Below are 57,671 nucleotides of genomic sequence, written 5' to 3'. Positions count from 1 at the left end.
GCTCGCGCGACCCGCGGGGCAGCAGCCCGACGACCCACGCCCAGATGGTCCGGCCGTCGAGCAGGAAGAAGAACGTGCAGAACAGGGCGATCAGCGTGCCGGCGAGCACGTGACCCACCGTCGTGGTGGCGTGCAGGGCGCCCGAGACGAGCTGCGAGCTCCCGCCGCCGCCGCCCAGCTCCTGCAGCCGGTCCGTGAGGTTCGACAGGTCGGCGCTGGACAGGCCGAGCGGACCGCTCGAGAGCCAGTCGGTGACCTTCTGGATGCCCTCGGCCGCCTGGTCCCAGATCTCGCCGATGCCCTTGACGATCGAGCGCCCCGCGAGCGTCAGCAGGCCGCCGACGAACACGACGAGCCCGAGGAGCGCAATCATGCACGCCGCGACGCGCGGCAGCCGCAGCCTCGCCTGCATCCAGTGCACGAGCGGGGCGAGCAGGACCGTCACGAGCAGCGCGACGGCGACCGGCACGACGACGACCTTGAGCGCGGCCAGCAGCCACAGACCCACCGCGAGCGCCGCGCCGATCAGCAGCAGCCGCCACGACCACGACGCCGCCGTGCGCACGGACTGCGGGACCGGACGGGTCGCGTCGACCGCGTCCGCCGCAGCACCGGTCGCCGGGGCTGCGGCGACGCCGGCCGGCCGCGGGTCCGCCGTCGCCGTGCGCGCCGTGCCGGGCGCGACGTCCGGGGCGCTCACGCGGCACGCCCCGCGGCCAGCGCCCGGTCCAGGTCGGCGAGCAGGTCGTCGACGTCCTCGATGCCGACCGAGAGGCGCACGAGGTCGTCGGGCACCTCGAGCGCCGTGCCCGCGACGGACCCGTGCGTCATGCGGTGCGGGTGCTCGATCAACGACTCGACCCCGCCCAGCGACTCCGCGAGCGTGAACACCTGGGTCGCACCGCACACGGCCAGCGCGGACGCCTCGCTCCCGGTCCGGAACGACACCATGCCGCCGAACCCGCGCATCTGCCGGGCGGCGACCGCGTGGCCCGGGTGCGACTCGAGGCCCGGGTAGATGACGTGCGTGACCGCGTCGTGCTCCACGAGGAACTGCGCGACGCGGGTCGCGTTCGCGACGTGCCGGTCCATCCGGACGGCGAGCGTGCGCAGCCCGCGCAGCGTCAGCCACGCGTCGAACGGCCCGGCCACCGCGCCCGACGCGTTCTGGTGGAACCGGACCGCGTCCGCGACGTTCGTCGTCCCGGTGGGCCCCTCCAGGCCGACGGGCAGCTGCGCGCCGTCCGCGACGACGAGCGCACCACCCACCACGTCCGAGTGCCCGCCGACGTACTTCGTCGTCGAGTGCACGACGACGTCCGCGCCGAGCGCGATCGGGTTCTGCAGGTACGGCGTCGCGAACGTGTTGTCGACGACGAGCAGCGCGCCGGCGGACCGCGCGTGCGCCGCGAGCTCGGCGATGTCGGCGATGCCGAGCAGCGGGTTCGTCGGCGTCTCGACCCACACGACCTTCGTGCGGCCGGGCTGGATCGCCCCCAGCACGGCCCCGGCGTCGGACAGGTCGACGGGCGTGTGCTCGATCCCCCACGGCCCGAACACGCGCGCGACGAGCCGGTACGTGCCGCCGTAGGCGTCGTCCGGCACCACCACGTGGTCGCCGGGTCGCAGCACCGCACGCAGCAGCGTGTCCTCGGCGGCCAGCCCCGACGCGAACGCGAAGCCTGCCGCACCGCCCTCCGCCGCGGCGAGCGCCTCCTCGAGCGCCGTGCGCGTCGGGTTCGCGGAGCGCGAGTACTCGTACCCGCCGCGCAGGCCACCGACGCCGTCCTGCTTGTAGGTGGACACCTGGTAGATGGGCGGCACGACGGCACCGGTCGTCGCATCGGCGTCTTGACCTGCATGGATGGCGCGGGTCGAGAAGCCGGCGGCGGTCCAGTCGTACCCGGACGCGAGGGGGTCGGTGGTCACGACCTCAGGCTAGGTGGTCACGGGAACACCGGCAGTCGCAGCACGGTTGCACACGCCGGGAAGGATCAGGCGGCGACCCAGCCGTCTGCGGCTCCTCCCGGGAAAGGACCCCGCACCATGAGCTGGCTGTTCGGATCCGCACTCTCCTCCACCATGGTCGAGCCCGAGCGTGCGCTCGCCGGTCGAGAGGACTACGCCTACGCGGTGCCCACGACGCACACCGTCCTCGGGACCCCGCTGCACGGACCCTGGCCGGACGGCACCCGGGTGCTGTACGTCGCGATGGGCTGTTTCTGGGGCGCCGAGCGCGCCTTCTGGCAGACCCCCGGCGTCGTCACCACGGCCGTCGGCTACCAGGGCGGCTACACGCCGTACCCCACGTACGAGGAGACCTGCACCGGCCTGACCGGGCACACCGAGGCCGTCCTCGTCGCGTACGACCCGTCCGTCATCTCCGACGACGACGTGCTCCGGAAGTTCTGGGAGTCGCACGACCCCACGCAGGGCTTCCGCCAGGGCAACGACCGCGGCACGCAGTACCGGTCGGCGATCTACACCACGACGCCGGAGCAGGCCGAGGCCGCGCTCCGCACCAGGGACGAGTACCAGCCCCGGCTGACCCGCTCGGGCTTCGGCGCCATCACCACCGAGATCCGCCCGGCGTCCGACGCCGGGACGTTCTTCTACGCCGAGGGCTACCACCAGCAGTACCTCGACAAGAACCCGAACGGGTACTGCGGGCTCGGCGGCACGGGCGTGTCCTGCCCGCGGCCGACGGGCGCCTGACCGACTGAGAGCCCGCCGTCGCGGGGCGCACCGAGCGCCTCCGCGACGGCGGGCTCGTGTGCGTCATGCTCGTCGGGTGGACGACGCGACATCAGAGCGCCTGGTGGCGCAACGCCTGCGCAACCGGGTCATGGAGGCCCTCGAGATCCTGGCCGACGGCGACGAGGGGCTGCGCGCGGTCGGGGCGAAGGAGTACTTCAGCTACTTCTTCGACTTCGTCGACGACGACGCGCCGCACGACTGGCGAGCGCTCTCGACGTACACCGACGAGGAGGTCGCCCTGATCGACGCCGTCCTCGTCGGGATGCTGGCCGCGCTCGAGTCGACCGCGGCCCTGCGGACGGAGGACGCGATCGCCGCGACGGGCTGGCCCGGGCGCATCGCTCCCCTCGCGCGCGAGGCGCTCGCCGTGATGGCCGCGCGCGGCAGGTTCGACGAGGAGCTCGAGGAGCCGGTGCCGTCGCACCGCTGAGGTCGGCGGTGCCAGCCGGCTCGCGTACCGGAACCGGCCGGAGTTCGTCGGGCGGGTGGCCGACGCGCCCCTCGTCGACCACCCGCCCGCCGTGCGGCAGGCCGGGGCCCCCGTGACCCGTCGCCCGCCGCCTCCGGTAGTGGCTCGTGCACCCGTCGGAGAGGCTTGTCAGAAACGGTAATGACACCGTGCGGCACGGTCCACGACTGTCCACGCCGGGCCGGACCGAGGTCCAGGTCAGCGCCCTGACGTACGTTGGCCCGGACGGGTGACGACGGAGAGGGACCACGCATGACGCTGACGACCTGGGCAGGCAACTACGCCTACCGCGCCAAGACGGTCCACCACCCGCGCACGGTCGAGGAGCTGCAGGAGGTCGTCGCGGGCGCCCGTCGCGTCCGCGCGCTGGGCACGCGGCACTGCTTCAACGACGTCGCGGACGGCCCCGAAGCCCTGGTCGTGCTCGACGAGATCCCCCCGGACGTCGTGCTCGACACCGACGCCCGGACGGTGACCGTGACGGGCGGAGTCCGGTACGGCGCGCTCGCCGAGCACCTGCACGCCGCCGGGTGGGCGGTGCACAACCTCGCGTCCCTGCCGCACATCAGCGTCGCGGGGGCGGTCGCGACGGCGACGCACGGGTCGGGCGACGGGTCCCGGAACCTCGCGGCCGCCGTCGCGGGGCTCACGTTCGTCGGGCCGGACGGGACGCTGCGGGAGGTCCGGCGCGGGGACGACGACTTCGCGGGCTCGGTCGTCGCACTCGGGGCGCTCGGTGTCGCGGCGCGCGTGACGCTCGACGTCGAGCCGACGTACGACGTCGCGCAGGAGGTGCTCGACGGGGTGCCGTGGGACGTCCTGCTGCAGCACTACGACGAGCTCACCGCGAGCGCCGACTCGGTGAGCGTGTTCACCGACTGGCAGGAGCCGACGCTGCGTCAGGTGTGGCGCAAGACCCGCGTGACCTCGTCGTACGCGCCCGCCGGCGACCTGTTCGGCGGCACGCTCGCACAGGCCCCGCGGCACATGCTGGCCGGCATCGACCCCGTGAACGCCACGCAGCAGGGCGGTGTCCCCGGGCCGTGGCACGAGCGGTGGCCGCACTTCAAGCTCGCGTTCACGCCGAGCAACGGCGACGAGCTGCAGTCCGAGTACCTCGTGCCGCGCCGCCACGCCGCCGCGGTGTTCGAGTCGGTGCGCGGGCTCGGCGACCGGGTCGCGCCGCTGCTGCAGGTGAGCGAGATCCGGTCGGTCGCGGCCGACGACCTGTGGCTCTCGACCGCCTACGAGCACGACGCCGTCGCCGTCCACTTCACCTGGCTGCCGCGCCAGGCGGAGGTCGAGGCGCTGCTCCCGACGATCGAGGCCGCGCTGGCCCCGTTCGACGCGCGACCGCACTGGGGGAAGCTGTTCGCGGACGTCGACCGCGACCTCGGTCGGCTGTATCCGCGGTGGGACGACTTCCGGGCGCTCGTCGCGCGCGTGGACCCCGACGGGGTGTTCCGGAACGACTACCTCGACCGGCACGTGCTGGGCTGAGCGACCTAGGGCTGCCAGGTCGTCGTCCTGGCCGCCAGGTCGGTGCCGCCCACGCGGCCGGTCGGCGACAGCGTGAGGACCCCGCCTCCCGGGTTGAGCCTCGGGTTCGTCTCGTACAGCGCATCCAGCGCGGCCTCGGCGTCGGCGTCCCCCGCGTCGGCGCGCACGAGCAGGTCGGCGAGGTGGTCGACGAGCGCGTCGAGCTCGTCCTCCGGCGGCAGCGCGTCCGCGAGGTCGCGCGGCACGGTGTCGCCCCACACGTCCCACAGCAGCAGCTCCTCGCGCTGCCGGTGCGCGAGCTCCTCGACGACGTACCCGCGCACGAACTCGGCACCGCACAGCTCGGGCATCGACACGTCGACGCCGTACACGCCCGCGTCGACGGTCCCGGCACGGACCTGCTGCCACACCTCGGCGGCCGTCTGGAACGGCGCCCCCGGACCGGTGGGCATGTCATCGACGTCGAAGCCCCACGGCTGCGGGCCCTCCACGGGGCCGGTCACCGGGTCGAGCTCAGGGTCGAACCGCACCCAACGCTCGCCGTCCCACAGCTCGGCGACCACGTGGTCGTGGTGGAACCCGCGCTCGAAGTACCCGGCGAACCCGACCCGCGTCCTGGCCGGGACGCCGTGCTCGCGCAGCACCGCGACGGCGAACAGCGCGTGGTCGCGGCAGCAGCCCGCGACCCGGTCCGGGACCGCGCGGTCCGCGCGGAACGAGCCCGGGACGCGCGTCGTCGCGACGTCGAGGACGTCGGACAGCCAGCGCAGGTCGATGTCGCGGTCCTGGCCCTCGGCGAGCTCGGACGCCTGACCGCGGTAGTGGACGATCGTCGCGCACGCCGCCTGGTGCAGCGCGGGCGGCGTCGGCTCGATCTCCTTGAGCAGCGCGCCGTGCGCGCCGGGGTCGGAGTAGGGGCTGTGCTGGGCGTACGCGTCGAGGTGCGGCATGCCGTCAGCGTCCGGTCTGCCCCTGGGGCAGGGTCAAGGGGCAAGGGGCGAGGTCAGAGGCGAGGGGCAGGCAGCGGCTGCGCGACGTGGGCGACGACGCCCTCGTCCGACCACGGCACCGGGTACAGCTCGCGGACCGGTCCGGCGCCGTCGAGCCCGCGCTCGGCGAACCACCCCTCGAGCGCGAGGTAGGCGCCGATGATCTGCGGGTAGCAGCAGTCCTGCGCGGTCACCGGCACGGACGCCATCCGGTGGGCGGGTTCCTCGCGCAGCACGATCGCCCCCGCGGGGTCGGCGTGGCCCTCGTAGGGCACGCACGTCTCGACGGGCCCGTCGCCGTCCGGGCCGACGGCACCGTGGAACAGCACCCAGAACTCGTGGTCGGTCGTGGCCCCCGCCCCCGCGAGGTGCTCGCGGATCGTGAGGACGTCCGCCATGAACGTCGCGACGAGCTCGGCCTGGGTGACGTGCCGGCGGATCGTCGCGACGCGTCGCGCGGGCGCCTGCGCGACCACGACGTCCTCGCTGCTGAACCCGCTCACCGGCCCGTCCGGGCGCCGGTCCGGGGCCGCGAGGGTGCCCACCACGAGGTCGACCGCCGGTCCGCGGTCGTCGAGCTCGCGCCGCCGGTCGGCCCACCACGAGCGGACGGCGTCGGCGAGCTCGTCGCCGGGGCGCCCGACCAGGTCCGCGACGAGGGCGAGGGGCATGTCGAGCCGTCGCAGCAGCGCGATCGTGCGGGCCCGGTCGAGCTGGCGCGGCGCGTAGTACCGGTACCCGTTGTCGGGGTCGACGCGCTCGGGCGGCAGGATCCCGCGCGCGTCGTACAGGCGCAGGGCCTTCAGCGAGAGACCCGACCTGCGGGCGAACTCCCCGATCGTGAGATCCGCGTCGTCGCGCACGGGCCCGAGGATACGGGCGGCCGCCGCCTGCGGGAACGTCGACGGGCGAGGTCCGAGGGTGTGCACCCCGGACCCCGCCCGCGCGAGGACGTCAGTTGCTGGTGTTGACGATGTCCACGACGAACACGAGCGTGTCGCCGCCGCGGATGCCGGCCGACGGTGCACCGCGGTCGCCGTAGCCGAGGTGCGACGGGATCGACAGGAGCACGCGCGAGCCGACCTGCTGCCCGACCAGGCCCTCGTCCCACCCGCCGATGACGGCGCCGACGCCGATCGGGAAGCTGATGGACTCGCGGCGGTCGTAGGAGTTGTCGAACACGTGGCCGCCCCACGTCTGGCCGAGGTAGTGCACCTCGATGTCGTCGCCGGCCTCGACGAGCGCACCGTCGCCGCGGGACAGGACGACGACCTCGAGCTCGGCGGGCGCCTGCGCGTCGGGGAAGGTCAGCGTGGGCTTCTCGCCGAACGAGCCGGACGCCTCGGGAAGCGCTGCGGACATGACGTACTCCTTCGATGGATGACAGTGCCGGTCCATCTTGCCTTCTGGGGCTGACGGCAACCTCTTGACGCGCTTGGCTAATGCCATTAGCTTTCCTGTCATGACCACCACGGTGCACCACCTCCAGCGGCCCGAGGGCCGCATCGCGTACACGGTCGACGGCCCGGCGGACGGCCCGCTCGTCGTCCTCATCCCCGGCATGGGCGACCTGCGCAGCACCTGGCGCGAGCTCACCGCACCGCTCGTCGACACCGGCCACCGCGTCGCCGTCATGGACCTGCGCGGGCACGGTGACTCCGACACCACGTTCCGCACCCACGGCGACGTCGTCACGGCGCAGGACGCGCTCGCGCTCGTCGAGCACCTCGGCGGCCCGGCCGTGCTCGGCGGCAACTCGATGGGTGCGGGCTCGGCCGCCTGGGCGGCGGCCGAGCGCCCCGATCTCGTCGCGGGCCTCGTCCTGACCGGCCCCTTCCTGCGCGAGCGGAAGCTCCCCGCGCTCGCCACCGCGACCATGCACGGCCTGATGCGCGTGCTGTTCGCCCGCCCGTGGGGCGCCCGCGTCTGGGCGACGTACTACCGCTCGACGCTCAACCGCGGCCGCAAGGCACCACGGCTCGACGAGCACGTCGCCGACCTGCGCGCCGCCATGCAGGACCCCGCGCACCTGCGCTCCTTCCGCCACCTCACGGTCCAGCTCACGCACGCCCCGGTCGAGGCCCGCGTGCCCGAGGTCGCCGCCCCCGCGGTCGCGTTCGTCGGCGCGGTCGACCCCGACTTCACGGACCCCGCCGCCGAGGCCGAGTGGATCCGCGCCGCGATCGACGCCGAGGTCACGCTCGTCCCGGACGTCGGCCACTACCCGCAGCACCAGGCGCCCGAGGTCGTCGTCCCCGCGACGCTCGCGTTCCTCGCGGGGCTCCCCCGCGACGCCGCCGGACGGTTCCAGGTGCGGGCCGACGCCCGTGCCTAGGGCGGGACTCGACCGCGCCGCCGTCGTCGCCCTCGCGCTCGCGGTCGTCGACGACGGCGGGTCCACCGGCTTCGCCGACCTCACGCTGTCGGCCGTCGCCGCCCGCGCCGGCGTCGCCGTGCCGAGCCTCTACAAGCACGTCGCGGGCCTCCCGGCGCTGCGCCGGGAGGTCGCGCTCGTGTGCGTGGAGGAGCTGCGCGACGCGCTCGCGGCGGTCGACGTCGCCCCGGCTGCCGAGCCCGACGGCACCCTGCGCGCCATGGCGCACACGGTGCGCGACCTGGCCCGACGCTCACCGGGCCGCTACCAGGCCGTCCAGGGCAGCCTGTGGGTGCACGACCCCGACGCGGACGCCGTCCGCGCGGCCGGTGCCGCCGTCGTGGACCACCTGTCCGCCGCCGTCGCCGCGCTCGGCGTCCCGGCCGAGCGGCGCATCGACGCCGTCCGGGCGGTGCGGGCCGCCGTGCACGGGTTCGTGGTGCTCGAGCTCGACGGCGGGTTCGGCATGCCCGACGACGTCGACGCGAGCTTCGACTTCCTGGTCGAGGGCCTCGTGAGCGGCCTTCGGCGCGTCGTCGTGACCTAGGTCCCAGGCCGAGGCGCCCCGCGTGCGGTCGGATGGCCGTCAAGGCCTCGGGGACCGGCGGGTGCGGCCGGCCGAGGTGGCAGGGGGCCCGTTGCCGGGGCGTGGGGATGCGCTGCCGGTGACGAGGAGGGCGCGTCCGACCCCCCGGTTCGGGCGCGCCCTCTTCCGCGCGCCCGGATCCGGGGCGTTTTCACGACGCGATGACCTGCGTCTTCACATCACCCTCACGTGGGACTTGGGTCCTGCACGAACGAGATGACGCCGCGAAAGTATCTCGGCATGAGCCCGATCGGCTCATCGGGTCTGGAGAGGCCCGCACACCGGGGGTACTCGAAGGAGTCCACAAGACATGAGCACCAGCACTGTTCGCACCGCGTCACACACCCGCCTCTACGGCCTGATCGTCATGATCCTCGGCGGCGTCTTCCTCGTCGCCGGCGCCGTCACCTGGGGGGCGGTGTCGAGCAACCTCAAGGCTGAGGACATCACCGTCTCGCCCGACGCCTCGGCGTTCGGCGGCCAGCTCGTCGACACGCCGTGGGAGGCGTTCTCGCAGGCCGCGATCATCAACCACCACGCGCTCACCGCGACGGGCGACAAGACCTACGCCGAGCTGGGCAACGAGCTCCACGCGATCGAGGCCGCGAACCCCGACGCCACCAAGGAGGAGCTCGCCAAGGACGCCGACTACGCCAAGCTCACCGCGCTGCGCACCGTTGTCATGAACGGCTCGTTCCTGCGGGCCTCGCTGTTCACCTCGGTCATCGCGTTCGGTGTCGCGCTCCTCGCCATGGGCCTGGGCGTCACGTTCGGCCTCATCGGCTGGGCGATCCGCTCGGTCGGCACCCCCGCCGCTGCCGCCGCGACCACGGCGGACACGGAGCGGCCGCTCGCCGCGGCCGCGGTCTGACCCGCACGGCGGCCGACCGGCCGCCAGCGTGACCGTCGGGAGGCCGGCACCCCACCCGGGTGCCGGCCTCCCGCACGTCTGCGCTCGGACGGCGGCGCCCCCGGACGGCGGTGGACGGCGGCGGTCGGACGGCGGCGGTCAGACCGCGGCGGACACGGACTGCCCCTCCGGGGCGGCTCGACCGTCGAGCAGGGCCTTGAGCCACCGGATCTGACGGTCCACCTGGAACGCCTGGCCGCCCTCGTGGTTGTTGTACGCGTACACCTCGATCTCGGTCGCGGGCCGCTCGCCCGTCAGGCCGGCGTAGTGGTTGTACGCCGCGAACACGGTCGACGGCGGGCACGTGACGTCCCGGAGCGCCACCGAGAACAGCGCCGGCGCGCTCGCCCGCCGGGCGAAGTGCACGCCGTCGAGGTACGACATCGTCCGGAACACCATCTGCTCACGGTCACGGTGCACCGCGAGGTAGTCGACGAGCTCGCCGTGGGGCTTGGCGTCGCTGATGTCGACGGCCCGGCGGTAGTGGCACATGAACGGCACGTCAGGCATGACGGCGACGAGACCGTCGGCCAGCCCGCCGACCGCGAGCGCGAGCCCGCCGCCCTGGCTGATGCCGGTGACCGCGACGCGCGCCGGGTCGACGCCCGGCAGGGCCCGGACCGCGTCGACCGCCCGCACCGCGTCGGTGATGAGCCGGCGATAGTAGTGGTCGGCGGGGTCCTCGATGCCGCGGGTCATGACACCCGGGAACGCCGGGCCGGTGCCGACGGGGTCGGCCGTGTGGCCGCCGCTCCCCCACGCCGACCCCTGCCCGCGCGTGTCCATCACGAGGTGGACGTACCCTGCGGAGGCCCAGGCGAGCCGCTCGTGCGGGAAGCCGCGACCGCCGCCGTACCCGATGAGCTCGACGACCGCCGGCAGCAGCTCGCGCCTCTGCGCGCTGCCCGCCGGGCGCGTCACCCACGCCTTGATGGGGTGCCCGCCGAAGCCCGCGAACGTCACGTCCTCGGTGTCGACGAGCGTGAGGCCCGTGTCGACCGGGACCGCCGAGAGCGCGAGGTCGTGCGCGCGGGCCTCGACGAGGGTCGAGGTCCAGAACGCGTCGAAGTCCGCAGGCTCGTCGAGCTCCGGCAGGTAGCGCTCGAGCTCGGGCAGGGGCAGGTCGAACAGGGCCATCGTGCTCCCTCGGACGTGGGTGGTCGGACGGCGTCGCAGCCGTCAGCCGGAGGCTACCCCGTCGGTGCGGGCGGGCCTGTCAGCGCGCGAGGAAACCCAGCAGGTCGTGCCGGGTCAGCACCCCGACGGGTGCACCGTCGTCGACGACCATGAGCGCGTCCGCCTGCTGCAGCGCAGCTCGCGCGGCCTGCACGGCCTCGCCGACGCCGATGAGCGGCAGGGGCGGGGACATGTGGCGGTCGACCCGGTCGGACAGGGCCGCGTCGCCCGCGAACACCGCGTCGAGCAGCGCGCGCTCGGAGACGGCCCCGGCGACCTCGCCGATCTTCACGGGCGGCTCGGCACCGACCACGGGCATCTGCGAGACGCCGTACTCGTGCAGGATCTCGATGGCGTCGCGCACCGTCTCGTTCGGGTGGGTGTGCACGAGGTCCGGCAGCGTCCCGGTCTTCGTCTTGAGCACGTCCGCGACGGTCGCGCCCTCGTCGGCCGCGAGGAACCCGTACGACCGCATCCACGAGTCGTTGAAGATCTTCGACAGGTACCCGCGGCCGCTGTCGGGCAGGATCACGACGATCATCGCCCGGGCGGCGGCCTCCGGGTCCCGGTCCTGCAGACGACGGGCGTACCGCAGCGTCGCCTCGACGGCCATGCCGCACGACCCGCCGACGAGCAGCCCCTCCTCGCGGGCGAGGCGCCGGGTCATGGCGAACGAGTCGGCGTCGGAGACGGCGATGATCTCGTCGGGGACCGACGGGTCGTACGCGGCGGGCCAGAAGTCCTCGCCGACCCCCTCGACCAGGTACGGCCGTCCGTCACCGCCGGAGTACACGGACCCCGCCGGGTCGGCGCCGACGACGACCACGGGCCCGGTCTCACGCGACGCGGACACGTCCTTGAGGTAGCGGCCGGTGCCGGTGATCGTCCCGCCCGTGCCGACCCCCGCGACGAGGTGCGTGACGAGCCCGTCGGTGTCGGCCCAGATCTCCGGCCCGGTGCTCTCGTAGTGGCTGGCCGGCCCGTTCGGGTTGGCGTACTGGTTCGGCTTCCACGCGCCCTCGATCTCGAGCACCAGCCGGTCGGACACCGAGTAGTACGAGTCGGGGTGGTCGGGCGGGACGGCCGTGGGCGTGACGACGACCTCGGCGCCGTACGCGCGCAGCACGTCGCGCTTGTCCTGGCTGACCTTGTCGGGGCAGACGAACACGCAGCGGTACCCCTTGCGCTGCGCGACGAGCGCGAGGCCCACGCCCGTGTTGCCGCTGGTCGGCTCGACGATCGTGCCGCCGGGCCGCAGCGCGCCGCTGGCCTCCGCCGCCTCGACCATCTTGAGCGCGATGCGGTCCTTCACGGACCCGCCGGGGTTCATGTACTCGACCTTGGCGAGGATCGTCGCCGTCAGGCCTGCCGTCACGGACGTGAGCTGGACGAGCGGGGTGCCGCCGACGAGCTCCGAGATGTGGTGTGCGTACTTCACGAGCCGAGTCTGCCTCGGCGCGCCAGGGATGACGCGCCGAGGCGCGCGGTCAGTTCCCTCGGAAGATCGCCAGCAGCCGCAGCAGCTCGAGGTACAGCCAGACCAGCGTGACGACGAGGCCGAACGCGGCGTACCAGGCGTACTGCGACGGCACACCCTGCTCGACGCCGCGCTTGACCGAGTCGAAGTCGATGACCAGGCTCGCGGCGGCGAGCGCGACGGCGACGAGGCCGACGACCACGCCGAGGGCCCCGCTGCGCAGCGGGCCGAAGGTGCCGCCACCCACGCCGAAGAACATCAGGCCCAGGTTGAGCAGCGAGAACACCAGGTAGCCGACGAGCCCGAGCAGCACCATGCGCGTGAACTTCGGCGTGACGCGGACCTTGCCGGACCGGAACAGGAACAGCGACGTGGCGAACACGGCGAGCGTGGCCAGCACGGCCTGACCGACGATGCCGTTCCACCGCTCCTCGTAGAAGTGGCTGATGCCCCCGAGGAACACGCCCTGCGCGAGCGCGTACAGCGAGATGAGCAGCGGGCTCGGCTTGCGCTTGAACGCGTTGACGAGGCCGAGCACGAGCCCGACGATCGCGCCGACCACCCAGAGCCCGGGCGCGACGACCCAGGTCACGGCGGCGCTCGCGACGAGCAGGGCGAGCAGCCCGCCCGTGCGGACGATCACGTCGTCGTACGTCATCCGGCCGGTCTCGCGGGGACCCGCGGACGGCAGCGCGTACATCTCGTCGAGCTGCGCGACGTCGAGCGTGCGCGCGTTGCCCTGACCGGCGGTGGCGGTCGACCCGCCCGGCTGCGCGGTGGTGCGGGCCCGCCGGTCGGCAGGGTCCGAGAACACGGGACTGTTGTCGAAGACGGGATTGGGCACGTCGTCCTCCTGGACGGCTCGGCGGCACGCAAGATGCGCGTTCACCGTAACGAACGCGGGTGAACCCCGGATCGTTCCTTCGGCCGACTCAGGGACCACCCTGAACCGCCCCGGATATCCACCCAATGACGGATACAACGCAGGTACCCAGCCCCTAGGGTCGAACGGTCACAGTTTCCCCAGACGAGGACCGATGATGATCGAGGCCCAAGGCCTGACCAAGAAGTACGGCGCGAAGACCGCCGTGGACGGCATCTCGTTCACGGTGCAGCCCGGCAAGGTGACGGGCTTCCTCGGCCCGAACGGCGCCGGCAAGTCCACCACGATGCGCATGATCGTCGGGCTCGACCGCCCGACGGCCGGCACCGTCACCGTCAACGGCCGCCCCTACGCCCAGCACCGCTCGCCGCTGACCGAGGTCGGCGCCCTCCTGGAGGCCAAGGCCGTCCACACGGGCCGCAGCGCCAAGAACCACCTGCGTGCGCTCGCCGCGACGCACGGCATCGGCGACAAGCGCGTCAACGAGGTCATCGACATGACCGGCCTGCACGACGTGGCCAAGCGCCGCGTCGGCGGCTTCTCGCTCGGCATGGGCCAGCGACTCGGCATCGCCGTCGCGCTCCTCGGCGACCCGCGCACGCTCATCCTCGACGAGCCGGTCAACGGTCTCGACCCCGAGGGCGTGCTGTGGGTCCGCAACCTCGTGAAGTACCTCGCGTCGGAGGGCCGCACGGTCTTCCTGTCGTCGCACCTCATGAGCGAGATGGCCCTCACGGCCGACCACCTGGTAGTCATCGGCCGCGGCAAGATCATCACGGACGGCCCCGTCGAGCAGGTGGTCTCGCAGGCCACCCGCACCACGGTCAAGGTCCGCTCTCCGCAGGCGGCCCAGCTCGCGGAGCTGCTCGCGGCACCTGACGTCACGATCGCGTCCGACGAGCCCGGCCTGCTCGAGGTCCACGGCGCCACGGCCGAGGCGGTCGGCGAGGTCGCGGCGGCCGGCCGGATCGTGCTGCACGAGCTCACGCCGGTGCGCGGGTCGCTCGAGGAGGCGTACATGAGCCTCACGCAGGACGCCGTCGAGTACCACTCGGCCGCGGTGCCGGACACGCAGGGCACATCCAGCGCAGCCACGACCTCCGAGGAGAACGCCCGATGAGCACCACCACCGTCGCCCCCGCGCGGGCCGAGGTGTCGCGCCCGACGACGACGCACAAGCTGTCGTTCGGCCACCTGCTCAAGTCCGAGTGGATCAAGTTCTGGTCGGTCCGCTCGACCACGTGGACGCTGGCGATCACCGCGCTCGCGCTCGTCGGCTTCACGCTGCTGCTCACGCTGGCCATGGTCAACGCGCCGGACGACGCGGGCGCCCCGACCAACCCGCTCGACGCGTTCGGCCTCAACGTCTACCTCGGCCCGCTCGCGGTCGCCGTGCTCGGCGCCCTGTCGATCACGGGCGAGTACACGACGGGCATGATCCGCTCGAGCCTGACTGCCGAGCCCCGCCGGACCCCGGTGCTGTGGGCGAAGGCGCTCGTGCTGTTCGTCGTCGTGTTCGTCGTCGCGGCCGCGTCCACCGCCCTCGCGGCACTCCTGCAGGCCGCGATCTTCGGCGGCGACGGCATGACGGTCGACATCAACGACGCGCAGACCCTGCGGGCGCTGACCGGCTACGCGCTGTACATCGCGATGATCGGCCTGCTGTCGTTCGCGCTCGGTGCGCTCATGCGGCACTCGGCGGCGGCGATCGCAACCGTGCTCGGCGCCCTGCTGATCCTGCCGATCATGTTCAGCGCCATCCCGTGGGAGCCGCTGCACAAGATCATGCCGTTCCTGCCCAACGTGGCCGGTGCGCAGATCACGCAGACGAACGAGCAGATCGCGGCGATGGCGGCCGCTCAGCCCGACGTCATCACGCTGTCGGCGTGGGAGGGCTTCGGCGTCCTCGCCGGGTACGTGGTGATCCTGCTCGCCGCTGCGGCGGTGCTGCTCAAGCGCCGCGACGCCTGACGCCGGCGGGCTCGTCCCCCACCGACGACCGACGCCCGGTCGGACCTCCTGGTCCGGCCGGGCGTCGTCGTTGTTCGGGGCCGCCGGTCAGACGAGCTCGCCGAGCGCCTCCTCGGGCGTGCCCTCGACGGTCGCGGCGTCCTTGTTCAGCCGGGCCCAGAACACCCTCTCGCCGACGTTGCGCGCGAGCACGTGACCCGCGGCCAGGAACGTGAGCACCCCGACGGCGAGCACACCGATCGCGACCCAGTAGGGCGACGTGAGGCCGACGTGCTCCGCGAGCAGACCCGCGACGACCGGGGCGGGGGCGGCGAAGCCCCAGCGGACCAGGTTGAACGAGCCGGTCGTGACGCGCCGGTCGGGCGAGCCGGCCGCGAGCGCCAGGTCGGTGAGGTTCGCGTTGCAGATGCCCATGCAGACACCGGCGACGACGAGCACGAGCACGGACTGCGTGGTGCTGTGCGACGTGACGAGGCCGAACAGGGACGCGAGCAGCACGACGATCGCGATGCCGACGGTCTGCACGGCACCGATCCGGTGGGCCAGACGGTGGCCGACCACGAGGATGCCGAGCGCGAGGCCCACGCCCCAGGCGGTGAAGACGAACCCGAGCGGGATCACGTCGAGGCCGAGGAACACAGGCGTGAAGCCGAGCACGACGAAGAACACGAAGTTGTACGTCGCGGTGATGACGCACAGGATCACGAACGCGGGCCGCCGGAACGGCGTGAACACCTGGCCGAGCGTCAGCGGCGCGGGCTTCTCCGCGGGGTCCTTGAGCCGGGTGACCGACACCGTGAGCGCGACGATCATGAACACGCCGCACAGCAGGAACGGCACGCGCCAGCTGATCTCGCCGAGCAGGCCGCCGATGAGCGGGCCGATAGCGAAGCCGAGCCCGACGCACGTCTCGAACAGCTCGACCGCCCACGCGCGGTCGTTGGCCAGCGAGACGAGCAGCACCATCGCGGTCGCGAAGAACATCGCGTTGCCGAGCCCCCACAACCCGCGCAGTGCCGAGAGCTGACCGATGTTGCCGGTGAGCGAGGCGGCGATCGCGGCCACGGCGACGACGCTCACGCCTGTCGCGAGGATCTTCTTGTAGCCGAACTTGCCCGTGAGCATGACGGCCGGGATCATGCCGATCGCCATGACGGCGATGTAGGCGGTGAACAGGAGCTCGATCTGCCAGGTCGTCGCGCCGAGGTCGGCGCCGATGGCGGGCAGGATGGGATCGACGATCGCGATGCCCGCGATCGCGAAGAAGGCGGTGAGGGTGGTCGCGAAGATCGCGGTCTTGTTCGGTTCGTTGCGTGCGGAAGCCACAGGTGGACCCTTGGTATCTGTAGGGGACAGGTAATTTACCTGTATGCTACACCTAGATTTCGGACGCCGACACGGAGGTGACCCCTTGGACGATGCGATCCAGGACGTCGAGCTGCAGATCGCCCTCTTGCTGCGCCTCGCCGACCGCAACCGGCGCCGGACGGCACGCCTCGACGGCACGCTCGAACGGTCGGCCTACCTCGCGCTGCGGCAGCTCGCCGTGCACGGCCCCTGCGGCATCAACGAGATCGCCGACCACCTGCGGCTCGACGCCTCGACCGTCACGCGGCAGGTGCTCGCCATGGAGGCCGCCGGGCACGTGACGCGCGAGCGGGACGACCGCGACGGCCGCCGCGCGGTGGTCACGATGACGGACGCCGGCGCTGCGGCGCTCGCGCACACCCGGCAGGCCCGCGCCGAGGTGTACGACGACCTCCTCGCCGAGTGGTCACCGGACGACCGCCGCACGCTCGCCGCGATGCTCACGCGCCTCAACGACGACATGGACACCAGGGTCGGCCGGCCCGCCACCACCGCGACCCCGCCGGCCGGTACCCCGACGGCCCCGGACGCGGCGCCCGGCGACTGACCGCCTCTCCGGCTCCTCCCGGCGCCTCCGGCGGCCCGGGCGGCGGCCCCGGCACCCGGAGAACGTACTGGCGTGCCCGCGCACCTCGCCGCCCGACCGCCTCGCCGCCCGACCACCGGCCGCCCGTCCCGACCACCCAGCCGGCGCGGTTACCGTGACCCGGTGACCGACGCGCCCGCCCGCACCCGTCCCGCCCCGTTCGTCGGCGAGGTGCTGACCGTCGAACGGCTCTCGGCGTCGCTCGTCCGGGTCGTCGTCGGCGGTCCCGGGCTCGCCCGGTTCGAGCCGTCGCCGCATGCCGACTCCTACGTCAAGCTCGTCTTTCTCCCTCCGGCAGCCGGGACGGCTCGGCCTCTGCGTGACGACGGCCGGCTCGACCTCGACGCGGTCCGCGCGACGCTGCCGCCGGACCAGCAGCCACGCCAGCGGTCGTACACCGTCCGCGGGTTCGCCGACGGACGGCTCACCCTCGACCTGGTCGTGCACGGCGACGCCGGCCTCGCCGGACCGTGGGCCGACCGCGCCGCTCCCGGCGACGAGGTGCTGCTCGTCGGCCCCGGCGGCGCCTGGTCCCCCGACGAGTCCGCCGCGTCCCACCTGCTCGTCGGCGACCTCTCCGCCCTGCCCGCGATCGCCGTCGCAGTCGAGCGCCTCGCCGCCGACGCCGTGGGGCACGTCGTCGTCGAGGTCCACGGCCCCGAGGACGAGATCCCGCTCGACGTCCCGACCGACGTGCAGGTGCACTGGGTGCACACGGGCGACGGCGTCCCGGGCGCCGCGCTCGTCGACCACGTCACCGGCCTGCCGCCGTTGCCTGCACCCGTCAGCGCGTTCGTGCACGGCGAGGCCGGCGCCGTCCGCGACCTGCGCCGCCACCTGCGCGTCGACCGGGGGCTGGCCCGCGAGGACCTGTCGGTGTCGGGCTACTGGCGGCTCGGCGCCGACGACGAGGGCTGGCGGGCGACCAAGCGGACCTGGCTCGCCGGCATCGAGGAGTCCGAGCTCGCAGCGGGTCTCGTCTAGCGGCCCATCGCCCGAACGACGCAGCCGTCCGGGGCACGTCGAGCAACGCGCTCGGCCGTCCGACCGCTCGTCGCGCTACGTGCCCCCGCCCGGGTTCGAACCGGGACTGGGCCGGGTTTAAGCCGGCTGCCTCTGCCGATTGGGCTACGGGGGCTCCACCGGCGGCCTCATCCTGCCAGCCTGTGGCGCCCGGGATCCCCGCAGACGGCTCGAGCCCTCGACCCGGACAGGTCGAGGGCTCGGGACCGGTGGTCGGAACGCCGTCAGCTGGCGTTCTTCGCCTGCTGCTTCTCGGCGGGCGAACCCGGCTCCGCCTTGATGGCGGGGAGCGCGGGGTCCTTCTCGCCCGGCTCGACCGCACGCGGCTTCGGGGGGACCGACGCCTCGCGGAACTCCGCGCGCGGGTCGTGCAGCGCACCGAGCGCGACGACCTCACGACGCAGCAGGATCGAGCCCGTCCAGCCGGCCGCGATGCGGATCTTGCGGTTGAACGTCGGCATGGCCGCCACGTGGTACGTGCGGTGCAGCACCCACGCGAGGAAGCCACGGACCTTGATCCGGCCGAACATCTGCGCGACACCCTTGTACATGCCGAGCGACGCGACCGCGCCGATGTTCTTGTGCTTGTACTCGGTCGGCTCCGCCGAGCGCAGCACCCGGGCGAGGTTGTCGCCGAGGTGGTTGCCCTCGCGCAGCGCGTGCTGGGCGTTCGGGGGGCAGAACTTGCCGGGGTTGTAGAGGTCCGGCACGGCCGCGCAGTCACCGGCCGCGTACGCGTCCGCGACGACGACGCCGTCCGCGTCGACGACCTGGAGCTTGGCGTTCGTCGTGACACGACCGAGCTGGTCGAGCGGGAGGTCCGAGTTCTGCAGGACCGGGTTCGCCTTGACGCCGGCGGTCCACACGATCGTCTCGGCGTCGAACTCCGTCTTGTTCGACAGGACCACGTGGCCGTCGACGCACGAGCTGAGGAACGTCGACAGGTGGATCTCGATGTTGCGCTTGCGCAGCTGCTCGAGCGTGTAGCCGCCGAGCTCCTCGCTCACCTCGGGGAGGATCCGCGGCGAGCCCTCGACGAGCACGAACCGGAGCTCGTCCTGCTCGATGGCCTTGTAGTACTTCACGGCGACCCGGGCCATGTCCTCGACCTCGGCGAGCGCCTCGATACCGGCGAAGCCGCCGCCGACGAACACGAACGTCAGCATGCGCTTGCGCAGCTCGGGGTCCCAGGTGGACGACGCGACGTCGATCCGGTTGAGCACGTGGTTGCGCAGGGCGATGGCCTCTTCGACGTTCTTGAAGCCGATGCCGTTCTCCGCGAGGCCGGGGATGGGCAGCGTGCGGGCGACCGAGCCGAGGCCGACGACCAGGTGGTCGTAGGTGATCCAGTACGGCTCACCCTCCTCGGGCGTGATCTCGACCGTGCGCTCGGCGTGGTGGATCTGCGACACCTTGCCCTGCAGCACGTCGACGCCCTTGAGCGCGCGGCGGTGGGGGGCGACGACGTTGCGGGCGTCGATCGAGCCGGCGGCCGTCTCGGGCAGGAAGGGCGCGTAGGTCATGTACGGGCGCGGGTCGACGACGACGATGGCCGCCTCGCGCTTGCCGAGGCGCTTGCGCAGCCGGCGGGCCGTGTAGAGACCGACCGTGCCGCCGCCGAGGACGACGACGCGCGGGACCTTGCGGGGCTTGGGCTGCCGAGGTGCCGTGGTGCCGGACGGGGATGCGTCAGCGGGTGCAGGGACGGTCTGGGGCATGTATTCACGGTATCGCCGCCCGACTTTTACCGCCTCATCGTCGGACGGTGACGCTGCGCACACCGCCTGGGCGCCCGCTGTGCGCCCCCTGACACGTCGCCGTCACGGGTCACCCGGAGGGCGGGACGGCACCCGCGGCGATGACGTCGCGGTACCACAGGGCGCTCGACTTGGGGGTCCGCTCCTGGGTGTCGAAGTCGACGTGCACCATCCCCCAGCGCTGCGTCAGGCCCTCCGCCCACTCGAAGTTGTCGAGCAGCGACCACACGTAGTACGCCCGCAGGTCGACGCCGTCCTGGATCGCCCGGGCCGCCTGCTGGAAGTGCGCGCGCAGGAACTCGGTGCGGTCGTCGTCCTGCGTCGTCCCCTGCGGCGTGGGGTCGGGGATCCCGTTCTCCGTGATGATCAGCGGCGGGGCGTCCGGGTAGTCGCGGGTCAGCCGCGTGAGCACGTCGTACAGACCCTCCGGCCGGATCTGCTGCCACGGGGCGTCCGACTGCGGCGCGATCGTCACGACGTTGCCCGTGCGGTCGATGCCGGCGACGCCGTAGTACTGGACGGCGAGCACGTCGAGCGGCTCGCTGATCGCGTCGAGGTCCCCCGGCAGCACGAGTGCCTCGAACGCGGCCCGGTCGGCGTGGATCTGGCCGGCCTTGTCGCCGATGGCGTCCTCCGGGTACGCACCGACGAGCACGGGGTCGAGGTAGAGCCGGTTCTCGACCGCGTCCGCCCTCGTCGTCGGCTGCTCCGCACCCATGCCCGCCGGGTACACGGGCAGCAGGTTGAGCGCGATCCCGATGCCGCCCTGCGCACCGCTCTCCCGGAACCGTCGCACCGCCAGACCGTGGCCGAGCAGCTGGTGGTGGACGGCCGCGACCTGCTGCTCGACGTCGTTCGCGCCCGGAGCGTGGTACGGCGAGCCGTAGCCGACGGCGGCGGTCGTCTTCGGCTCGTTGATCGTCAGCCACGTCGCGTCGACGTCCCCGAGCGCGTCGAACATGACCGCCGCGTAGTCCGCGAACCGCTCGGCGGTGTCCCGGACCGCCCAGCCACCCGCGTCCTGGAGGGGCTGCGGCAGGTCCCAGTGGTACAGCGTGATCGCCGGCGTGATGCCTCGCTCCCCCAAGCCGTCGACGAGCCGGCGGTAGAAGTCGACGCCGGGCTGGTTCACCGGTCCCGAGCCCGTCGGCTGGATCCTCGGCCACGCGACCGAGAACCGGTACGACCGCAGGCCCAGGTCCGACATGAGGTCGAGGTCCTGCTCCCACCGGCGGTAGTGGTCCGCCGCCGGGTCGCCCGTCGCGCCGCCTGCGATGTTCCCCGGGACGGCGGCGAACGTGTCCCAGATGGAGGCGCCCCGGCCGTCCGCCTTCGTCGAGCCCTCGACCTGGAACGCTGAGGTCGCGGCGCCGAAGACGAACGCGGCGGGGAACGTCATCGGTTGCGCCGGTGGGGTCCACGCCGACGGCGTCGGTGCCGGCGACGCCGACGGGGCGTCGGTGCGCTCGTCCGGGGTGCACGCCGCCAGGGCGCCCAGGGCGACGAGGCCGCCGCCGAGCCGCAGGGCGGTGCGGCGGTCCACCGGGACGCCCCACGGGCGGGTCGTCGATCGCGGTCGGTCCGGCATGTCGCTGCTCCTCGTCGAGCGGGTGGGCCTCGGTGGGCAGCGCTCCCTGGGAGCGCTCTCACCGTGCGGACACATCTTCCCACCTGCACGGACGCGGCGAAAGCCCGGAGACAACGGGCCGCGTGCGCTCCCGCCCCTGGCGTCGGCGAGGCGCGTACGTTGGCGCCCGACGGGGTCGACCGCAGCCGCGATCTCGCGCTCAGCCGGCCGCTGCGACGGGCGTCACGGCGTCGGCGCCGAAGTCGAGCCAGGCTGCGCCCCCGTCGGCGTCGGTACGGAACCCGCGGACGGCTCACCCGACGCGCTCACCGTGCCGTCCGCCGGGGCGAGGGGCGCGACGCCGCGTCCGGCGAGCGCCGGGGCCTTCGCGAACGGCCACGGCGGCGTCGAGGCGGACACGCCGGCCTGCAGCACGGGCGCTCCGTCGTCGTCGTGCTCGAACTGCGTCGTCGGCGCCCCGCGCAGCGGGTACACGTTCCAGCGGGACCGGCCGTCAGCGTCCGCCGCGGGCACGAACGACCACGGCTCCGTGGACTCGGGGAACCAGAACTGGTCGTAGCCGTTGTCGAACGTGGTGCGGACCGGGCGGCCGCGGTCGTCGTACACCTGCACGTCCTGGAGCGGGTTGCCCTGCGCGTCGTAGACGAACAGGTTGCTCACCTGGATCCCGTCGACGACCACGCCGTCCACGGGCCTGTCCTCGTAGACCGTCTGCGTGCCCCCGTTGAACGCACCCGAGGCCCATGCGCGGTACACGTCCTCGGCCTGTGCGGCCCGGCTGCTCATCGTGGCGAGCACGGGCAGGATCGCGACCACCGCGACGATGTTGGTGAGCACCGGCACCCACCGCGTGCTGCGCGACTGGAACCACGCGCCGCGACCCCACTGCACGCTCGCCACGACGAGGCCGCCGAGCACCACCCACTCCGCGAGCTCCCCGACCCGCAGCCCCATGCGCTGGGGTCCGAGCACCAGCGCCGTGGCGACCTGCAGGACGAGCCACGCACGCAGCACCCACCACACGGGGCGCAGGGCGACGAGGAACGACTCGGTCGACGGCCACCACGCCTGCCTCCGCAGCCACGCGAGCATCCTCCGGCCGACCCGCTGCGACTGCTCGACGGGGTCCGGGAACAGTCGCTCCCACCGCGACGCGGGGCGGCCGGCGGTCGGCAGCCCGGCGGCGGCTCGCAGCTCGTCGGCGTACGCCTCGGGCGTGCCGAACTGCTCGACGAGCCCTCGGCCGTGCGACGCGCGCCGCTCGTCGGCGAGGGCGTCCGCGAGGTCGGCCTCGAGGTCGTCGGTCAGGTCGTCGACCTGCTCCTGCGAGAGTCCGACGAGGCTGCGCCGCACCGCGACCGCGTAGGCGGCGACGTCCAGGTCCTCCGTGAGCACGCTCATCGCACGGTCTCCGTCCCGAGCAGCCGGGCCATGGTGCCCGCGAACTCCTGCCAGTCCTTGCGCTGCGCCTCGAGCATCGCCCGGCCTTGCGCGTTGATGCCGTAGTACTTGCGGTGCGGGCCCTCGTCGCTCGGCACGACGTAGGACGTGAGCGCGCCCGACGAGTACAGCCGACGCAGCGTCCCGTACACCGACGCGTCGCCGACCTCCTCGATGCCGGCGTTGCGCAGCCGGCGGACGACGTCGTAGCCGTACCCGTCCTCGTCCGCGACCACGGCCAGCACGGCCAGGTCCAGCACGCCCTTGAGCAGCTGGGTGGTGTCCATGCGACCTCCCCTCGTCGAGCCGTGCGGCCCGACCGGGCGCCGCGAGCGTTGGTGCGGGGACCCCCTCCGGTCCCCGCCCTCCGGACGGTACTGCACACTGCGCACTACCGTCCAGCACGTCGGACCGGGTGTTGCGCGTGCGGTGCAGCCGAGGTGACGTCCCCGGCGCGAGAGGCGGGCTGCCGGTCGGCGATCCGACGCCGACGCGCGCTCCGCCAGCCGCCCACAGCCCTCGCTCGAACCACATCGGGCCCGCGCGGCCGGAACGCCGCCGCCCGTTGTCGGCGGGCAATCGTACATTTGTTCGAGGTGGAGACCTTGGCCTGAGGGGGGTGAGAGACGTGCAGATCGCTGGCACCGACGCGTCCTCACGACCGGTGGCCGTGTCGGCCGACGCGTCGTCGCGGTCGGTCGCCTTGCGGGCCGGCGCGCTCGAACGGCTCGACCTGGCTGACATGTCGGACGTCGAGCTCGTCGAGGCCGTCGCGGGGTGGCAGCAGATCATGTCTGCCGCGCTCGCGCGGCAAGGTGAGGTGATCCGTGAGCTCGCGGCCCGGTCTGCCGGGACCGCGGGCGGCCTGTACCTTCCCGAAGAGCTCGCCTGTGCGCTGGCAACGACGCGGCACGCCGCGGAGTTCGCCGTGCATCAGGCGGTCGCGCTCGGGACGCACCCGGCGCTGCACGATGCGCTCGTCGATGGTCGCATCGACGCACGCAAGGTGACCGCGGTGCTCGACGAGCTCCCGGGCAGCCTGAGCGACGATGTGCGACGGCAGGTGGTCCTGGACGCGGTCGCGCACGCGCGCGATCTCACGGCGCCGCAGCTGCGCCGCCACGTGCGCCGCACCGTCCTTCTGGCCTGTCCCAGGGAGGTGGAGGCACGTACGGCCCGCGCCCGACAGGACCGGCACGTCCGCCTCGAGTGGGGCGACGACGCCATGGCCTGGGTCAGCGCCTACCTCCCCGCGCCCGACGCCGTCGCCGTCTACACGGTCGTGGACGCCCTCGCCGGCACGTCGGCGCCGAGCGACGACGATCGCCACGTCGACCAGCGCCGGGCGGACGCGTTCGCGGACGTCTTCCGGCGGATCCTGGACTCGCAGGACGTGCCGGGAGTCGGCCCGCTCCCCCGACGGCACGGGCGGCGCGCAGCCGTCCAGGTGACCGTCGCCGCGACGACGCTCCTCGGCGTCGACGACGCACCTGCCGAACTGGGCTCGTACGGCCCGATCCCCGCGTCGATGGCTCGTGAGATCGCGCAGGACGCCACCTGGACGCGTGTGCTGACCGACCCGGCGACCGGGACCGCCGTCGAGGCCGGCGCCTCGACGTACCGGCCGGGCGCGGACCTGACACGCACGGTCATCGCGCGCGACGTCACGTGCACGTTCTTCGGGTGCCGCCAACCGGCGGCACGGTGCGACCTCGACCACGTCGTGCCGTTCCACGGATCCGGCCACGCCCAGCCACAGACCACGGCCGCCAACCTGCACGCCCTGTGCCGCCGTCACCACCAGGCGAAGACGCACGGCAACTGGTCCGTCGGCCGGGATCCGACGACGGGCAGCACCTGGTGGACCAGCCCGCTCGGCATCACGACCATCCGGCCCGCCGTGAGACTGGTCGCGTCACCGCAGCTGCTCGACCCCCACGCGCCTCGCACGCCGCCACCGACCCGCTCGCACACCCGCCCGCCGCCCGGTGAACCGCCGTTCTGACGACACGAGTCGCCACGGGCCGTGAGCCGACGCCACCCCGCGTCGTCGCCCGCTACCTCGCCTGCTGTGCGGTGCGCGCCGTCAAGCGGATGCGCGCGCCGTCGATCGGGTGCGGGCGGCGCTGTCGACCGGATGTGCGCGCCGTCAACCGGGTGCGGTCGTCGTCGACCGGGTGCGATCGTCGTCGACCGGGTGCAGGCGCCGTCGACCGGGTGCAGGCGTCGAGCGCGTGCAGGCGGCGCCGGGGCCGCGGCGGTCGGTGTCGTTCCGTGGCCCGCTCAGCGCTCGGCGGCGCTCCAGGCGATGCCGTCGAGGATGTCGTGCTCGGACGTGATGACCTCGGTCAGACGGCCTCCGGCGGCGGCGACGTCATCAACGACGCGGCTCACGACCTCGTGCCAGACGAGCGCGCCCGCGCCGATCACGTCGACCCGGCCGGGATGCATGAACTCGAGCTCCGCGCGCCGCTCGTGGGACCGGCCGAGCAGGTCGTCGCACGCGGCGAGGACGGTCTCGACCGGGAGGACGGCGCCGTCGATCCGGGCCGGCTGGTACGTCCGGAGGCCGAGCGCGTGCGCGGTCACGGTCGTCACCGAGCCCGCGAGACCCACGAGCGTCACGGCCTTGCCGAGCGGGACCACGGCCGCGGCCTCGTCGAGCGCGGCGCGCACGTCGGACCGGGCGGCCGCGATCTCGTCGGGCGTCGGCGGGTCGCCGAGCAGGTGGCGCTCGGTGATCCGGACGCAGCCGACGTCCATCGAGAACGCCGCCTCGGGCGCGGACGCGCCGAGCACGAGCTCCGTCGACCCGCCGCCGAGGTCCACCACGAGATACGGCCCGGGGTGCCGCGCCGCGAGGACGCCAGTAGCGCCGCGGAACGACAGCGCCGCCTCCTCCGTGCCCTCGACGACCTCGGGCTCGACACCCAGCGCGTCCCGCACGCCGGCGACGAACTCGTCCCGGTTCTCCGCGTCGCGCGACGCCGACGTCGCCACGAACCGCACCGCCTCGACGCCGAGGTCGTCGCAGATCCGCCCGTAGCGCTGAGCCGCGTCGAGCGTCCGAGCCATCGCCTCGGGGGCGATCCGCCCCGTGCGGTCGACGCCCTGGCCGAGCCGCACCACCTCCATGCGGCGGTCCAGGTCGACGAGCGTGCCGGCCGTCCGGTCGACGTCCGCGACGAGCAGACGGATGGAGTTGGTCCCGCAGTCGATGGCAGCCACACGCGTCACGCCGGTCATCCTCGCACCGCACGTGCACCAGCTCGGCACGTGCTCCGGTTCAGCACGTGCACCGGTCCGGACGCCACTCGTCGCTGATCAGCGCAAGCGCCTCGTCGCCGACCGGGTTCACGCCCGGCCCGGCCGCGAGCGCATGCCCGACGAGCACGTGCAGGCACTTCACCCGCGTCGGCATCCCGCCCGCGGAGATCCCCGCGATCTCCTCGACGTGCCCGAGGGCCTCCCGGTCGGCGAGGTACGCCTCGTGCGCGCGCCGGTGACCGGCGGCGAGCTCCTCGTCGTCCGCGAGGCGGGCCGTCATCTCCTTCATCACGCCGGACGCCTCGAGCGTGCTCACCGCCGCCACCGCGGGCGGGCACGTCAGGTAGTACGTCGTCGGGAACGGTGTCCCGTCGTCGAGCCGCGGTGCCGTGCGGACCACGAGCGGACGGCCGCACACGCACCGCGCCGCGATGCCGACCACGCCGCGCGGCGGGCGACCGAGCTGCTCGGCCAGGACGGCGAGGTCCTGGTCGGTGACGGTCGTGTCGGAGGTCGGGGCCATGCGGGGTCCTGTTCGCGTGGGGCTGCCGTGGCGGCGCCGGCGGGGAGGTCGGTCCATTCTGCCCCGCGCGCGCCGCCTGCTCGTCACCCCCGGGTCGCCGGGGCCGTCACGCGGCGTCGGTCCAGATCAGCCGGCGGCGCGCGTCACACGCCGGCGATCCCAGTGAGCCGGAGGCGCGTCATACGCCGGCGATCCCAGTCAGCCGGCGGCGCGTCACACGCCGGCGATCCCGGTCAGCCGGCGGCGCGTCACACGCCGACGATCCCAGTCAGCCGGCGGCGCGTCACACGCCGGCGATCCCGGTCAGCCGGCGGCGCGTCACACGCCGGCGATCCCGGTCAGCCGGCGGCGGGTGTGGGGTCGGTCGTCGTGGGATCCGAGGCCGGCGGGGTGGTGCTGGCGTCCGGCGCGGTGGTCGCGGGCGTCGTCCCCGCGATCTGCACCGAGTCCCACACCGACGTGTACCAGGGCCGCGTGACGTCCTCGCCCTGCACGGTCGCCGCAGGGCCCGACGATGTCACCGGGGTGTCCGGGACGGTCTCCGGGTCCTTCACGCGGAACGCCATCTCGCCGGGCATCACGAACGACAGCCGCTCGCGGGCCTGCGCGATGACGTACGCGCTGTCGTCCCAGCGCTTGAGGTCGGCGCGCAGGTCGTCGTTGCGGGCCTGGGCGGTCGCCACCTCGCGGCGCAGGTCCTCGAGGTCCTGCCGCTGCTGCAGGTACGAGTGCAGCGTCGGCGACACGAGGATGAACGCGAGCAGCACGACGAGCGAGAACACGAGCACCCGCACGCTGAACAGCCGGGGCAGGCGGACCTGCACGCGCTCGGCGCGCTGCGTGCCGCGGGCAGGTGTGGCCGTCCGGGACGCAGGGCGGGACGCGCCCGAGCGGGCCGCCGGTCCGCGGGCCGACGACGGTCCGGCGCCGACGCGCGGCGTCGCACCGGAGCGCGGCGACGACGGGCGGACGGCCGTCGGACGACCTGCCGCCGCGCGCGGCGTGCCCGACGAGGGGGTCGGCGGGCTCGACGGCGGGGTGGTCCTGGGCGGTGCCGGTCGCCGCCCGGGCGCACCCGGCTGCACCGGACGACGGGGGGCGGACATGCGTCGATTCTGCCTCGGAGGTCGCCCACCTGCGCGGACGTCGGATGGGCGCGCCGGGGTGGAACCGGGCGGCACGCCGCACGACACGCGGGCACCGGGCGCCGGGCGGGCACCGGGCGGGCACCGCGCACCGGACGGGCAGCGGGCGCCGGACGGGCACCGCGCACCGGACGGGCACCGCGCACCGGACGGGCATCGCGCACCCGGCGGGCACCGGGCGCCGCGCCTACTGACGCACGAGAGCGTGCGACCCGCTCGGGTCGCACGCTCTCGTGGTGGTGCAAGGGTCCGGGTCCGCGACGTCAGCCGCGTCCCCAGAGCCGGGTCACGCCTGGCGGAACCGCGGGAAGGCGGAACGGCCGGCGTAGCGGGCGGCGTCGTCCAGCTCCTCCTCGATGCGGAGCAGCTGGTTGTACTTGTTGATGCGCTCGCCACGGGCGGGGGCACCGGTCTTGATCTGGCCGGCGTTCGTCGCGACGGACAGGTCGGCGATGGTGGTGTCCTCGGTCTCGCCGGAGCGGTGCGAGGTCATCGTCGTGAAGCCGTTGCGCTGCGCCAGCGTCACCGCGTCGAGCGTCTCGGTGAGCGTGCCGATCTGGTTGAGCTTGACCAGCAGCGAGTTCGCGGCCTTGGTCTCGATGCCGCGGGCCAGACGCGTCGGGTTGGTGACGAACAGGTCGTCGCCGACGATCTGCACGCGGTCGCCGACCTCGGACACCAGCTGCGACCACGAGTCCCACTCGTCCTCGGACAGCGGGTCCTCGATGGAGACCAGCGGGTAGTCCCGGATGAGCTGCTCGTAGTACGAGATCATGAACTCGGGCGTCTGCGCCTTGCCCTCGAACTGGTAGGCGCCGTCCTTGAAGAACTCGGTGGACGCGACGTCGAGCGCGAGGCCGAGGTCGGTGCCGGGCGTGAAGCCGGCCTTCTCGATGGCCTCGAGGATGAGGTCGAGCGCGGCACGGTTCGACTCGAGGTTGGGGGCGAAGCCGCCCTCGTCGCCGAGGCCCGTCGCGAGGCCCTTGGCCTTCAGCACGGACTTGAGCGAGTGGTACACCTCGGCGCCGGTGCGCAGGGCCTCACGGAACGTCGTGGCGCCGATCGGGGCGACCATGAACTCCTGGATGTCGACGTTGGAGTCGGCGTGCGACCCACCGTTGAGGATGTTCATCATCGGGACGGGCAGCACGTGCGCGTTGGGGCCGCCGATGTAGCGGAACAGCGGCAGGTCGGCCGAGTCGGCCGCGGCCTTCGCGACGGCCAGCGAGACGCCCAGGATCGCGTTGGCGCCGAGCTTGCCCTTGTTCGGCGTGCCGTCGAGGTCGATGAGGGCCGCGTCCACGAGACGCTGCTCGGTGGCCTCGAAGCCGATGAGCTCGGGGGCGATCTCGTCGATGACCGCGTTGACGGCCTCCTCGACGCCCTTGCCCAGGTAGCGGGACTTGTCGCCGTCGCGACGCTCCACCGCCTCGAACGCGCCCGTGGAGGCGCCCGAGGGAACCGCTGCACGCGCGATGGTGCCGTCGTCGAGTGCCACCTCGACCTCGACAGTGGGATTGCCGCGAGAGTCAAGGATCTCGCGGGCGCCGACGGCCTCGATGCTGGCCATGCGTGCTCCTTCGACAGCAGGGTGGGTTTACGACCTCACCCTAGTGGGGCCCTGGGCGGGCCGTCGTGGGACGTCGGACCTTGGACAGCCCCGAACCGGACGGCTATGGGGTCGCAGTCGTGCGGTCCCGTCACACGGCCTGGGCGATCTTCTCCGTCTGCTCCTTGGCGTCCCCGAACAGCATCGACGTGTTCTCCCGGAAGAACAGCGGGTTCTGCACGCCCGCGTACCCGGTGGCCATCGACCGCTTGAACACGACGACCTGCTTGGCGTGCCACACCTCGAGCACGGGCATGCCCGCGATGGGCGAGCCGGGGTCGTCGAGCGCCGCCGGGTTGACGGTGTCGTTCGCGCCGATCACCAGCACGACGTCGGTGTCCCCGAAGTCGTCGTTGATCTCGTCCATCTCGAGCACGATGTCGTACGGCACCTTGGCCTCGGCGAGCAGCACGTTCATGTGCCCGGGCAGCCGTCCGGCGACGGGGTGCACACCGAACCGCACCTCGACCCCGCGGGCGCGCAGCTTCGCGACGAGGTCCGCCACCGGGTACTGCGCCTTCGCGACGGCCATGCCGTACCCGGGCGTGACGACGACCCGGCGCGCGTCGCGGAGCATGTCCGCGACGTCGACAGCGCTGACCTCGCGGTGCTCGCCGTAGTCGTGGTCGCCCGCGACGACGGTCCCCTCGGACGTGCCGAACCCGCCGAGGATGACGCTGATGAACGACCGGTTCATGGCCCGGCACATGATGTAGCTGAGGATCGCACCGGACGAGCCGACGAGCGCGCCCGTGACGATGAGCAGGTCGTTGCTCAGCATGAAGCCGGCTGCGGCGGCCGCCCAGCCGGAGTACGAGTTGAGCATCGACACGACGACGGGCATGTCCCCGCCGCCGATCGACGCGACCAGGTGCCAGCCGAGCGCGAGCGCGACGACCGTCATGAGGACGAGCGGCACGACCGAGTGCGACGCGATGAACCACCACAGGAGCCCTGCGGACGCGACGAGCGCGCCGAGGTTCATCCAGTTCCGGCCCGGGAGCGTGAGCGGGGCCGACGCGATCCTCGCCGACAGCTTCAGGTACGCGACGACCGAGCCCGTGAACGTCACCGCGCCGATGAGCACGCCGAGGAACACCTCGACGAGGTGGACCGCGTCGGGCGCCTCGGTGAGGAACGAGTTGTAGCCGACGAGCACGGCCGCCAGACCGACGAAGCTGTGCAGGATCGCGATGAGCTCGGGCATCTGCGTCATCTCGACGCGCCGCGCCTGCCACGTGCCGACGACCGCGCCGACCAGCAGCACGACGCCGATGAGCGCTGCCGTGGCCGACGCGGGCCGCTCGCTCGCGTCGAGCGACAGCGCGATCGTCGCGCCCAGCGCGAGGACCATGCCGATCATGCCGAGCGTGTTGCCCCGGCGGGCGCTCTCCTGGCGGGACAGCCCCGCGAGGCTGAGCACGAACAGCAGCGCGGCGAGGACGTAGACCGCCTGCGCGAGGGACGTCAGGGTCATCAGGCGTCCTTCCGGAACATGCGGATCATGCGGTTCGCGACGAGGAAGCCGCCGAAGATGTTGATGCTCGCGACCGCGGCGGCGACGCAGGCCAGGACCGTGACGAGCGGGTCGGACGAGCCGATCTGCAGGAGCGCGCCGACCAGGATGATGCCGGAGATCGCGTTCGTCTGGGCCATGAGCGGCGTGTGGAGCGAGTGGCTGACGTTCGAGATCACGTAGAACCCGACGACGACGGCCAGCACGAACACCGTGAAGTGCCCGAGGAACGCCGGCGGGGCGAACGAGATCGCGAGCGTGACGAGCACGGCCGCGAGACCCAGCCCGACCGTGCGCCGCTGACGTCGTCGGACCGCCGCCTCGTGCGCGACCTGCTCGGCGCGTGCGATCTCCTCGGAGGTCGGCGCGGTGTCCGACGGTCCCGGCATCGCCGCGGAGACGGCGACGGGCGGCGGCGGCCACATGAGCTCGCCCGCGCTGGTCACGGTCATGCCGCGCTGCACGGGGTCGTCGAGGTCGAGGACGAGCGCGCCGTCCTTGCCCGGGGTGAGCAGCTGCATCAGGTGCACGACGTTCGTGCCGAACAGCTGCGACGTGTGCTGCGGCAGACGTCCGGCGAGGTCCGTCCACCCGACGATCACGACGCCGTTGTCGGTCACGATGCGCTCACCCGGCACCGTCAGCTCGCAGTTGCCGCCGCCCGACGCCGCGAGGTCGACGATCACGCTGCCCGCCCGCATGCCCGCGACCATCTCGGCGGTGATCGTCCGCGGCGCCTGCCCCCGCACCAGCGCGGTCGTGATGACGACGTCCGCGTCGGCCGTCTCCCGTGCGTACACCTCGGCCGTGAGCCGCTCCTGCTCCTCGGTCAGCGCCGACGCGTACCCGTCCGCACTGACCTGCTGCTGGGCCTGGGCGGCCTGCACGAACGTCGCGCCCATCGACTCGATCTGCTCGCCGACCTCGGGCCGCACGTCGAACGCCCGCACCTGCGCGCCGAGGCTGTCGGCCGCGCCGATCGCCGCGAGCCCCGCGACACCCGCGCCGATCACGAACACCTTCGCGGGCGGCGTCTTGCCCGCCGCGGTCACCTGGCCGGCGAACATGCCGCCGTACTGCTCCGCGGCCTCGATGACGGCCCGGTAGCCGGCCACGTTCGACAGCGTCGAGAGCACGTCGAGGCTCTGCGCGCGCGAGATCCGCGGCACGGCGTCGAGCGACAGGGCCGTGACCCGTCGCGCGGCGAGCTTCTCGACGAGGTCCGCGCGGGTCGCCGGCGACAGCATCGCGACGAGCGTCGCGCCCGGCCGCATCGAGTCGACCTGCGTGCCCCACGGCGCGCCGACGGCCGTGACGACGTCGCTCCCCCACACCTGAGCCGCGTCGCCGATCACCGCACCGGCCGCCTCGTACGCCGCGTCGGAGAACGTCGCCTCCGCGCCCGCACCCGCCTCGACCACCACGTCGTAGCCGAGCGCGCGCAGCTGGCCGACGGTCTTCGGGGTCGCTGCCACCAGTCGCTCACCGGCGCGTATCTCCCGGGGGACACCGATCGTCGTCACACGTGCCTCCAGTCGTGCTGTGCGGTCCAGTCGTGCTGTGCGGTCCAGTCGTGCTGTGCGGTCCAGTCGTGCTGCGGTCCACTCGTGCTGTCCGGTCCGGTCGTGCGGCGCTGCTCCCGTCGGGGGGGTGCCGTTGCTGCGCCAGGGGCCGAGGCTAGCGACCTCGGAACGGGCCTACCGTGACACAGGTCCCAGACAGGACGTCGACGCGTCCGCGCCGGTCATGCCGGGGGCCGCTCCGCCGCCCGGACGTCGTCCTCCCAGGTGCGCGCGACACGGCGCAGCTCGCCCTCGGCGTCGAGCCCGGCGGCCCGCGCCTCGGCGACGAGCGCGAACAGCCGCTCGCCCAGGCCGTCACCCGCCGGGACCTCCACCGCGATCCCGGAGCGGGTCGCACGCGACAGGACCTTCTGGGTGCGCGCCAGGGCACCCAGGTTCAGCGGGACGCCGTCGAGCACCGACGCACGCTGCTTCTCGACGCGCTTGATCCGGTCCCAGGCGGCGTGCTGGCCCTCCTCGTCGGGTGCGGCGTCGTCGTCGCCGAACACGTGCGGGTGCCGCCGGACGAGCTTCGCGACGAGGTCGTCGGCCACGTCGTCGACGTCGAACGGCTCGTCCACGTGCTCCTGCGCGATGCGCGCGTGGAACACGACCTGCAGCAGCAGGTCACCGAGCTCCTCGCGCAGCCCCGCGCGGTCGTCCGTCTCGATCGCCTCGGCGAGCTCGTGCGCCTCCTCGAGCGCGAACGGCACGAGCGAGCGGTGCGTCTGCTGCGCGTCCCACGGGCACCCGCCGGGCGAGCGCAGCCGGTCCATGACGTCGACGAGCCGGCGCAGCGGGTCGGTGTGCTGGTCGGCGTGCTGGTCGGCGTGCGGGTCCGGCGTCGGGCTCGTCGGCGCGCTCATCCGCGGCCGCTCAGGGGGTCGGGGTGGGCGTCGGCGACGGGCTGCCCGAGCCGTCGTCGGCCCCGCCTGCGGCCTTCGGCTCGACGATCCACGGCTGCCGCGACGGCGCGGAGATCTGGTTGCCGTCGGCGAGCTCGCCGAAGCGCGGGTTCACCGTGATGTCGAGCGCGCGCAGGTCCTCGTCGATCTGCGTCGCGACGTCCTTCGCGTTCGGCAACGCCTGCAGGTTGTTGTAGGCGATCGAGTACTTCGCGACCGTGAGCGACGGCTCGCTGAACGTGGGCGGGTTCGTGGTGCCGCTCTGCTCGGCGATGGAGTCGAGCAGCTGCCGCGCGTCCTCGTCGGAGACGCCCACGCCCTCCTTGTCCGCGATCCCGACGACGGTCGGCGCCTGGACGAGCACGGTGAGCACGTTGAGCGACGTCACCGCCTGCAGGTACGGGTTGAGCTCCTGCTTCGCGGTGCGGACGTCCGACGTCGGGATGGCCCTCCCGTCGACCACAGCGGCCGCACCCGGCTCACCGTCCGAGCACGCGGCGAGCCCACCCGCGAGAGTCGCGGCAACCGCACCGCCGACGAGCACCCGGACCACCCGCGGGCGCGGACCGGCCGCACCCGCACGCCACTGCACCGCCACCTGGGACCTCCTGCGTCGTCGCTCGTCGATCGCGGTCATCGTAGAGCCCTGCGCTGGGTCCGCGGGCCACGCCCGTGCGCGGCGGTCGCAGGCCCTGCGCAGGTCCGACGGTCAGCGCGCCGTGCCGACCGTCGCCGCCGCGGCCACGTCCCCCTTGACGACCGCCTCGACGAACTGCCGCGCCCACACGAGCACGTCGCGGCCGTGCAGCGGCTTGCCGCCGATGCGCGCGGTCGTCGGGAACGGCACCAGGACCGTCCGGGTCGCGGGCTTGAGCACCGACCCGGGATACAGCCGCTTGAGCCGCAGCTGCGCCGACTCGGGCAGCTCGACGGGCGCGAACCGCACGAACTTGCCCTGCGCGGTCACGTCGGCGAGGCCGGCGTTGCGCACCGCGATGCGGAACTCTGCGACCTCGAACAGGTTGTCGACCGCGGACGGCGGGGCGCCGTACCGGTCGACGAGCTCCGCGCGCGCCTCGCCCAGCGCGGCGGCGTCGGCGGCCGACGCGATCTTGCGGTACGCCTCCAGACGCAGCCGCTCGTGCGCGATGTAGTCGTGCGGCAGGTGCGCGTCGACGGGCAGCTCGATCGTGACGTCGGGCAGCTCCTCGGGCACGTCGCCGCGGAAGTTCGCGACCGCCTCGCCGACCATGCGGATGTAGAGGTCGAAGCCGACGCCCTCGATATGACCCGACTGCTCGCCGCCCAGCAGGTTGCCGGCACCGCGGATCTCGAGGTCCTTCATCGCGACGGCCATGCCCGCGCCCAGGTCGGTGTTCGCCGCGATCGTCTGGAGGCGGTCGTGGGCCGTCTCGGTGAGCGGCTTCTCTGGCGGGTAGAGGAAGTAGGCGTACGCGCGCTCCCGGCCACGGCCGACGCGGCCGCGGAGCTGGTGCAGCTGCGACAGCCCGAGCAGGTCGGCACGCTCGAGGATGAGCGTGTTCGCGTTCGAGATGTCGAGGCCCGTCTCCACGATCGTCGTGCAGACCAGGACGTCGAACCTCTTCTCCCAGAAGTCGACGATGACGCGCTCGAGCTGGTGCTCGTTCATCTTCCCGTGCGCCACCGCGACGCGGGCCTCGGGCACGAGCTCGGTGATCCGCGAGGCGGCCCGCTCGATCGACTCGACCTTGTTGTGCACGTAGAACACCTGGCCCTCGCGCAGCAGCTCGCGGCGGACGGCGGCGGCGATCTGCTTCTCGTCGTACGCACCGACGAACGTGAGGACGGGGTGGCGCTCCTCGGGCGGGGTCGCGAGCGTCGACATCTCCCGGATGCCTGTTACCGCCATCTCGAGCGTGCGCGGGATCGGCGTCGCGCTCATCGCGAGCACGTCGACGTTGGTGCGCAGCGCCTTGAGCGTCTCCTTGTGCTCGACGCCGAACCGCTGCTCCTCGTCGATCACGACGAGCCCGAGGTCCTTGAACCGCACCTCGCCCGTGATGAGCCGGTGCGTACCGATGACGATGTCGACGGAGCCGTCGGCGAGCCCCTCGACGACCTCCTTCGACTCCTTGGCCGTCTGGAACCGCGACAGGGCCTTCACCGTGACCGGGAACGCGCTGTACCGCTCGCTGAACGTGTCGAGGTGCTGCTGCACGAGCAGCGTGGTCGGGACGAGCACCGCGACCTGCTTGCCGTCCTGCACGGCCTTGAACGCGGCCCGCACGGCGATCTCCGTCTTGCCGTAGCCGACGTCGCCGCAGACGAGCCGGTCCATCGGGATGGGCTTCTCCATGTCGGCCTTGACCTCGTCGATCGTCGCCGCCTGGTCGGGCGTCTCGACGTACGCGAACGCGTCCTCGAGCTCACGCTGCCACGGGGTGTCCGGACCGAACGCGTGCCCGGCCGTCGCCATCCGCGCGCTGTACAGCCGGATGAGCTCGGCCGCGATCTCCTTGACGGCCTTGCGGGCACGACCCTTCGTCTTGGCCCAGTCGCCGCCGCCCATCTTGTTGAGCGTGGGTGCCTCGCCGCCGACGTACTTGGTCACCTGGTCGAGCTGGTCGCTCGGCACGAAGAGCCGGTCGCCCGGCTGGCCCCGCTTGCTGCTCGCGTACTCGATGACCAGGTACTCGCGGGTCGCCGCCGTGGCGCCCGTGCCGATGGTCCGCTGCACGAGCTCGACGAACCGGCCGACGCCGTGCTGCTCGTGCACCACGAAGTCGCCCGGCCGCAGCTGCAGCGGGTCGACGACGTTGCGCCGGCGGCTCGGCATCCGCCGCATGTCGCGCGTGCTGCTGCCGGCGCGGCCGGTGAGGTCGGCCTCGGAGAACACCGCGAGCTGCAGGGGCTCGGCGACGAAGCCGGCGCCCACGGGGGCGGGCACGACGAGCACGACGCCGCCCTCAGGCTGCTCCTCGAGCCCGGCGACCAGGCGCGCGGGCACGTCGGCGGCCTTGAGCTGCTCGACCATGCGCTGCGCGGGGCCGTGGCCCTCGGTCGCCAGGACGAGCCGCCAGCCGGCCTGCTGCAGCGTGCGCACGTCGGCGACGGCCCGGGCGACCTCGCCGCGGTACCGCTCGACGTCGCGCGCGGCGACGACGAGCGTGCGCGCGTCGCCGAGCAGGTCGTCGGCAGCGTCGGCCGCGCGGCCGGCCGCGCTCGGGGTCCGCTCGGCCTGCGTCGTCCGTGCCGCGCTGTGCTCCCCCGCGTCCGCGCCCGGCGCACCCGCCGCGACCGCCGCGTCGGCGTCGAGCGTGAACCCGGACAGCGTCCACCAGCCGAGCCCGCGGACCGTAGAAAGCGCCCGCACCTCGGCGAACGAGGCGAACGACGCCGCGGACAGGTCGAGCGGCGTCGCCGCGCCGGCGGCCGCCGACGTCCACGCCGCCTCGAGGAACTCCTGCGTCGTCGCCACCAGGTCGTGCGCGCGTCGGCGCACCCGCTCGGGGTCGGCCAGCACGAGCAGCGCGTCGTCGGGCACGAGGTCGAGCACGGGCACCATGCGGTCGACGAGCACCGGCGCGAGCGACTCCATGCCCTCGACCGCGATGCCGGCCGCGAGCTTGTCGAGCATGTCGACCGCGCCCGGCAGCTGCGTCACGAGGTCGGCGGCACGCGCCCGCACGTCGTCCGTCAGCAGGATCTCCCGGCACGGCGGCGCCCAGACCCCGTGACCGGCGACCTCGAGGCTGCGCTGGTCCGCGATCGAGAACCAGCGGATCTCCTCGACGTCCTCGCCCCACAGCTCGACGCGCAGCGGGTGGTCCTCCGTCGGCGGGAAGACGTCGATGATGCCGCCGCGCACCGCGAACTCGCCGCGCTTCTCGACCATGTCGACCCGCTGGTAGGCGGCCGCGACGAGCCGCTCGGCGAGGTCCGTGAGGTCGACCCGGTCGCCGACGTCCACCGACACCGGCTCGAGCTCCCCGAGCCCCTCGACGACCGGCTGCAGCAGCGCGCGCACGGGCATGACGAGCACCCGGATCGGACCCGTCGGGCCGTCGGCCGTGGGGTGCGCGAGCCGACGGAACACCGCGAGGCGACGCGCGACCGTGTCGGACCGGGGCGACAGGCGCTCGTGCGGGAGCGTCTCCCAGGACGGCAGCACCGCGACGTCGTCGTCGGGCAGGTAGCAGCGCAGCGCGGCGGCGAGCTCGTCGGCGTCGCGGCCGGTCGCGGTCACGACGACGAGCGGGCGGCCCTTGGCGCCACCGGCCGACGCACCGGCGAGCGCGGCCAGCAGCGGCGGGCGCACCCCGGCGGGGCTCACGACGTCGAGCTCTCCGCGCGCCGTGACGAGTTCGACCGCCTGCGCCGCCGCGGGGTCGGCGAGCAGCGTCGGGATGAGGCCGGACAGGTCCATGGGGATCCTTCGCAGGAGGTCGACCGCCGCGCACGTGGGCGGCACAGGCGCAGCACGAACACCCCGAGTCAGCGAGGACCCGGGGTTGCCGCCAGTCTACGAGCCACCACCGACACCGGCCCGGGCGGTGGGGAGCCGCCGGTCACGCCCGGGTGCGGCCTTTCCTGGCCTGCGTCGGGCGGTCGAGCTGGGCGACCCACGCGCGTGGCATCTCGAACAGCGGCACCCGCAGGTGCACGCGCCGCACGAGGGCCTCGGTGGCCAGGCACAGCCCGATGACCGCCGCCGCGAGCACCAGCGGGTACAGCAGCGCGCCGACGGGCGACCCGAGCACGTCGCCGAGCGCGTCGTGCGCGAACCCGGCTGCCGCGAGGAGCACGAGCGCGATCCACAGCGGGTGGAGCACGTAGATCGGCAGCGTCCGACGCCCCAGGGCCACGCCCAGCCGCCGCACGGGCGACCACCGCACGCCGACGGCCACGAGCGCGACCGCGAGCACGAGGAACGCCGCGCCACGGACCAGGAACAGCACCGCCTCCGCGACCTCGTTCCCCGCGGTGAACCGCCCGCAGAGCGTGACCCCGGCGGCGAGCACACCGGCGAGCCCGACGACGAGCACGGACGCCCGGTCGGCGAGCCGGCGCAGCAGGTCCGCGCCGTAGACCCCGAGCGCGAAGTACACGGCCAGCTCCGGGACCTTGCTCCAGACCTGGTCGGACGTGGTCGTCACGTGCATGACGATCGACAGCACGGACAGCGCCGTCAGCACGACCCACGCCGGCACCCGGTGCAGCGCACCCAGCACCGCGATGTACACCGCGAGCGCGTACACGTACCAGAGGGTCGTCTCGGGGACGACGAGCTGGCGGACCACGTCCCCGACCCCGTCGACGCGGTGCGGCAGCGTCGGCTCGACGACCACCGCGTAGAACAGCGCGTACACGACGAGCCAGACGACGTAGAGGTAGTAGTTGCGCACCGACCGCAGCAGCAGGCCGCCCTCGACGAAGCCCGCCCGCACCCGTCGGGCCATCACGAGGCCCGACACCGCGAGCAGCACGGGCATGCGCACGCTGCCCATGAGGCCGTACACGCGGTCCCAGAACGACGCGCCGACGCCCGCGATCGGGACACCGGGGTCGGTCATGTGCCACAGCACCACGTGCGCGACGACGACGGCCGCGACGGAGTACCCCCGGGCGGCGTCGACCCACTCGAGCCGTGCGGCGTGGCGACGCGGCACCGCTGCCGGTGCGCGGTCCTCGGCGGGTGCCGGCGCCGGTGTCGACGGCTGGGACGGAGCCGTCACGGCCGCGGCTCGGTCGACGACGCGACCGGGATCTCCTCGCGCACCGGGAGGACCTCCCGACGGCGCCGGACGTCGAACCAGGCCGGCGGCGCGTACAGCCACCCGGCACCCGCGCGCTGCGCCGAGCGGTGCAGCACCAGCGCGAGCGCGATCGCCGTGATCGCGAGGACCGGCGGGCCGAGCACCGCGACGGCCGGGTGCGTCAGCACACCGGTGTGGCTCAGCAGAACGGCGACCGTGATGATGATCGGCGTGTGCGCGAGGTAGATCGGCAAGGTCTGCGAGCCGAGCGACCTGAGCACCGGGACGCCCGCCAGCGCGCGGCTCAGCGCGATCCCGCCGAGCACCCCGAGCAGGCAGTTGACGAAGTACAGCCCGAGCACCTCGCGCCAGCCGAGCGCCCACAGCCCGACCGCGACGACGAGCCAGACGACGAACGCGGCGACGAGCACGGGGCGCCCCGCCGACGAACCGAGGCGCAGGACGAGGTCGCGCCCGTACATGCCGACGAGGAAGAACCCGTAGTACTTCACGGCGCCGTTCCAGCCGGGGCTCGCGGTGTCCCAGCCGCTCAGGGCGACGGCGGCGCCGGCCATCGCGACACCGATCTGGATCCCCGGCGGGATCCGCGACGTCAGCTTCGCGACGACGAAGAACAGCGCGAGCGCCCAGATGAACCACAGCTCGAGCCGCGGCATGAACGGTGACAGCACGTACGGCTGGATCACGCTGCTCATCACCGACCCGACGCCGCGCATCTGCAGACCCGCGTAGTAGGTGACCGACCCGACGGCACCCCACACGAGGAACACCCACAGGTACAGCCGCACCTTGTGCTCCCACAGCGGCCGCCACGCGCCGCGCACCCACTTGCCCGCGAACAGCCCGGCGAGCGTGAAGAACAGGGGCATGCGCAGCGACGACATGACGAGGTTCGCCTGCACCCAGCCCTGGACGTGCGCGCCGCCGCCGAGCAGCCAGTTGGTCGCATGGAACAGCGCCACGAGCGTGATGGCGATGCCGCGGCCGGTGTCGACCCAGGTCACCCGGACCTTGGCGCCGCGCGGCGACGAGTCGGGTGCCGGGCTGGTCATGCGCCGAGTCTAGGCGGGCAGAGCATCCCGAACAGGGGCGAAGCGGGCGAAAAAGGTGCACGCTGGGCCGTTCGTGGCTCGCCGGGTGCGACGATTGCCGCCGACGACGAACAGGCGGCCGGACAGGGCGGACGACGAGCATGGTGCCGGACGAGGCGAGCGGGGCCACGGTGGCCGCACGCGACGGTGCGGGCGACGGCGGCACGGTCGTGCCCCGAGCCGTCCCGCAGCCCCGGACCGTCGAGCCCACGCCTGTCGCCGTCGCGCCGCTCACCGCCACCAGCACGGACCGCCCGTCCTTCCTCCGCACGCGCGTGCCGGCCACCACCGCAGTCGCGGGCTTCGCGCTCATCGCCACCGGCATGGAGCGCCCGCTCTACCAGGCGCTCACGCTCGGCACCCTGGTCGCCGTCGCGCTCCTGCCCGTGTGGTGGCGGTCCACCCGGATGTTCCACGACGCGCGCACGCTCCTGCTGCTCACGGGCGTCGCGATCGCGGTCGGCCTCTGGCTCACGGAGCTCGCGTCGCAGGACCACCACACGACCACCCGGATGGCCGTCAACGGCGTGATCGTGCTGCTCAACGCGGTCCTCGGCGCGTGCGTGGTGATGTGGGCGCGCACCCGCATGTCCGACGGCGCCGTCGCGTCGCTGTTCGGCTTCGGCATGCTGCTGGGCATCGACCGCGGCGGGCGGTTCGCGGAGAGCCCGTGGCGGTTCGGGTTCGCGATCCCCCTCACGGTCCTGCTGCTCGGCCTCGCGTGGCTGTCCCGCAAGGGGTGGCTGCAGGTCGTCATGGCCCTCGCGCTCGCAGGGATGTCCGCGATCAACGGCGGCCGGTCGACGGCCGCGATGCTGCTGCTCGCCGCCGTCATCACGATGCAGCAGGTGGCCTGGCGCCGGCGCGGGTCGAAGGTCGCCTCACGCGCACGCGCCGTGGTGCTCGTCGGTGGGCTGTGCGTCGCGCTCTACTACCTGGGCCAGGCGGCGATCCTCGACGGCTACCTCGGCAAGGACGCGCAGGAGCGCACCCAGGAGCAGATCGCCCTGTCGGGGTCGCTCATCGCGGGCGCCCGGCCGGAGTTCGGCGCGACCGAGGCCCTCGTCGAGCACCGTCCCTACGGGTTCGGGGTCGGGGTCATGCCGAACACGCAGGACCTGCTCGAGGCCAAGTCCGGCATGGCGGCCCTGCGCTACAACCCTGACAACGGGTACGTCGAGCGGTACATGTTCGGCAGCGGCATCGAGCTGCACTCGACGGCGGCCGACCTGTGGGCCGCGTTCGGGTTCGCCGGGGTCGCTGTCGCGCTGTACGCCGTGTGGATCGTGCTGCGCGGGTACACGCTCGCGTTCAGCCGACATGCGGCCAGCGCGCTGCTCACCTACCTGGCGATCCGCACGCTCTGGAACGTGCTGTTCAGCCCGTTGTCGAGCTCGGTCGTCCTGTTCGCGCTCGCCGTCGGGCTGCTCGTCGTGCGCCGCGCGGACCCCCACGACAGGGCGTCGGCCGACGCGGCACGGGCTGTCACCGCCTGACCTGCGGCACTCGGCGAGGGTGACCGCGCTGCCCCGACGCGGCGGCGCGCCGACGTGACACGGACGACGCGCCCGGCGAGGCCGCTCCCTCCGTGGCACGACCCGGCCTGCCGCCGCCCGCCCTGGCGATGGGTGCGCGCCGCTGTACCGCGGGGCCTGACGCGCGCGCCCCTGGTCCCGGACACGACGCGCGGGGCACGCCAGGCTCCTGCCCGTCGTGCCCCGCGTGTCGTTGCTGCCTTGCCGTCGTGCAGTGCTGCTTACTGCACGGGTCGTGCCACCAGGTCGTCCCACGAGAAGGCGACGGCCGGGTTGCCGGTGGTGCCGCCGTGGTACACGGAGACCCCGATGCCGCCGCCCACCTGCAGGCTGGCCGACGAGTCGGTCACCGCCGCGCGCCAGTCGGTCGGCTCGGTCGTGCCGGCCTTCCAGACCTTGACCCGGATCGTGGTCGGCGACGTGCCCTGGACCTGCGTGCGGACGAGGAGCTGGTCGTTGGCCGCGAACGTCAGACCCGTCACGGCGCCGCCGCCGATCGCGGTCGTGGTGCCGGCGACCTCACGCGTCGCGTGGATCTGGATCGACCCGTCGGACCCGAGCCGCACCCGGGCGCCGTACGCGTCGTTGCCGACCCGGCGGCCCTGGAGCGTCGCGAACGACGTCCCCGTGGACAGCCGGTCCGTGCTCAGCGTCGCCGTCACGTCCGCGTTCGTCTGGGAGAGCGCGAGGTAGGCACCGACCGTGCCGCCGACCGGGTCGGTCAGCACGCCGCGGCCACCCGACACGGACAGCCGGCTGGCCGTCCCCGACGTGGTCCACGCACCGCCGAGGAGCGCGGTGCCCCAGCCGTTCGACACCGTCCGGGCGAAGTCGTCCCGCGCGAACGCGTCGTCGACCGGCGGGGTGACGCTCACCGTGACGTCCTGCGTCGTCGACGCCGTGGCGCCGTCGTCGTCCGTGACCGTGAGCGTCACCGTGTAGGTGCCGGCGGCCGCGTACGTGTGCGACGCCGTGGCGCCGGACCCGGCCGGGGTGCCGTCGCCCCAGCCCCACGCGTACGACGCGATGGTGCCGTCGCTGTCCGAGGACCCCGTGCCGTCGACGTTCGCCGTGAGACCGCTGGTCCCCGCCGTGAACGCCGCGGCCGGAGCCACGTTGGGCGGCGGGACCGCGCCGACGACCTTCGCCGACAGGTCGTCCCACGAGAACGCGACAGCCGGGTTGCCCGTGGTGCCGCCGTGGTAGACGGTCACGCCCACGCCACCGCCGGTCTGCAGGCTCGCGGCGCTGTCGGTGACGGTCGCCCGCCAGTCCGTCGGCTCCGTCGTGCCGGCCTTCCAGACCTTGACCCGCACGGTCGTCGGCGAGACGCCCTCGACCTGCGTGCGGACCAGGAGCTGGTCGTTGGGTGCGAACGTCAGGCCAGACACCGCGCCGCCACCGAGGGCGGTCGTGGTCCCGGCGACCTCACGGGTCGCGTGGACCTGGATCGACCCGTCGGACCCGAGCCGCACCCGCGCGCCGTAGGCGTCGTTGCCGACGCGGCGGCCCTGGAGCGTGGCGTACGACGTGCCCGTCGACAGCCGGTCGGTGCTGAGCGTCGCCGTGAGGTCGGTGCTCGTCTGGACGACCGAGCCCAGGTAGGCGCCCACCGTGCCGCCGACCGGGTCGGTCAGCACGCCGCGACCACCCGTGACGGACAGCCGGCTGGCCGTCCCCACGGTCGTCCACGCACCACCGGTGTTCGCCGAGCCCCAGCCGCCCGAGACGGTGCGGGTGAAGGTGTCGGTCGCGAACGGGGTGCCCGGCGGCGGAGCCGTCACCGTGACGTCGTGCGTGACCGTGCCGGTCGCGCCGTCGTCGTCCGTCACCGTGAGGGTCACCGTGTAGGTGCCCGCGGCGGCGTACGTGTGCGACGCGGTCGAGCCCGTGCCTCCGGCGGTCGAGTCGCCCCAGCTCCACGCGTACGACGTGATGGTCCCGTCGTTGTCCGTCGAGCCGGTGCCGTCGACCTGCACACCCAGCTGGTTCACGGCCGACGTGAACGCCGCGGCGGGCGGCTGGTTCGGCGGCGGGGCCGTGACCGAGACGTCGTGCGACGTCGAGGTGGTCGCACCGTCGTCGTCGGTCACCGTCAGCGTCACCGTGTAGGTGCCCGTGCCGGCGTACGTGTGCGACGCGGTGGGCCCGGTCGAGCCCGGGGTGCCGTCGCCCCAGCTCCAGGCGTACGACGCGATGCTGCCGTCGCCGTCCGTGGAGCCCGAGCCGTCGACCTGCACGGCGAGCACGTTCACCGCGGTGGTGAACGCGGCCACCGGCGGCTGGTTCGGCGGCGGCGCGGCGACCTGCACCGAGCGCGTCGTCGTGGCCGTGCCGCCCCGGTTGTCCGTGACCGTGAGCGTGACCGTGTACGTGCCGTCGGCCGTGTACGTGTGCGACGCGGTCGAGCCCGAGCCGTTCGGCGTCGAGTCGCCCCAGTTCCACACGTACGACGCGATCGTGCCGTCCGGGTCGGACGAACCCGTCCCGTCGACCTGCACCGAGAGGTCCGTCGTGGTGGCCGTGAAGGCCGCCGTCGGCGGGACGTTCGGGGCCGGCTGGCCGGAGCCGAGCGCGTAGTGCTGCGCGACCTGGGTCGGCGAGAGCACCGACGAGTACACCGAGACCTCGTCGATCGTGCCGTTGAACCAGGGCTGCGGGCCCCACGTGTTGTCGCCGCCGACGCGCCAGTAGCCGTTGTACGCCTGCTGGTCGGTCTGCGGGTTCGTGCCGCGCAGCACGCCGTCGACGTAGAGCTTCATGCCGTCGGGACCCTGCGAGGCGACCAGGTGGTGCCACGCGTTGTTGTTGTACGCGGCGGTCGTCGTGATCGTGTTCGCGACGCCCGTCCAGACGCCGAACGTCAGGCGCCCGTCGGTCTCCATGTACACGTGCCGGTCGTAGTTGCTGCTCAGACCGGTCGTCGCGTCACCGAAGCCGATGAGCTTGCCGCCGGCCGTGGTGTTCGTCTTGAACCAGAGCTCCTCGGTGTACACCGAGGGGTCGCTGAACTGCGCGGTGCTGACGAGCAGACCCGTGCTGCCGTTGAACCTCACCGCGTAGTTCGTGCTCTGACCGACGAGCGCGCCCGCCTGCTGGCGGGTGAAGCCGCCCGAGTACGTGCCCGTGTTGTTGAAGATGCCGGCGTCGTTCGCCGTCGTCCCCGACGTCTCGCTGAGCCGCCAGTACAGGTCCGGCTGAGCGTTGTAGACGGCCGCGCCGTACGAGTCCGCCGGAGCCGGCGGAGCCGTCGACGTGCGACCCGCGGCGACCCAGTGCGAGTCGACCTGGGTGGTCGTCAGCGGGGCCGGGTAGACGGCCACGTCGTCGATCTGGCCGTTGAAGTACGGCGCGCCGCTCCACGAGTTGTCGCCGCCGATGCGCCAGTAGCCGTTGTACGCCTGGGCCGACGTCGTGTCGGACCGCTGCGCGACGCGCCGGCCGTCGAGGAACAGCTTCATGCCGTCCGGGCCGAGCGAGCCGACCACGTAGTGCCACTGGCCGTCGTTGTACTTCGTGGTGGTGCTCAGCGTCCGGGACGTCCCGGGGTACACGCCGAACAGCACGCGGCCCTGGGTGTCCATGTAGATGTGCCGGTCGTAGCTGCCGCTGTTGCCGGTGTTGGCGCTGCCGAAGCCGAACATCTTGCCGCCGGCGGTCGTCGTGGTCTTGAACCAGCCCTCGAGGGCGAAGGTCTGCGGACCCGCGGTGGCCGTCTGCGTCGAGGCGAGACCCGTCGTCGTGCCGTTGAACGAGGACGCCAGGTCAGGGTCGGTGCTGCCGAGCGCGCCGGTCACGCCTCGGGTCACCCCGGCCTGCGACACCATGTCGCTGTTGCCGGCCCAGTCCGCGACCGTGGTGGAACCGGCGGGCTCGTCGAGCCGCCAGAAGTTCGTCGCGCCGTCGTCGAGCACCTTGCCGGCGTACGGCGAGAGCACGGCGTCGCTGACCGTCACGGTGACCCACGAGGACCCCACGGTGTTGCCGAACGGGTCGGTCGCGTAGACCCGGTACCGCACCGAGCTGCCCGGTGTCAGGCCCGTGTCCTTGAACCGCATCGTCTTGACGTTCCAGAACGTCGTGGAGACGGTCTCCTCGTAGATCGGCGGGTTCGACGCCGACGCGCGGTACAGCTTGTACGTCAGCGTCTCGTTGTCACGGTCGAAGTTGGTGTTCCACGCGATCCGGACCTCACCCGAGGAGACGGACGACACGTTGAGCGGCCAGTTCGTGCCCTGCAGGCGCGGGCCCTGGAGGTTGGGCGCCTGGTCGACCGTCGTGAAGCGCACCAGACCCTGCTGGCCGGTGCCGTTGACCTGCGTGAACTCGCCGCCGTACAGGACGTACTTGCCGCTCGTCGTGACCGTCCACGGGCCCTGCGTCTTGCCGGTGTACGTGCCCGTGTTGATGGTCGGGTACCAGTTGAGGATCGTCGGCGAGGGCTCGCCGTCGTGGTCCGGGTAGCCGTAGATGTCCGCGGTGTTGATGCGCGTCGCGGCCTTCGTCAGCGCGGTCGCGCGGTACACCGTCCACGGGCTCGTCTGCGGGAAGCCGCCCGAGTTGCCGCAGTAGTGCTTGTGGCTCGCGGAGTAGATGACGTCACCCATGGGGTACGACGAGTAGGTGTCGCCGTGGCAGTCCTCGACCCACACCTCGCTGCCCGTGGCCCAGTCGGCCGCGAACGTGCCCTCGACGTTGCCGCCGCCACCGAAGTGGTAGCCGGTGCCGTAGAACATGTCGCCGTCGGTCTCGAGGCTGAGGATCGCGGACTCGTCGCCGCCGTTGCGGATCTGCGTGTTGACCGGCAGGGGCAGCATGTCGCCCGTCGTCGAGTCGAGCCGCGCGAGGCCGTAGCCGGGGTTCGACGAGCCGTCCACCGACGTGAACGAACCGCCGATGACGATCGAGCCGCCGTCGGGCGCCACCGTGATCGCCTGGACCGTGCCGTCGACGAGGTCGGCCGACATCGGCAGCGTCGCGCCGTTGTCGAGCCGCAGCGCCGCGACCTTGGTGCGCGCCGTGCCGTTCGTCGAGGAGAAGTTGCCGCCGATGAACACCGTCGTGTTCGTGACCGCGACCGCGCTGACCGTCGAGTTCACCGTGGGCCGGAACGCGCTGATGAGCGCGCCCGTCGCGGCGTCGAAGGCCGCCACGCGGTAGCGCGCCTCGCCGTTGATCGACGTGAAGGCGCCGACGGCGACGAGCTTGGTGCCGTCGGGCGTCAGCGCGAGGTCCCGGACCTCGGCGTTGAAGTCCGGCGCGAAGCTGGTGTTGAGCGCCCCCGTGCTCAAGCTGTACGCCATCATGTTGTTCCGGACGACCTCGCTCGTCCCGGCGGCCGCGCCCGGCGGCCTGGCGCGCGTGAACTCACCGCCGACGTAGACCCTGTCGCCCGCGACCTGCTGGTTCCACACGACGCCGTTGATCTGCGCCGTCGGCAGGGCGTCCGCGGTCACCGTGAGCGGGTCGGCCGGGTTCGGCGGCGCTGTGTCGGCCTGCGCGGGGGCCGCGACCATGAGGCCGGTGACGGCGAGCGCACCCGCTCCCAGCAGCCCTACCAGTCGAGAGAGCTTCGACGGTCCCACCATGATGCTTGTCCCTCCGCAGGCGTCGCCGGTCCCGCGCCGGGGTTGGCGGGGCCGTAGACGATCGGGAGCGACTTTAGGTGAGTTCGGACATATGGGGTCATAAGCACCCGGGTGAACTGTCGTCCAGATCGGGTGAATCCCCCTACTGGGGGACGGAACCCTCGAAAAGGACGACCGTCAGGTCGGGCGCGAGGTCGACCTCGAGCCGCACGTGCCCGCGCTCGGCCGGCGGCACGTTGAAGACGAAGACGCCCGTGACGGACCCGCCCGCGGCGACCTCACCGGGGAACGGCTGGCCGCCGGGCTTGAGCAGCGGGGTCGCGGGCGACAGCGCGTCGCCCGAGTAGGCGTTGACGACCGCGGCCGACAGGTCCAGCGCCGGACCGGACCGGTTGGCGACCGAGACCGTGAACCGCAGCGACGGGCCGCCGACCTCGCCGGGCAGCGTGGCCTCGCCGGTCACGGGCTCGATCGAGACGAGGTGCGCGGTGACGCCGTCGGCGGGCTGCGCCTGCGCGTCGAGCGCGACCGGCGGCGCCGTCGGACGGCCGTCGGGACCGGGCGTCGCACCCGGCATCCCGGGCTGCGCCTGGGCGTCGCCCGGCTCGGTGGTGGACGGCTGAGGCTCGGACGACGACGACGACGACGGCGCGGCGGACGCGGACGTGGACGGTGACGCGTCGCTCGCGGTCGAGGACGCGCTCGGCGAAGGGGCACCCGCCGCCTCGTCGCCCGAGCCGCGCACCAGGAGGACCACCGCGAGCACGACCGCGACGACCAGCACGCCGGCGCCGGTCCACAGGACCCAGGCCGGCCGGCCGGGGGTGGGAACCGTCTCGTCGCTCATGCACCAACCGCCGTCCGCCAGGAGGGGCGCCCGGGTCGGCGCCGCCGCGTCAGTGTAGGTGTGGACAAGGCGTGCAGAACCGTTGTTCACCCTGCCGACAATCGGGTGAATTCCGGCACTGGTGCCAGAATTGCAGCATTACCCCCGTAGCGTTCGACGACCGGAGGGCCGAGGGGAGGTCGTCCCGGGGCCGCGGCTGTCACCCCCCGCCGCACGGCCCGTGGCGAGACCGAAGGAGTGTCGGATGGAGATCGGCGAGTACCTCGCCGCGTTGCGCAAGCGCTGGTGGGTCATCCTGGTGCTCGCGGTCCTCGGCGCCGGCATCGGGTATCAGCAGGCGCAGGCGAGCACGCCGATGTACCGCTCGACCGCCAAGGTGTTCGTGTCCCTGGCGCGCGGCGACACCGTGGCCGACCTCGTGCAGGGGTCGACGTACACCCGCAACCTCGTCGAGTCGTACGTGCAGCTCGCGACCGTGCCCGCCGTGCTCGAGCCGGTGGCCGAGCAGCTCGACCTGCCCGTCTCGGCGAAGCAGCTCGCGTCCGTCGTGCACGCCGAGGCCCCGCTCGACACCATGCTCATCGAGATCTCGGCGTCGAGCAGGAGCGCCCAGCGGGCGTCCGACATCGCGAACGCCGTCGCCAACCAGCTGTCGGAGACCGTCGAGACGCTGTCGCCGACGTCCGCCGACGGCGTCGCGAGCGTGAAGATCACGATGGTGGGCGAGGCCACCCCCGCGGGCGTGCCGTTCTCCCCCAACACCAAGCTGCTCGTCGCGACGGGCGGCGCGCTCGGGCTCGCGATCGGCTTCGCGATCGCCCTGGCGTGGGCCCGGCTCGACACGCGCGTCCGCGGCGCGGGCGACCTGCCGCGCGAGCCCGCACGCCCGCTGCTCGGGCTCATCCCGTACGACCGGTCCATCTCGAGCGAGGGGCCGCGCACGATCATCGAGCACCCGCGCGGCGCGCTCGCGGAGGCCTACCGGCGCGTGCGGGCCAACCTCGACTTCCTCGACTCGACCGACCCCGTGCGCGCGTTCGTCGTCACCTCGACCGTGCCCCGCGAGGGCAAGTCGACGACGTCGGTGAGCCTCGCGCTCGCCCTCGCCGACACCGGTCGCCGGGTGCTCCTCGTCGACGCCGACCTGCGCCGTCCCGCCGTCGCGCGGATCTGCGGGCTCGAGGGCGAGGTCGGGCTCACGACGATCCTGGCCCGCAAGGCGACGCTCGCCGACGTCCGCCAGCCGTGGGGCATCGAGGGCCTCGACGTGGTGACGGCCGGCCGCGTGCCGCCCAACCCGACACAGCTCATCGACTCGGTCGCGATCGCCGCGTTCCTCGAGGAGGCCAAGGCGACGTACGACATGGTCATCGTCGACACGTCCCCGCTGCTCGCCGTCAGCGACGCCGCCGTGCTCGCCCGCCGCACCAACGGGGCGATCGTGGTGGCACGGGCACGCAAGGTCGACCGCCACGGGCTGCAGGAGGCGCTCACCACGCTCGACACGCTCGGCGCCCCCTGCCTGGGCCTCGTGCTCAACGGCGGCCCGCGCCAGCGTCGCGCGACGTCGTACGGGTACATGGAGCCGCGGCGCCGGCCGCGGCTGCCGCGCCGGGGCGGCAAGGGCGGGCCCGCCGAGGTCTCCCCCGAGACGTCCGAGGTGCCCGTGGTGCCGGCATCCGCCGTGCTCGACGTCCCCGCCACGCCGGAGCCCCTGGACCCGGCGGTCGTGTCGGGTGCACCGGCGGTCCCGTCGGGTACACGGCCTGTGGGGTCGGACCGGGTGTCGTCGAACGGGAGCGCCACTCCCGACGTCGACACGGCTGCGGCACCGGACGAGCCGGCGGGCCGGCACACGCACACCGACGACCCGGACCACGCTCCGGTCGACGGCCACGAGCACGCTGCCGACCACGAGCCCGACCCCGACGACGAGCCCGTTCCCGCCGCGGCCGCGCCCGTGCCTGCCGGCGCGACGTCGGGGTCCGGCCCGGACGTCGCCGCGCGTCACCTGCCCAGCGGGGTCGAGATCGCCTGACCTGCCGGCGACGGACAGACGAGAGGGCGGGACCGGCCACCGGTCCCGCCCTCTGCGCGTCTCGTGCCTACTGGCCCGCGCTCGCGTACACCGCTCCGTCGAGCCGCGACAGCGCCCGGCGCAGGGCGGTGCTCGACGTGTGCATCGTGTACGGGAAGTAGACGACCTCGACCCCGACCTCGGCGAACATCGCCTCGAGCTTGCGGCCCTTCTCGGTGCCCCGCCAGTCGTCGCCCTTGAAGATGACGTCGAACCGCAGCCGCTCCCACATCTCGAGCTTGCTCGGCACGTCCTCGACCACGGCGTCGTCGACCAGCTTGATGGACCGGACGATCTCGATGCGCTCCGCGATCGGGACCACCGGGCGGATGCCCTTGGTGACCTCGAGGGTGTCGTCGTCGACGACACCGGCGATCAGACGGTCGCAACGCGCGGCGGCGTGCCGCAGGAGGTTGAGGTGCCCGACGTGGAACAGGTCGTAGGCACCGGGCGCGTAGCCGGTGATCATGCGCGAGCCTTCCTCTGCGAGATGGTGACGAACACCCGCGCCATCGAGGGCTCACCGACGAAGTCGATTGCAGGGGACGTTACAGACAAATACGACATGACCGATAGGCGTCTTCCGGGTGAACTCACAGCACTCACCGAGCTCCCCTAGCCGCGTGCGTAGTCGTAGACGACGTGGCCGACCGCACCGGACACCATGCCGGTGCCTCGCGCGAGGGTCCGGCGCCCGCGGGCGTCGTGCTCGGGCGAGCGCAGCACCGCGCCGACCGCGGTCCGGGCGGCGCCGGCGCCCACGCGCACGGACCCCTCGAGCACCGCACGCACGCGTGCGCGGGTCCGGCCTGCAGCGCTGCCGGCGAGCGCCACGGCGCACCGGCTCGCCGAGTTCCCGCTGCGACGAGCACGGTGCAGCACCCACGCCCGGGTGGACCGGTCCGCGGGCACCACGTCGACGACGACGGCCTCGTCGCACCACACCATGCGGAGGCCGCGCGCCACGAGCGTGCGGCTGAACAGCGTGTCCGAGCCGCCGCTCAGGCCGAACGCCTCGTCGAACCGCACGCCCGTGCGGCGCAGCGTCGCGACGTCGAGCAGCAGGTTGTTGGTCGCCGCGACCGTCACCGGTGTGCCGGTCGGCAACCGACGTCGGTCGAAGAACCGGCCGGCGCGGACCCAGGCGTCGGGCTGCACGGCGAACTCGGAGACGACCGGGCCGACGACGCACGGGGCACCCGTCTCGCGGTAGGTGGCGAGCAGCAGCGCGAGCCACCGGTCGACCGGACGCTCGTCGTCGTCGATGAACACGAGCACGTCGGCGTCGCCCGTCGCGGTGATCGCGGCGTTGCGCGCGGCCGCGATCCCGGGCCGCGGCTCGTGCAGGTAGTCGGCGCCGCTCGCCTCGACGTAGGCGCGCGCCGACCCGTCGGGGTCGTTGTCGACGACGAGCAGCCGGACGTCGTCGGGCACGGACCCGGCCTGCGCGAGGAGCGCGGGCACGGCGGCGGCGAGGTCGTCGGGCCGCTTGTACGTGAGCATCGCGACGACGACCCGCAGCGTGCGGGTCGCGGCCGGGGCGGCGCCCGCCTCCGCGGCGGGCGCGGTCTCCGGGGCGTGGGTCATGCCGGCACCTGCTCGGCGGACGGCGAACCGGACGCGCCGGGCGGGACGGCGGTCTGCGATGCTCCGGCGGTCGCGCGGACCGCGTCGAGCGCCGCGAGCTCGCGGTACCACTTGGCCGCCGCGAGCAGCAGGAACAGCCCGGACGCCGCGGTGATGACGGTGTAGACGCCGAGGAACACGGGCAGGAACCCGAGCAGCACGAACGACCAGCACAGCACGCCGTAGTCCATCGGGATCACGAGCAGCGCCCGCACCCACGAGCGCGACCCCGGGTCGACGTCCGCGCGCGACCGCACGCCGTGCACCCGGCGCAGCTGCTCGGTGAGGATCATCGCGAAGAACAGCACGCTCGTGACGACCGTGGAGACGAGCGGCAGGACCACCCAGCGGTCGTCGACCGCGTCGGACCGCCAGAGCGCGACGCCGAGCCCGAGCGGCAGGATCACCGACTTCGCCGCGTCGACCACGTGGTCGAGCCACTCGCCCGCCGTCGAGCTGCGTCCCTGCAGGCGTGCGACCTGGCCGTCGGCGGAGTCGAACGCGTAGCCCAGCGCGAGCAGGAACGCGACGAGCACGCCGGACCCGACCGAGATCGGCACGAGCGCGAGGACCGCGATGCCGGAGAAGGTGCACAGGGCCGAGATGCCGGTGACCGCGTCGGGCGACAGACCGCGCGACGCGGCACCGGCCGCGAGGTAGCGGCCCCAGCGGCGGTTGACGAACCGGGAGTACGCGGGGGCCGAGCGGGCGGCCGGCTTCTGCGCACCGCGCAGCTGCGCGAGCGCCTGACGATACGTGGGGTTCATGCGACCTCCGCCGGGACCCGGCTGCTCACGGCGGCGGTGCCCTGACCGCTGCGACGGCCTCCCCCGCGGGTGCGGCGGAGGTCTCGGGACGCCAGCCGGCGGGCCAGGTCCTCGTACCGGTCGGCGACGACGTCCCAGTCGTAGTCGAGCGCGCGCACCGCGAGCGCCTTCCCGCGACGCAGGCAGTCGTCGGGGTCGGCCTCGGCCGCCTCGACCTGGGTGGCGACATCCGCGGGGGTCGCGAAGTACCGGCCGTCCTGACGGAGCACCTCGCGGTTGAACCCGACGTCGTACGCGACCGTCGCGGTGCCCGCGCCGATGGCCCGCAGCAGCGACGGGTTGGTGCCGCCCACGGAGTGGCCGTGCAGGTACGTCCGGGCGTGGGCGTACAGCGTGTCGAGCAGCTCGGAGTCCCACACGCCGCCGAGCAGCCGCACCCGGTCGTCCGCGAGGGCGTGGATGCGGGCCGTGTACTCGTCGGCGTAGGGCGCCGAGCCGACGACGACGAGCGGCAGGTGCGCGCCGCTCGCGACGTACCCCTCGACGACGAGGTCGACGTGGTTCTCGGGCTCGAACCGCGCGACGACGAGGTGGTAGCCCTGCGGTTCGAGGCCGAGCTCGCTCAGCCGCGTCGGCGGCAGGTCGACGAGTCGAGGGGCGCCGTAGCTGATGAGCTCCGTCGGCACCCCGAACTCGGCGCGGTAGTAGTCCTGGATCCCGACGGCGTCGGCGATGAGGGCGTCGGACCAGCGCACCGCGAGCTGTTCGGCCGTCCGGTAGTACCGCTGCCCCGACGGACCCCACTTGGCGCGCTTCCACTCGAGACCGTCGACGTGCGTCGCGACGGGGATGCGGGCGGCGCGCAGGCCGGGCAGCCAGGGCGAGTTCGCGGCGTTGAACAGGATCGCCGCGTCGACGCGGTGGGCCAGCAGGTGGCCGACCGAGAGGCCGGTGTGCGACAGGGTCTCGAGGGAGCGCTTGCGCAGGGCCGGCAGGTGCACGAGCTCCATGCCGAGGAACTGCTTGTCGCGAGGCTCGTCGCGGGCCGTCCGGCAGTACACGGTGACGCGTACGCCGCGCTCGACGAGGCGCCGTCCGATCTCCTCGGCCGCGGTCTCGAAGCCGCCGTACCGGGCGGGCACCCCACGGGTCCCGACCAGCGCGACGTGCAGGGGGACCGCGTGCGACAAGGCGTGACTCCTCGAACCTGGACGTCGGTGGTGAACGGGTCGAGTATCCCCAAGCAATCGGACGAACGGTACCTACCGGGACATTTTTCGCCCGCGCTTCACCCCGTCGGACCTGCTGCGACGCGCACGCGGCGCCGGATCGGCCCGGCGCACGCACCGGGCGCGGCCGCGGCGCCGCGACGGTCACGGACCCTCTGACGTCACCGTCCGTGGGCCGCCCGGACGGCCTCGGCGTAGACCTCCAGGTGACGCTCGGCGAGCACGTCCCAGTCACGGCCGGACAGGTCAGGCGGCGCGGGCGGCCCACCCGCGACGGCGGCCAGCGCGGACGACAGCACGGCACCCGTGACCGGCCCGTCGTACCGCTGCACCCACCACTGTCCGACCTCGTCCGCGAGCGCGTCCGTCACCGCGTTCGCGGGCACGAGCACCGGCCGGCGCAGCGTGAGCGCGAGCAGCAGGGCCCCCGAGTTGTGCATGTTCCGGTACGGCAGGACGACGAGCTGACCGGCGCCGACCTCGGCGACGAGCTCGGCGTCGTCGAGGTGCCGCAGCGCCACCTGCACGCGAGGGTCGCCCGCCGCCGCCTCGGCGACCTCGGCAGCGGTCGCGGGCGAACCGGGGCGGCCGGCGATGCGCAGGGACACGGCGTCGTCGTCGACCTCGCGGAACGCGCCGACGAGCTCGAGGACGCCCTTGTACGGCCGCACGATGCCCACGTGCACGAGCCGCCCGGCGACCGGGTCCGGCTCGGGGTGCGCCGCGTACCAGTCGCCGTAGTCGCCGAGCGGCACGGTCGTCGCCCTGGACCCCGGCGGCAGCGGCGTGGTCGGGTTGAGCCGGATCCACCACGTCGTCGTCCGGTCGCACAGGCGGAGCACCGCGCGCGTGGTCCACGGCAGGTGCTCGTGCGGCGCCACGTTGTGCGCCGTCCGGACGACCGCGGTGCGCCGCAGCCGGCACCGCACGAGCGTCGCGGCGAACAGCGCGACGGCCGCGAGCGTGCGAAGCCGGGTGGTCTTGGTGACGACCACCTCGGGCCAGTGCACGTGCAGCACGTCGTACCGGGACAGCAGCGCGCGGCGCCACGAGAACGTCTCGACGACGACGCTCCGCCGCAGGGCGCGCATGAGCAGCACGAGGTGCGGGTTGGTGGTCGGGCCAGGCTCGGCGAACGACTGCAGCACGCGCGGACGCCGGTCCGGGCGGGACGCGGGAGCGGGGTCGACCACGGCACCTCCTGGGGGTCGGGACGTCCGGATCGTACCGATCATCACCCGCGCGACCGCTCCCCCGGGCGGGCGATCGGTGGATACAGTTCCCGACCAGGACGACCAAGGGGGGCCCTGCGACCTGCGCCGACGCGCGGGCGCTCGGCGGCGCCCGCCGAACGGGGAGGTGGACGGTGGACGCGCTCGTCGTCGTCAACCACCGGTCGCACGCCCTGCTCGAGCAGAACCTCGCCGCGACGGCGCACGGGCTCGACGCCCGCGTCGTCGTGGTCGACAACCGGTCCACGGACGACGAGAGGGCGGCCGTCCGGCGCGTGACCGACGCGCACGGCTGGGAGCTCGTGGCCGCACCGAACGACGGCTTCGGCGCCGGCGTCAACCGCGGCGTCGCACGCGCCCGGGAGCTCGGGTGCGACGCGTTCCTCGTCCTCAACCCGGACCTGGAGCTCGAACCCGCGACGGCCCGCGGCCTGCTCGGCGCGGCCCGCCGGGACCCCCTCGCGCTCGTCGGCCCGCGCATCCTGCGGCCCGACGGCTCGGTGTGGTTCGCGGGCGGCGCCCTCGACGTCGCCACCGGACGGACGCGCACACGCCCCGACCTCGTCGGCCCCACGCCGCAGTGGCTCACGGGCGCGTGCCTCGCGCTGCACGACGAGCTCTGGGGCCGGGTCGGCGGGTTCAGCGACGCGTACTTCATGTACTGGGAGGACATCGACCTGTCCGCCCGCGTGCGCTCCGCCGGCGGCCGCCTCGTGGTCGAGCACGCGCTCACGGCCGTGCACGACGTGGGCGGCACGCAGGAGTCGGCGGGCACGCGCCGCAAGTCCGACCTCTACTACCGGCACAACTGCCGCGGCCGCCTCGTGTTCGCGGCCCGCAACCTCGACCGGCCGACCGTGCGCGCGTGGGCGCTGCGGTCCATCGGGTACGCCCGCCAGGTGGTGCTTCGCGGCGGACGACGTCAGCTGCTGCGCTCGCCGGGACCGATCTGGGCGGCCGCCCGCGGCACCGCCGAGGGCCTCTGGTTCGCCCGCCGGGACCACCGCGACCACCGAGGAGTGACCGCATGACGCGTGTCGTCGTCGCCCACCCGTCGCCCGACCTGTACGGGTCGGACCGCCAGCTGCTCGAGTCGATCAGCGCGATCGTCGGGCGCGGCGGCACGGTGGACCTGGTGCTGCCTGCCGGCGGGCCGCTGGTCCCGCTGGCCCGCGAGCGCGGGGCGACCGTGCGCGTCGCCCCGTTCCCGGTGCTGCGCAAGGCGCTGCTGCACCCGCTGCGCCTGCCGGGGCTGCTGTGGCGGTCGCTCACGGCGACGGTGCGGGCGACGCGCTGGCTGCGCCGTGAGCGGCCTGACGTCCTGTACGTGAACACCGTGACGATCCCCGTGTGGGCGCTCGCCGGTCGACTCGCCGGGGTGCCGGTGCTCGCGCACGTGCACGAGGCCGAGGACGGCGGCCGGGTCGTCGCCGCAGGCCTCGCGGCGCCCCTGCTCCTCGCCCGCCGGGTCGTCGCGAACAGCGCGGCCGCCGCCGCCGTGCTCGTCGGGGCCCTCCCCCGGCTCGCCTCCCGCATCGAGGTGGTCCACAACGGCGTGCCCGCACCTGCGTCCGAGCCGGCCGACGCGTCGCACGTCGACGGCGACCCGTGGCGCCTCGCGGTCGTCGGCCGGCTGTCGCCGCGCAAGGGCACCGACGTCGCGGTCGAGGCCGTCGCGCTGCTCGCCGCCGACGGGTTCGACGTGCGGCTGTCCGTCGCCGGGACGCCGTTCGAGGGCTACGAGTGGTTCGTCGAGGAGCTCCGGGCGCGCGCCGGACGCGCCGACCTCGCCGGCCGCGTCGACCTGCTCGGCTACGTGCACCCGACGTGGGACCTGCTCGCCGCGAGCGACGTGGTCCTCGTGCCGTCCCGGGTCGAGCCGTTCGGCAACGTCGCCGTCGAGGCGATGCTCGCGCGCCGCCCGGTGGTGGCCTCCCGGACGCAGGGGCTCGCGGAGGTGGTGCGCGACGGGGACACGGGCCTGCTGGTCCCGCCGGACGACGCCCCCGCGCTGGCCGGCGCCATCGCGACGCTGCTGCGCGACGACGGGCTGCGGTCCACGCTCGCGCGGGCCGGCGAGACCGACGCGCACGACCGCTTCTCGACGACCCGGTACGCGGAGCGCCTGCTGGCCGTGCTCGACGAGGTGCTCGACGACGCCACGACTGATCGAGACATCACAGGCTGATCGAGGCGAAGTTCACCCGGATGCTGCCCGGGCGGCACGCCGTGTTTGGGTAGATTCGTCCGGTCGAGGGCGCGGGTCGCCCCGACCTGCACCCGGAGAGGGGATTCGGTGCGCGCACTCGTCCTGTGGGCCGACGACCGGTCTCCCAACCTCGGTGTCCGTGCGCTCGCGCACGGCAGCGCGGCGCTCGTACGGCGCGCCTTCCCGGACGCCGAGGTGGACCTGCAGAACTTCGGCCGCGGGGCGGCGCCGGTGCCGATCGGCGGCTGGCGTCCGCTCGTGCGCGAGCACGTCACGGGACGGCACGGCCTCAAGCAGTGGCTCGCCGGGTACGACCTCGTGGTGGACACC

At 73.5% G+C, this 57,671-nt stretch carries 47 protein-coding genes and 1 tRNA gene (2 of these 48 only partly in view); 16 read left to right on the top strand and 32 right to left on the bottom strand.

The window, feature by feature from the left end; translation table 11 throughout:
• On the bottom strand, nucleotides 1–565 hold the beginning of the coding sequence (locus J7523_RS01820; RefSeq protein ID WP_291881657.1) for an AI-2E family transporter. It extends 662 nt beyond the left edge of the window; the window shows 565 of its 1,227 coding nt (coding positions 1–565); the start codon lies at nucleotides 563–565; its stop codon lies beyond the left edge, outside the window.
• A gap of 131 nt (nucleotides 566–696) precedes the next feature.
• The gene (locus J7523_RS01815) at nucleotides 697–1,929 is read right to left on the bottom strand and encodes a cystathionine gamma-synthase (RefSeq protein WP_291881522.1); all 1,233 of its coding nucleotides are present in this window, start codon (nucleotides 1,927–1,929) and stop codon (nucleotides 697–699) included.
• A 117-nt stretch (nucleotides 1,930–2,046) separates the two neighbouring features.
• Between J7523_RS01815 and msrA the strand changes: the two genes are divergently transcribed.
• From msrA to J7523_RS01800, 3 genes are all read left to right on the top strand, one after another.
• Complete coding sequence (msrA, locus tag J7523_RS01810; protein WP_291881521.1) at nucleotides 2,047–2,715, top strand: peptide-methionine (S)-S-oxide reductase MsrA; 669 nt, start codon at nucleotides 2,047–2,049, stop codon at nucleotides 2,713–2,715.
• A gap of 76 nt (nucleotides 2,716–2,791) precedes the next feature.
• Complete coding sequence (locus J7523_RS01805; protein ID WP_291881520.1) at nucleotides 2,792–3,187, top strand: hypothetical protein; 396 nt, start codon at nucleotides 2,792–2,794, stop codon at nucleotides 3,185–3,187.
• 291 nt (nucleotides 3,188–3,478) lie between these two features.
• The gene (locus J7523_RS01800) at nucleotides 3,479–4,726 is read left to right on the top strand and encodes a D-arabinono-1,4-lactone oxidase (protein ID WP_291881517.1); all 1,248 of its coding nucleotides are present in this window, start codon (nucleotides 3,479–3,481) and stop codon (nucleotides 4,724–4,726) included.
• Nucleotides 4,727–4,731: 5 nt separating this feature from the next.
• Here the strand turns inward: J7523_RS01800 and J7523_RS01795 are convergent, their stop codons facing one another.
• From J7523_RS01795 to J7523_RS01785, 3 genes are all read right to left on the bottom strand, one after another.
• On the bottom strand, nucleotides 4,732–5,676 hold the full coding sequence (locus J7523_RS01795; RefSeq protein WP_291881515.1) for a transglutaminase-like domain-containing protein: 945 nt from the start codon (nucleotides 5,674–5,676) through the stop codon (nucleotides 4,732–4,734).
• A gap of 53 nt (nucleotides 5,677–5,729) precedes the next feature.
• Nucleotides 5,730–6,578 carry a MerR family transcriptional regulator gene (locus J7523_RS01790; RefSeq protein ID WP_291881514.1) on the bottom strand — a complete coding sequence of 283 codons (849 nt, stop codon included), beginning with the start codon at nucleotides 6,576–6,578 and terminating at the stop codon, nucleotides 5,730–5,732.
• 91 nt (nucleotides 6,579–6,669) lie between these two features.
• Nucleotides 6,670–7,077: an FKBP-type peptidyl-prolyl cis-trans isomerase gene (locus tag J7523_RS01785; protein ID WP_291881511.1), complete on the bottom strand. Its 408-nt coding sequence runs from the start codon at nucleotides 7,075–7,077 to the stop codon at nucleotides 6,670–6,672.
• A gap of 100 nt (nucleotides 7,078–7,177) precedes the next feature.
• Here J7523_RS01785 and J7523_RS01780 point away from each other — a divergent pair, with 100 nt between their 5' ends.
• The 3 genes from J7523_RS01780 (at nucleotide 7,178) to J7523_RS01770 (ending at nucleotide 9,546) form a co-directional block, all read left to right on the top strand.
• Complete coding sequence (locus tag J7523_RS01780; protein WP_291881510.1) at nucleotides 7,178–8,050, top strand: alpha/beta hydrolase; 873 nt, start codon at nucleotides 7,178–7,180, stop codon at nucleotides 8,048–8,050.
• On the top strand, nucleotides 8,043–8,636 hold the full coding sequence (locus J7523_RS01775; RefSeq protein WP_291881509.1) for a TetR-like C-terminal domain-containing protein: 594 nt from the start codon (nucleotides 8,043–8,045) through the stop codon (nucleotides 8,634–8,636). The genes J7523_RS01780 and J7523_RS01775 overlap by 8 nt, the downstream gene beginning before the upstream one ends.
• 349 nt (nucleotides 8,637–8,985) lie before the next feature.
• Entirely contained in the window at nucleotides 8,986–9,546 is a 561-nt protein-coding gene (locus J7523_RS01770; protein WP_291881507.1) for an aromatic ring-opening dioxygenase LigA, read from the top strand.
• A 138-nt stretch (nucleotides 9,547–9,684) separates the two neighbouring features.
• Here the strand turns inward: J7523_RS01770 and J7523_RS01765 are convergent, their stop codons facing one another.
• The 3 genes from J7523_RS01765 to J7523_RS01755 all read right to left on the bottom strand — a co-directional run bounded on the left by J7523_RS01765 (nucleotide 9,685) and on the right by J7523_RS01755 (nucleotide 13,082).
• Nucleotides 9,685–10,722, bottom strand: a complete 1,038-nt coding sequence (locus J7523_RS01765; protein ID WP_291881506.1) for an acetylxylan esterase — start codon at nucleotides 10,720–10,722, stop codon at nucleotides 9,685–9,687.
• A gap of 79 nt (nucleotides 10,723–10,801) precedes the next feature.
• Nucleotides 10,802–12,199, bottom strand: a complete 1,398-nt coding sequence (locus tag J7523_RS01760; protein WP_291881504.1) for a cystathionine beta-synthase — start codon at nucleotides 12,197–12,199, stop codon at nucleotides 10,802–10,804.
• Nucleotides 12,200–12,248: 49 nt separating this feature from the next.
• Complete coding sequence (locus J7523_RS01755) at nucleotides 12,249–13,082, bottom strand: Bax inhibitor-1/YccA family protein (protein WP_291881503.1); 834 nt, start codon at nucleotides 13,080–13,082, stop codon at nucleotides 12,249–12,251.
• Between the two features lie 196 nt (nucleotides 13,083–13,278).
• On the opposite strand from J7523_RS01755, the gene J7523_RS01750 reads away from it, so the two are divergent.
• Nucleotides 13,279–14,241, top strand: coding sequence for an ABC transporter ATP-binding protein (locus J7523_RS01750; RefSeq protein ID WP_291881501.1), 963 nt, complete (start codon nucleotides 13,279–13,281; stop codon nucleotides 14,239–14,241).
• Nucleotides 14,238–15,092, top strand: coding sequence for an ABC transporter permease subunit (locus J7523_RS01745; RefSeq protein WP_291881500.1), 855 nt, complete (start codon nucleotides 14,238–14,240; stop codon nucleotides 15,090–15,092). Before J7523_RS01750 ends, J7523_RS01745 begins: the two co-directional genes overlap by 4 nt.
• An 87-nt stretch (nucleotides 15,093–15,179) precedes the next feature.
• On the opposite strand, the gene J7523_RS01740 is transcribed toward J7523_RS01745, so the two are convergent.
• On the bottom strand, nucleotides 15,180–16,418 hold the full coding sequence (locus J7523_RS01740; protein ID WP_291881498.1) for an MFS transporter: 1,239 nt from the start codon (nucleotides 16,416–16,418) through the stop codon (nucleotides 15,180–15,182).
• An 85-nt stretch (nucleotides 16,419–16,503) separates the two neighbouring features.
• Here J7523_RS01740 and J7523_RS01735 point away from each other — a divergent pair, with 85 nt between their 5' ends.
• The gene (locus J7523_RS01735; RefSeq protein WP_291881496.1) at nucleotides 16,504–17,007 is read left to right on the top strand and encodes a MarR family transcriptional regulator; all 504 of its coding nucleotides are present in this window, start codon (nucleotides 16,504–16,506) and stop codon (nucleotides 17,005–17,007) included.
• A gap of 162 nt (nucleotides 17,008–17,169) precedes the next feature.
• Nucleotides 17,170–18,030, top strand: a complete 861-nt coding sequence (locus tag J7523_RS01730; RefSeq protein WP_291881495.1) for a siderophore-interacting protein — start codon at nucleotides 17,170–17,172, stop codon at nucleotides 18,028–18,030.
• 80 nt (nucleotides 18,031–18,110) lie between these two features.
• Here the strand turns inward: J7523_RS01730 and J7523_RS01725 are convergent.
• The 5 genes from J7523_RS01725 to J7523_RS01705 form a co-directional block, all read right to left on the bottom strand.
• Nucleotides 18,111–18,184 (bottom strand) — tRNA-Leu (locus tag J7523_RS01725).
• A gap of 109 nt (nucleotides 18,185–18,293) precedes the next feature.
• Complete coding sequence (locus tag J7523_RS01720) at nucleotides 18,294–19,787, bottom strand: FAD-dependent oxidoreductase (protein WP_291881492.1); 1,494 nt, start codon at nucleotides 19,785–19,787, stop codon at nucleotides 18,294–18,296.
• Between the two features lie 109 nt (nucleotides 19,788–19,896).
• On the bottom strand, nucleotides 19,897–21,414 hold the full coding sequence (locus tag J7523_RS01715) for a GH1 family beta-glucosidase (RefSeq protein ID WP_291881491.1): 1,518 nt from the start codon (nucleotides 21,412–21,414) through the stop codon (nucleotides 19,897–19,899).
• A gap of 222 nt (nucleotides 21,415–21,636) precedes the next feature.
• Nucleotides 21,637–22,815, bottom strand: coding sequence for a hypothetical protein (locus J7523_RS01710; RefSeq protein ID WP_291881488.1), 1,179 nt, complete (start codon nucleotides 22,813–22,815; stop codon nucleotides 21,637–21,639).
• Nucleotides 22,812–23,141, bottom strand: coding sequence for a PadR family transcriptional regulator (locus J7523_RS01705; protein ID WP_291881487.1), 330 nt, complete (start codon nucleotides 23,139–23,141; stop codon nucleotides 22,812–22,814). Before J7523_RS01705 ends, J7523_RS01710 begins: the two co-directional genes overlap by 4 nt.
• Nucleotides 23,142–23,482: 341 nt before the next feature.
• Here J7523_RS01705 and J7523_RS01700 point away from each other — a divergent pair, with 341 nt between their 5' ends.
• Entirely contained in the window at nucleotides 23,483–24,859 is a 1,377-nt protein-coding gene (locus tag J7523_RS01700) for an HNH endonuclease signature motif containing protein (RefSeq protein ID WP_291881486.1), read from the top strand.
• Between the two features lie 278 nt (nucleotides 24,860–25,137).
• Here J7523_RS01700 and J7523_RS01695 read toward each other — a convergent pair whose 3' ends face one another.
• From J7523_RS01695 to J7523_RS01645, 11 genes are all read right to left on the bottom strand, one after another.
• Nucleotides 25,138–26,091 (bottom strand): Ppx/GppA phosphatase family protein, encoded by a 954-nt coding sequence (locus J7523_RS01695; RefSeq protein WP_291881485.1) that lies wholly within the window; start codon nucleotides 26,089–26,091, stop codon nucleotides 25,138–25,140.
• Between the two features lie 49 nt (nucleotides 26,092–26,140).
• Complete coding sequence (locus J7523_RS01690) at nucleotides 26,141–26,644, bottom strand: DUF501 domain-containing protein (protein WP_291881483.1); 504 nt, start codon at nucleotides 26,642–26,644, stop codon at nucleotides 26,141–26,143.
• A 338-nt stretch (nucleotides 26,645–26,982) separates the two neighbouring features.
• Entirely contained in the window at nucleotides 26,983–27,750 is a 768-nt protein-coding gene (locus J7523_RS01685) for a septum formation initiator family protein (RefSeq protein WP_291881482.1), read from the bottom strand.
• Between the two features lie 325 nt (nucleotides 27,751–28,075).
• On the bottom strand, nucleotides 28,076–29,359 hold the full coding sequence (eno, locus tag J7523_RS01680; RefSeq protein ID WP_291881480.1) for a phosphopyruvate hydratase: 1,284 nt from the start codon (nucleotides 29,357–29,359) through the stop codon (nucleotides 28,076–28,078).
• A 130-nt stretch (nucleotides 29,360–29,489) separates the two neighbouring features.
• Nucleotides 29,490–30,875: a Re/Si-specific NAD(P)(+) transhydrogenase subunit beta gene (gene pntB / locus J7523_RS01675; RefSeq protein WP_291881478.1), complete on the bottom strand. Its 1,386-nt coding sequence runs from the start codon at nucleotides 30,873–30,875 to the stop codon at nucleotides 29,490–29,492.
• Entirely contained in the window at nucleotides 30,875–32,437 is a 1,563-nt protein-coding gene (locus J7523_RS01670; protein WP_291881477.1) for a Re/Si-specific NAD(P)(+) transhydrogenase subunit alpha, read from the bottom strand. Before J7523_RS01670 ends, pntB begins: the two co-directional genes overlap by 1 nt.
• 221 nt (nucleotides 32,438–32,658) lie before the next feature.
• Nucleotides 32,659–33,342, bottom strand: coding sequence for a MazG family protein (locus tag J7523_RS01665; protein ID WP_291881476.1), 684 nt, complete (start codon nucleotides 33,340–33,342; stop codon nucleotides 32,659–32,661).
• Between the two features lie 10 nt (nucleotides 33,343–33,352).
• On the bottom strand, nucleotides 33,353–33,979 hold the full coding sequence (locus J7523_RS01660; RefSeq protein ID WP_291881475.1) for a hypothetical protein: 627 nt from the start codon (nucleotides 33,977–33,979) through the stop codon (nucleotides 33,353–33,355).
• Between the two features lie 111 nt (nucleotides 33,980–34,090).
• Nucleotides 34,091–37,789, bottom strand: coding sequence for a transcription-repair coupling factor (gene mfd / locus J7523_RS01655; protein ID WP_291881473.1), 3,699 nt, complete (start codon nucleotides 37,787–37,789; stop codon nucleotides 34,091–34,093).
• A gap of 142 nt (nucleotides 37,790–37,931) precedes the next feature.
• A complete protein-coding gene (locus tag J7523_RS01650) occupies nucleotides 37,932–39,098 on the bottom strand; it encodes an acyltransferase (protein ID WP_291881471.1) in 1,167 nt (388 codons plus the stop codon).
• The gene (locus J7523_RS01645) at nucleotides 39,095–40,192 is read right to left on the bottom strand and encodes an acyltransferase family protein (protein ID WP_291881469.1); all 1,098 of its coding nucleotides are present in this window, start codon (nucleotides 40,190–40,192) and stop codon (nucleotides 39,095–39,097) included. Before J7523_RS01645 ends, J7523_RS01650 begins: the two co-directional genes overlap by 4 nt.
• Nucleotides 40,193–40,332: 140 nt before the next feature.
• Here J7523_RS01645 and J7523_RS01640 point away from each other — a divergent pair, with 140 nt between their 5' ends.
• On the top strand, nucleotides 40,333–41,727 hold the full coding sequence (locus J7523_RS01640) for a hypothetical protein (RefSeq protein WP_291881467.1): 1,395 nt from the start codon (nucleotides 40,333–40,335) through the stop codon (nucleotides 41,725–41,727).
• A gap of 260 nt (nucleotides 41,728–41,987) precedes the next feature.
• Here the strand turns inward: J7523_RS01640 and J7523_RS01635 are convergent, their stop codons facing one another.
• Both J7523_RS01635 and J7523_RS01630 read right to left on the bottom strand, forming a co-directional pair.
• Nucleotides 41,988–47,354, bottom strand: coding sequence for a PKD domain-containing protein (locus J7523_RS01635; protein WP_291881465.1), 5,367 nt, complete (start codon nucleotides 47,352–47,354; stop codon nucleotides 41,988–41,990).
• A gap of 142 nt (nucleotides 47,355–47,496) precedes the next feature.
• Complete coding sequence (locus J7523_RS01630) at nucleotides 47,497–48,201, bottom strand: hypothetical protein (RefSeq protein ID WP_291881463.1); 705 nt, start codon at nucleotides 48,199–48,201, stop codon at nucleotides 47,497–47,499.
• Nucleotides 48,202–48,445: 244 nt separating this feature from the next.
• On the opposite strand from J7523_RS01630, the gene J7523_RS01625 reads away from it, so the two are divergent.
• The gene (locus J7523_RS01625; protein ID WP_291881461.1) at nucleotides 48,446–50,239 is read left to right on the top strand and encodes a polysaccharide biosynthesis tyrosine autokinase; all 1,794 of its coding nucleotides are present in this window, start codon (nucleotides 48,446–48,448) and stop codon (nucleotides 50,237–50,239) included.
• Between the two features lie 67 nt (nucleotides 50,240–50,306).
• Here the strand turns inward: J7523_RS01625 and J7523_RS01620 are convergent, their stop codons facing one another.
• The 5 genes from J7523_RS01620 to J7523_RS01600 form a co-directional block, all read right to left on the bottom strand.
• Nucleotides 50,307–50,747, bottom strand: a complete 441-nt coding sequence (locus J7523_RS01620; protein ID WP_291881460.1) for an adenylyltransferase/cytidyltransferase family protein — start codon at nucleotides 50,745–50,747, stop codon at nucleotides 50,307–50,309.
• Nucleotides 50,748–50,893: 146 nt separating this feature from the next.
• Nucleotides 50,894–51,865: a glycosyltransferase gene (locus tag J7523_RS01615; protein WP_291881458.1), complete on the bottom strand. Its 972-nt coding sequence runs from the start codon at nucleotides 51,863–51,865 to the stop codon at nucleotides 50,894–50,896.
• Nucleotides 51,862–52,671 carry a CDP-alcohol phosphatidyltransferase family protein gene (locus tag J7523_RS01610; protein ID WP_291881456.1) on the bottom strand — a complete coding sequence of 270 codons (810 nt, stop codon included), beginning with the start codon at nucleotides 52,669–52,671 and terminating at the stop codon, nucleotides 51,862–51,864. The genes J7523_RS01615 and J7523_RS01610 overlap by 4 nt, the downstream gene beginning before the upstream one ends.
• The gene (locus tag J7523_RS01605) at nucleotides 52,668–53,861 is read right to left on the bottom strand and encodes a DUF1972 domain-containing protein (RefSeq protein WP_291881454.1); all 1,194 of its coding nucleotides are present in this window, start codon (nucleotides 53,859–53,861) and stop codon (nucleotides 52,668–52,670) included. The genes J7523_RS01610 and J7523_RS01605 overlap by 4 nt, the downstream gene beginning before the upstream one ends.
• Before the next feature lie 200 nt (nucleotides 53,862–54,061).
• Entirely contained in the window at nucleotides 54,062–55,093 is a 1,032-nt protein-coding gene (locus J7523_RS01600; protein WP_291881452.1) for a glycosyl transferase, read from the bottom strand.
• Nucleotides 55,094–55,266: 173 nt separating this feature from the next.
• Here J7523_RS01600 and J7523_RS01595 point away from each other — a divergent pair, with 173 nt between their 5' ends.
• The 3 genes from J7523_RS01595 to J7523_RS01585 all read left to right on the top strand — a co-directional run.
• Nucleotides 55,267–56,163, top strand: coding sequence for a glycosyltransferase family 2 protein (locus tag J7523_RS01595; RefSeq protein WP_291881450.1), 897 nt, complete (start codon nucleotides 55,267–55,269; stop codon nucleotides 56,161–56,163).
• On the top strand, nucleotides 56,160–57,320 hold the full coding sequence (locus J7523_RS01590) for a glycosyltransferase family 4 protein (protein WP_291881449.1): 1,161 nt from the start codon (nucleotides 56,160–56,162) through the stop codon (nucleotides 57,318–57,320). The genes J7523_RS01595 and J7523_RS01590 overlap by 4 nt, the downstream gene beginning before the upstream one ends.
• 108 nt (nucleotides 57,321–57,428) lie before the next feature.
• A protein-coding gene (locus J7523_RS01585) for a polysaccharide pyruvyl transferase family protein (RefSeq protein ID WP_291881447.1) crosses the window boundary here: on the top strand, nucleotides 57,429–57,671 show its 5' end (the start). 831 nt of this gene lie beyond the right edge of the window; 243 of the gene's 1,074 nt are visible here — the first part of the coding sequence; the start codon lies at nucleotides 57,429–57,431; its stop codon lies off the right edge, out of view.

The sequence above is a fragment of the Cellulomonas sp. genome (assembly GCF_017744555.1).
Taxonomy (GTDB): Bacteria; Actinomycetota; Actinomycetes; order Actinomycetales; family Cellulomonadaceae; genus Cellulomonas.
Note: the sequence above shows the minus strand (reverse complement) of the source record. Positions and strands in the feature narration are given on the sequence as shown.

Coding starts and splice junctions, on each gene's coding strand:
- msrA (WP_291881521.1), top strand. CDS start 2,047: ATGAGCTGGCTGTTCGGATCCGCACTCTCCTCCACCATGGTCGAGCCC.
- J7523_RS01800 (WP_291881517.1), top strand. CDS start 3,479: ATGACGCTGACGACCTGGGCAGGCAACTACGCCTACCGCGCCAAGACG.
- J7523_RS01795 (WP_291881515.1), bottom strand. CDS start 5,676: ATGCCGCACCTCGACGCGTACGCCCAGCACAGCCCCTACTCCGACCCC.
- J7523_RS01785 (WP_291881511.1), bottom strand. CDS start 7,077: ATGTCCGCAGCGCTTCCCGAGGCGTCCGGCTCGTTCGGCGAGAAGCCC.
- J7523_RS01780 (WP_291881510.1), top strand. CDS start 7,178: ATGACCACCACGGTGCACCACCTCCAGCGGCCCGAGGGCCGCATCGCG.
- J7523_RS01770 (WP_291881507.1), top strand. CDS start 8,986: ATGAGCACCAGCACTGTTCGCACCGCGTCACACACCCGCCTCTACGGC.
- J7523_RS01765 (WP_291881506.1), bottom strand. CDS start 10,722: ATGGCCCTGTTCGACCTGCCCCTGCCCGAGCTCGAGCGCTACCTGCCG.
- J7523_RS01750 (WP_291881501.1), top strand. CDS start 13,279: ATGATCGAGGCCCAAGGCCTGACCAAGAAGTACGGCGCGAAGACCGCC.
- J7523_RS01745 (WP_291881500.1), top strand. CDS start 14,238: ATGAGCACCACCACCGTCGCCCCCGCGCGGGCCGAGGTGTCGCGCCCG.
- J7523_RS01720 (WP_291881492.1), bottom strand. CDS start 19,787: ATGCCCCAGACCGTCCCTGCACCCGCTGACGCATCCCCGTCCGGCACC.
- J7523_RS01715 (WP_291881491.1), bottom strand. CDS start 21,414: ATGCCGGACCGACCGCGATCGACGACCCGCCCGTGGGGCGTCCCGGTG.
- J7523_RS01710 (WP_291881488.1), bottom strand. CDS start 22,815: ATGAGCGTGCTCACGGAGGACCTGGACGTCGCCGCCTACGCGGTCGCG.
- J7523_RS01705 (WP_291881487.1), bottom strand. CDS start 23,141: ATGGACACCACCCAGCTGCTCAAGGGCGTGCTGGACCTGGCCGTGCTG.
- J7523_RS01690 (WP_291881483.1), bottom strand. CDS start 26,644: ATGGCCCCGACCTCCGACACGACCGTCACCGACCAGGACCTCGCCGTC.
- J7523_RS01685 (WP_291881482.1), bottom strand. CDS start 27,750: ATGTCCGCCCCCCGTCGTCCGGTGCAGCCGGGTGCGCCCGGGCGGCGA.
- eno (WP_291881480.1), bottom strand. CDS start 29,359: ATGGCCAGCATCGAGGCCGTCGGCGCCCGCGAGATCCTTGACTCTCGC.
- pntB (WP_291881478.1), bottom strand. CDS start 30,875: ATGACCCTGACGTCCCTCGCGCAGGCGGTCTACGTCCTCGCCGCGCTG.
- J7523_RS01665 (WP_291881476.1), bottom strand. CDS start 33,342: ATGAGCGCGCCGACGAGCCCGACGCCGGACCCGCACGCCGACCAGCAC.
- mfd (WP_291881473.1), bottom strand. CDS start 37,789: ATGGACCTGTCCGGCCTCATCCCGACGCTGCTCGCCGACCCCGCGGCG.
- J7523_RS01645 (WP_291881469.1), bottom strand. CDS start 40,192: ATGACCAGCCCGGCACCCGACTCGTCGCCGCGCGGCGCCAAGGTCCGG.
- J7523_RS01640 (WP_291881467.1), top strand. CDS start 40,333: ATGGTGCCGGACGAGGCGAGCGGGGCCACGGTGGCCGCACGCGACGGT.
- J7523_RS01635 (WP_291881465.1), bottom strand. CDS start 47,354: ATGGTGGGACCGTCGAAGCTCTCTCGACTGGTAGGGCTGCTGGGAGCG.
- J7523_RS01630 (WP_291881463.1), bottom strand. CDS start 48,201: ATGAGCGACGAGACGGTTCCCACCCCCGGCCGGCCGGCCTGGGTCCTG.
- J7523_RS01625 (WP_291881461.1), top strand. CDS start 48,446: ATGGAGATCGGCGAGTACCTCGCCGCGTTGCGCAAGCGCTGGTGGGTC.
- J7523_RS01620 (WP_291881460.1), bottom strand. CDS start 50,747: ATGATCACCGGCTACGCGCCCGGTGCCTACGACCTGTTCCACGTCGGG.
- J7523_RS01615 (WP_291881458.1), bottom strand. CDS start 51,865: ATGACCCACGCCCCGGAGACCGCGCCCGCCGCGGAGGCGGGCGCCGCC.
- J7523_RS01610 (WP_291881456.1), bottom strand. CDS start 52,671: ATGAACCCCACGTATCGTCAGGCGCTCGCGCAGCTGCGCGGTGCGCAG.
- J7523_RS01590 (WP_291881449.1), top strand. CDS start 56,160: ATGACGCGTGTCGTCGTCGCCCACCCGTCGCCCGACCTGTACGGGTCG.